The organism is Mesorhizobium ciceri biovar biserrulae (genome assembly GCF_001618845.1).
Classification (GTDB): Bacteria; Pseudomonadota; Alphaproteobacteria; order Rhizobiales; family Rhizobiaceae; genus Mesorhizobium; species Mesorhizobium ciceri.
Genome location: NZ_CP015064.1, coordinates 5,154,579 through 5,209,991 on the forward strand (window position 1 = coordinate 5,154,579; position 55,413 = coordinate 5,209,991).

56 protein-coding genes and 1 tRNA gene (1 of these 57 cut by a window edge) are annotated in these 55,413 nt (G+C 63.4%); 20 read left to right on the plus strand and 37 right to left on the minus strand.

The window, feature by feature from the left end; genetic code table 11:
• The 10 genes from A4R29_RS24225 to A4R29_RS24270 all read right to left on the minus strand — a co-directional run.
• Positions 1-332: the 5' end (the start) of a cation:proton antiporter gene (locus tag A4R29_RS24225; RefSeq protein WP_027161381.1), read on the minus strand. It extends 1,219 nt beyond the left edge of the window; only the first 332 of its 1,551 coding nucleotides appear in the window; it begins with the start codon at positions 330-332; the stop codon falls past the left edge of the window.
• A 262-nt stretch (positions 333-594) separates the two neighbouring features.
• Positions 595-1,659, minus strand: coding sequence for an ABC transporter ATP-binding protein (locus A4R29_RS24230; RefSeq protein WP_013529688.1), 1,065 nt, complete (start codon positions 1,657-1,659; stop codon positions 595-597).
• 16 nt (positions 1,660-1,675) lie between these two features.
• The gene (locus tag A4R29_RS24235) at positions 1,676-2,467 is read right to left on the minus strand and encodes an ABC transporter permease (protein WP_013529687.1); all 792 of its coding nucleotides are present in this window, start codon (positions 2,465-2,467) and stop codon (positions 1,676-1,678) included.
• Positions 2,464-3,258 carry an ABC transporter permease gene (locus A4R29_RS24240; RefSeq protein WP_224621361.1) on the minus strand — a complete coding sequence of 265 codons (795 nt, stop codon included), beginning with the start codon at positions 3,256-3,258 and terminating at the stop codon, positions 2,464-2,466. The genes A4R29_RS24235 and A4R29_RS24240 overlap by 4 nt, the downstream gene beginning before the upstream one ends.
• 187 nt (positions 3,259-3,445) lie before the next feature.
• Positions 3,446-4,552, minus strand: a complete 1,107-nt coding sequence (locus tag A4R29_RS24245) for an ABC transporter substrate-binding protein (protein ID WP_013529685.1) — start codon at positions 4,550-4,552, stop codon at positions 3,446-3,448.
• Positions 4,553-4,794: 242 nt separating this feature from the next.
• Entirely contained in the window at positions 4,795-5,967 is a 1,173-nt protein-coding gene (locus tag A4R29_RS24250) for an iron-containing alcohol dehydrogenase (protein WP_013529684.1), read from the minus strand.
• Between the two features lie 17 nt (positions 5,968-5,984).
• Positions 5,985-7,373, minus strand: a complete 1,389-nt coding sequence (locus A4R29_RS24255) for an aldehyde dehydrogenase family protein (RefSeq protein WP_063173060.1) — start codon at positions 7,371-7,373, stop codon at positions 5,985-5,987.
• 126 nt (positions 7,374-7,499) lie between these two features.
• The gene (locus tag A4R29_RS24260; RefSeq protein ID WP_013529682.1) at positions 7,500-8,870 is read right to left on the minus strand and encodes a glutamine synthetase family protein; all 1,371 of its coding nucleotides are present in this window, start codon (positions 8,868-8,870) and stop codon (positions 7,500-7,502) included.
• A gap of 87 nt (positions 8,871-8,957) precedes the next feature.
• Complete coding sequence (locus A4R29_RS24265) at positions 8,958-10,514, minus strand: amino acid permease (protein ID WP_013529681.1); 1,557 nt, start codon at positions 10,512-10,514, stop codon at positions 8,958-8,960.
• A 44-nt stretch (positions 10,515-10,558) separates the two neighbouring features.
• Positions 10,559-11,377 carry an N-formylglutamate amidohydrolase gene (locus A4R29_RS24270; RefSeq protein ID WP_063173061.1) on the minus strand — a complete coding sequence of 273 codons (819 nt, stop codon included), beginning with the start codon at positions 11,375-11,377 and terminating at the stop codon, positions 10,559-10,561.
• Between the two features lie 144 nt (positions 11,378-11,521).
• On the opposite strand from A4R29_RS24270, the gene A4R29_RS24275 reads away from it, so the two are divergent.
• The 3 genes from A4R29_RS24275 to A4R29_RS24285 all read left to right on the plus strand — a co-directional run bounded on the left by A4R29_RS24275 (position 11,522) and on the right by A4R29_RS24285 (position 16,831).
• Positions 11,522-12,349 carry a MurR/RpiR family transcriptional regulator gene (locus A4R29_RS24275; RefSeq protein ID WP_013529679.1) on the plus strand — a complete coding sequence of 276 codons (828 nt, stop codon included), beginning with the start codon at positions 11,522-11,524 and terminating at the stop codon, positions 12,347-12,349.
• A gap of 193 nt (positions 12,350-12,542) precedes the next feature.
• Positions 12,543-13,703 carry an efflux RND transporter periplasmic adaptor subunit gene (locus A4R29_RS24280; RefSeq protein WP_013529678.1) on the plus strand — a complete coding sequence of 387 codons (1,161 nt, stop codon included), beginning with the start codon at positions 12,543-12,545 and terminating at the stop codon, positions 13,701-13,703.
• Positions 13,700-16,831 carry an efflux RND transporter permease subunit gene (locus tag A4R29_RS24285; protein ID WP_027161377.1) on the plus strand — a complete coding sequence of 1,044 codons (3,132 nt, stop codon included), beginning with the start codon at positions 13,700-13,702 and terminating at the stop codon, positions 16,829-16,831. Before A4R29_RS24280 ends, A4R29_RS24285 begins: the two co-directional genes overlap by 4 nt.
• 64 nt (positions 16,832-16,895) lie before the next feature.
• On the opposite strand, the gene A4R29_RS24290 is transcribed toward A4R29_RS24285, so the two are convergent.
• From A4R29_RS24290 to A4R29_RS24320, 7 genes are all read right to left on the minus strand, one after another.
• A complete protein-coding gene (locus A4R29_RS24290; protein WP_013529676.1) occupies positions 16,896-17,306 on the minus strand; it encodes a GtrA family protein in 411 nt (136 codons plus the stop codon).
• Positions 17,303-18,112 (minus strand): ChbG/HpnK family deacetylase, encoded by an 810-nt coding sequence (locus tag A4R29_RS24295; RefSeq protein WP_063173062.1) that lies wholly within the window; start codon positions 18,110-18,112, stop codon positions 17,303-17,305. The genes A4R29_RS24290 and A4R29_RS24295 overlap by 4 nt, the downstream gene beginning before the upstream one ends.
• Positions 18,109-19,098: a glycosyltransferase family 2 protein gene (locus tag A4R29_RS24300; RefSeq protein ID WP_063168966.1), complete on the minus strand. Its 990-nt coding sequence runs from the start codon at positions 19,096-19,098 to the stop codon at positions 18,109-18,111. The genes A4R29_RS24295 and A4R29_RS24300 overlap by 4 nt, the downstream gene beginning before the upstream one ends.
• Positions 19,091-20,254: a glycosyltransferase 87 family protein gene (locus A4R29_RS24305; RefSeq protein ID WP_063173063.1), complete on the minus strand. Its 1,164-nt coding sequence runs from the start codon at positions 20,252-20,254 to the stop codon at positions 19,091-19,093. Before A4R29_RS24305 ends, A4R29_RS24300 begins: the two co-directional genes overlap by 8 nt.
• Positions 20,255-20,435: 181 nt before the next feature.
• A complete protein-coding gene (locus tag A4R29_RS24310) occupies positions 20,436-20,978 on the minus strand; it encodes a hypothetical protein (RefSeq protein ID WP_167355188.1) in 543 nt (180 codons plus the stop codon).
• A gap of 6 nt (positions 20,979-20,984) precedes the next feature.
• Complete coding sequence (locus tag A4R29_RS24315; protein ID WP_063173065.1) at positions 20,985-22,022, minus strand: zinc-binding dehydrogenase; 1,038 nt, start codon at positions 22,020-22,022, stop codon at positions 20,985-20,987.
• A 53-nt stretch (positions 22,023-22,075) separates the two neighbouring features.
• Positions 22,076-23,317: an acyl-CoA dehydrogenase family protein gene (locus A4R29_RS24320; protein ID WP_063173066.1), complete on the minus strand. Its 1,242-nt coding sequence runs from the start codon at positions 23,315-23,317 to the stop codon at positions 22,076-22,078.
• A 113-nt stretch (positions 23,318-23,430) separates the two neighbouring features.
• On the opposite strand from A4R29_RS24320, the gene A4R29_RS24325 reads away from it, so the two are divergent.
• From A4R29_RS24325 to A4R29_RS24345, 5 genes are all read left to right on the plus strand, one after another.
• Entirely contained in the window at positions 23,431-24,246 is an 816-nt protein-coding gene (locus tag A4R29_RS24325; protein WP_027161371.1) for an SDR family oxidoreductase, read from the plus strand.
• Positions 24,247-24,285: 39 nt separating this feature from the next.
• A complete protein-coding gene (locus tag A4R29_RS24330; RefSeq protein ID WP_263484965.1) occupies positions 24,286-24,771 on the plus strand; it encodes a MaoC family dehydratase in 486 nt (161 codons plus the stop codon).
• Positions 24,768-25,799 (plus strand): phosphotransferase family protein, encoded by a 1,032-nt coding sequence (locus A4R29_RS24335; protein WP_063173067.1) that lies wholly within the window; start codon positions 24,768-24,770, stop codon positions 25,797-25,799. Before A4R29_RS24330 ends, A4R29_RS24335 begins: the two co-directional genes overlap by 4 nt.
• Positions 25,800-25,964: 165 nt before the next feature.
• On the plus strand, positions 25,965-26,609 hold the full coding sequence (locus A4R29_RS24340) for a TetR/AcrR family transcriptional regulator (protein WP_013529665.1): 645 nt from the start codon (positions 25,965-25,967) through the stop codon (positions 26,607-26,609).
• A gap of 206 nt (positions 26,610-26,815) precedes the next feature.
• Positions 26,816-27,064, plus strand: coding sequence for a DUF680 domain-containing protein (locus tag A4R29_RS24345; protein WP_063173068.1), 249 nt, complete (start codon positions 26,816-26,818; stop codon positions 27,062-27,064).
• 42 nt (positions 27,065-27,106) lie between these two features.
• Here A4R29_RS24345 and A4R29_RS24350 read toward each other — a convergent pair whose 3' ends face one another.
• The 8 genes from A4R29_RS24350 to A4R29_RS24385 form a co-directional block, all read right to left on the minus strand.
• Positions 27,107-28,156: a Gfo/Idh/MocA family protein gene (locus A4R29_RS24350; RefSeq protein ID WP_063173069.1), complete on the minus strand. Its 1,050-nt coding sequence runs from the start codon at positions 28,154-28,156 to the stop codon at positions 27,107-27,109.
• Between the two features lie 70 nt (positions 28,157-28,226).
• On the minus strand, positions 28,227-29,012 hold the full coding sequence (locus tag A4R29_RS24355; RefSeq protein ID WP_063173797.1) for a ThuA domain-containing protein: 786 nt from the start codon (positions 29,010-29,012) through the stop codon (positions 28,227-28,229).
• Between the two features lie 77 nt (positions 29,013-29,089).
• Complete coding sequence (locus tag A4R29_RS24360) at positions 29,090-29,317, minus strand: hypothetical protein (protein ID WP_013529661.1); 228 nt, start codon at positions 29,315-29,317, stop codon at positions 29,090-29,092.
• A gap of 59 nt (positions 29,318-29,376) precedes the next feature.
• Positions 29,377-29,961 carry a sarcosine oxidase subunit gamma gene (locus A4R29_RS24365; protein WP_063173070.1) on the minus strand — a complete coding sequence of 195 codons (585 nt, stop codon included), beginning with the start codon at positions 29,959-29,961 and terminating at the stop codon, positions 29,377-29,379.
• Positions 29,954-32,950, minus strand: coding sequence for a sarcosine oxidase subunit alpha (locus A4R29_RS24370; protein ID WP_063173071.1), 2,997 nt, complete (start codon positions 32,948-32,950; stop codon positions 29,954-29,956). The genes A4R29_RS24365 and A4R29_RS24370 overlap by 8 nt, the downstream gene beginning before the upstream one ends.
• The gene (locus A4R29_RS24375) at positions 32,947-33,243 is read right to left on the minus strand and encodes a sarcosine oxidase subunit delta (RefSeq protein ID WP_013529658.1); all 297 of its coding nucleotides are present in this window, start codon (positions 33,241-33,243) and stop codon (positions 32,947-32,949) included. The genes A4R29_RS24370 and A4R29_RS24375 overlap by 4 nt, the downstream gene beginning before the upstream one ends.
• Positions 33,244-33,253: 10 nt before the next feature.
• Positions 33,254-33,694: a hypothetical protein gene (locus A4R29_RS24380; protein WP_013529657.1), complete on the minus strand. Its 441-nt coding sequence runs from the start codon at positions 33,692-33,694 to the stop codon at positions 33,254-33,256.
• Positions 33,694-34,947, minus strand: a complete 1,254-nt coding sequence (locus A4R29_RS24385) for a sarcosine oxidase subunit beta (RefSeq protein ID WP_013529656.1) — start codon at positions 34,945-34,947, stop codon at positions 33,694-33,696. Before A4R29_RS24385 ends, A4R29_RS24380 begins: the two co-directional genes overlap by 1 nt.
• Before the next feature lie 269 nt (positions 34,948-35,216).
• On the opposite strand from A4R29_RS24385, the gene A4R29_RS24390 reads away from it, so the two are divergent.
• From A4R29_RS24390 to A4R29_RS24420, 7 genes are all read left to right on the plus strand, one after another.
• Positions 35,217-35,975: an SDR family oxidoreductase gene (locus A4R29_RS24390; RefSeq protein ID WP_024502779.1), complete on the plus strand. Its 759-nt coding sequence runs from the start codon at positions 35,217-35,219 to the stop codon at positions 35,973-35,975.
• Between the two features lie 111 nt (positions 35,976-36,086).
• Positions 36,087-36,473, plus strand: a complete 387-nt coding sequence (locus A4R29_RS24395; RefSeq protein WP_063168976.1) for an SET domain-containing protein — start codon at positions 36,087-36,089, stop codon at positions 36,471-36,473.
• A gap of 177 nt (positions 36,474-36,650) precedes the next feature.
• Complete coding sequence (gene rpsU, locus A4R29_RS24400) at positions 36,651-36,929, plus strand: 30S ribosomal protein S21 (protein WP_013529653.1); 279 nt, start codon at positions 36,651-36,653, stop codon at positions 36,927-36,929.
• A 138-nt stretch (positions 36,930-37,067) separates the two neighbouring features.
• Positions 37,068-37,910 (plus strand): tetratricopeptide repeat protein, encoded by an 843-nt coding sequence (locus A4R29_RS24405; RefSeq protein WP_013529652.1) that lies wholly within the window; start codon positions 37,068-37,070, stop codon positions 37,908-37,910.
• Positions 37,911-38,119: 209 nt separating this feature from the next.
• Positions 38,120-38,596, plus strand: a complete 477-nt coding sequence (locus A4R29_RS24410; protein ID WP_024502781.1) for a DUF992 domain-containing protein — start codon at positions 38,120-38,122, stop codon at positions 38,594-38,596.
• A gap of 90 nt (positions 38,597-38,686) precedes the next feature.
• On the plus strand, positions 38,687-39,169 hold the full coding sequence (locus A4R29_RS24415) for a DUF992 domain-containing protein (RefSeq protein WP_063173072.1): 483 nt from the start codon (positions 38,687-38,689) through the stop codon (positions 39,167-39,169).
• Positions 39,170-39,391: 222 nt separating this feature from the next.
• Positions 39,392-40,828, plus strand: a complete 1,437-nt coding sequence (locus A4R29_RS24420) for an MFS transporter (protein WP_063173073.1) — start codon at positions 39,392-39,394, stop codon at positions 40,826-40,828.
• A gap of 15 nt (positions 40,829-40,843) precedes the next feature.
• Here the strand turns inward: A4R29_RS24420 and A4R29_RS24425 are convergent, their stop codons facing one another.
• From A4R29_RS24425 to A4R29_RS24470, 10 genes are all read right to left on the minus strand, one after another.
• A complete protein-coding gene (locus A4R29_RS24425; RefSeq protein ID WP_063173074.1) occupies positions 40,844-41,536 on the minus strand; it encodes a response regulator transcription factor in 693 nt (230 codons plus the stop codon).
• Entirely contained in the window at positions 41,533-44,262 is a 2,730-nt protein-coding gene (locus A4R29_RS24430) for a sensor histidine kinase (protein WP_063173075.1), read from the minus strand. The genes A4R29_RS24425 and A4R29_RS24430 overlap by 4 nt, the downstream gene beginning before the upstream one ends.
• A gap of 54 nt (positions 44,263-44,316) precedes the next feature.
• Complete coding sequence (gene kdpC, locus A4R29_RS24435) at positions 44,317-44,883, minus strand: potassium-transporting ATPase subunit KdpC (protein WP_063173076.1); 567 nt, start codon at positions 44,881-44,883, stop codon at positions 44,317-44,319.
• Positions 44,884-44,957: 74 nt separating this feature from the next.
• Positions 44,958-47,051, minus strand: coding sequence for a potassium-transporting ATPase subunit KdpB (kdpB, locus tag A4R29_RS24440; RefSeq protein ID WP_063173077.1), 2,094 nt, complete (start codon positions 47,049-47,051; stop codon positions 44,958-44,960).
• Positions 47,048-47,263 carry a hypothetical protein gene (locus A4R29_RS24445; protein WP_063173078.1) on the minus strand — a complete coding sequence of 72 codons (216 nt, stop codon included), beginning with the start codon at positions 47,261-47,263 and terminating at the stop codon, positions 47,048-47,050. The genes kdpB and A4R29_RS24445 overlap by 4 nt, the downstream gene beginning before the upstream one ends.
• A gap of 7 nt (positions 47,264-47,270) precedes the next feature.
• Complete coding sequence (gene kdpA, locus A4R29_RS24450; RefSeq protein ID WP_063173079.1) at positions 47,271-48,974, minus strand: potassium-transporting ATPase subunit KdpA; 1,704 nt, start codon at positions 48,972-48,974, stop codon at positions 47,271-47,273.
• 20 nt (positions 48,975-48,994) lie between these two features.
• Positions 48,995-49,084, minus strand: a complete 90-nt coding sequence (locus tag A4R29_RS24455) for a K(+)-transporting ATPase subunit F (protein ID WP_032808122.1) — start codon at positions 49,082-49,084, stop codon at positions 48,995-48,997.
• Between the two features lie 451 nt (positions 49,085-49,535).
• Positions 49,536-49,838, minus strand: a complete 303-nt coding sequence (locus A4R29_RS24460; protein ID WP_013529642.1) for a DUF982 domain-containing protein — start codon at positions 49,836-49,838, stop codon at positions 49,536-49,538.
• Positions 49,839-50,098: 260 nt separating this feature from the next.
• On the minus strand, positions 50,099-50,323 hold the full coding sequence (locus A4R29_RS24465) for an alkylphosphonate utilization protein (RefSeq protein WP_013529641.1): 225 nt from the start codon (positions 50,321-50,323) through the stop codon (positions 50,099-50,101).
• A 112-nt stretch (positions 50,324-50,435) separates the two neighbouring features.
• Positions 50,436-50,525, minus strand: a tRNA-Ser gene (locus tag A4R29_RS24470).
• Positions 50,526-50,886: 361 nt separating this feature from the next.
• Here A4R29_RS24470 and A4R29_RS24475 point away from each other — a divergent pair.
• From A4R29_RS24475 to A4R29_RS24495, 5 genes are all read left to right on the plus strand, one after another.
• The gene (locus tag A4R29_RS24475) at positions 50,887-51,591 is read left to right on the plus strand and encodes a hypothetical protein (protein ID WP_244506865.1); all 705 of its coding nucleotides are present in this window, start codon (positions 50,887-50,889) and stop codon (positions 51,589-51,591) included.
• A gap of 307 nt (positions 51,592-51,898) precedes the next feature.
• Positions 51,899-52,222, plus strand: a complete 324-nt coding sequence (locus tag A4R29_RS24480) for a hypothetical protein (protein ID WP_024502789.1) — start codon at positions 51,899-51,901, stop codon at positions 52,220-52,222.
• 32 nt (positions 52,223-52,254) lie between these two features.
• Positions 52,255-52,920, plus strand: a complete 666-nt coding sequence (gene msrA / locus A4R29_RS24485) for a peptide-methionine (S)-S-oxide reductase MsrA (RefSeq protein WP_063173081.1) — start codon at positions 52,255-52,257, stop codon at positions 52,918-52,920.
• A 195-nt stretch (positions 52,921-53,115) separates the two neighbouring features.
• Entirely contained in the window at positions 53,116-54,105 is a 990-nt protein-coding gene (locus A4R29_RS24490) for a BMP family lipoprotein (RefSeq protein ID WP_024502791.1), read from the plus strand.
• Positions 54,106-54,220: 115 nt separating this feature from the next.
• Complete coding sequence (locus tag A4R29_RS24495; RefSeq protein ID WP_063173082.1) at positions 54,221-54,682, plus strand: GNAT family N-acetyltransferase; 462 nt, start codon at positions 54,221-54,223, stop codon at positions 54,680-54,682.
• Here the strand turns inward: A4R29_RS24495 and A4R29_RS24500 are convergent.
• Positions 54,677-55,072 carry a hypothetical protein gene (locus tag A4R29_RS24500; RefSeq protein WP_013529635.1) on the minus strand — a complete coding sequence of 132 codons (396 nt, stop codon included), beginning with the start codon at positions 55,070-55,072 and terminating at the stop codon, positions 54,677-54,679. The two genes, A4R29_RS24495 and A4R29_RS24500, sit on opposite strands and share 6 nt — an antisense overlap.
• Before the next feature lie 23 nt (positions 55,073-55,095).
• Positions 55,096-55,305, minus strand: a complete 210-nt coding sequence (locus A4R29_RS24505) for a SlyX family protein (RefSeq protein ID WP_013529634.1) — start codon at positions 55,303-55,305, stop codon at positions 55,096-55,098.
• Positions 55,306-55,413 lie beyond the last annotated feature (108 nt).

Sequence of the window (55,413 nt, forward strand, 5' to 3'; positions counted from 1 at the left end):
GCAATCGGCAGACCTGCCATCGCCCAGCCGGCCAGCGCCACCGTCGCTGTCGTGAAAAGGACGGCACCAAGCGCCAGCAGCACAAGCGGCACCTTGTAGCGGTTGAGATCGCGCAGCGACGTGTCATAGGCGGCGTCGAGCAGCACCGGCGCGATGAACAGGGCAAGCGCCAGTTCCGGGTCGATCTCGATGGTCGGCACGCCAGGCACGAAGGCGATGGCCACCCCTGCCAGCGCCAGCAAAGAGGGATAAGGAACCTGCACGCGCCGCGACAGCGCCGTCAGCGCAACGGCGATCAACAGCAGAACGAGTGTCAGTTCGAAAAGAACCATGGCCTCTTATAGCCGGGAAGCGAGATTCTGGCAGCGGCAAAGCGGCTGGAAATTGTTGATTGCCCGGCAAGCTCGAGCCGGCAGAAAATACCTCGAATTGCTTCCTGACAAATCGCCGTCCACACCGACATTGAAATCATCTGATATGGGGCTCGCTTAAACGCGGACTTCCCTGCACTGCAGCCCATGCCACGCGGGCGGAAGCATCCTTCCCCCTTCGCTAACCGGGATACAGCCATTCATTCCAAACAAGCGCAGCAGCCTAGTGCAGCACGAGCATATCGCTCGAAGAAAACGAGATCTCGGCCTTCTCACCAACTGCGGGGGGCGGCGTTGCCGGGCTGTTGAACGTGTCGAGCGAGACCGTGTTGCCGCCGATGCCGACACGAACCCGGATGACCGAGCCGAGGAAATGCACTTCGGAGATTTCTCCGGAAAGGCTGGAGTCGCGGCCGGGCTGGCGCCCAAGCGAGATGGCTTCCGGACGCAGCGCCAGGGACAGCGTGTCGCCCGACTTGGAACCGTTGAGCTTGCCCTTGAGCGAGACCTGTTCGGAATTGACCCGCACCGTGCCCGCGGCGGCATCGGTGACGGTGCCTTCCAGCACATTCAGCGTGCCGACGAAATTGGCGACGAACTTGGTTGCCGGCCGGTTGTAGATCTCGAATGGCGTGCCGACCTGCTCGGCCTTGCCGCCATACATGACGGCGATGCGGTCCGAGATCGACAGCGCCTCTTCCTGGTCGTGCGTGACGAAGATGGTGGTGATGCCGAGCTTCTTCTGGATCGACCGGATTTCCTCGCGCAGCGACACGCGCACCTTGGCGTCGAGCGCCGACAGCGGCTCGTCGAGCAGCAGCAGCTTTGGCTTCGGCGCGATGGCGCGGGCTAGCGCGATGCGCTGCTGCTGGCCGCCCGAGAGCTGGTAGGGATAGCGATCCGCCATCTGCGGCAGCTTGATGATGCCGAGCATCTCGGCGACGCGGGCATCGATGTCCGCCCTCGGCATGCCGGCGACCTTCAAGCCGAAGCCGATATTCTGCGCCACGGTCAGGTTCGGGAACAGCGCATAGGCCTGGAACACCATGCCGACATTGCGCTGGTTGGGCTTCAGTCTCGTAATGTCCTTGCCGCTGACGACGATCGTGCCCGCGCTCGGCTCCTCGAAACCGGCAACCATGCGCAACACCGTCGTCTTGCCGCAGCCGGATGGCCCGAGGAAGGAGACGAATTCGCCGCGCTCTACGTCGAGATTGAAATCCTCCACCACCGTGGTGGCGCCGAAAGATTTTCGAACGTGCTGGATGGAGAGGAATGGGTCGGCCATGGCGTGGTTCTCTCGATCAATTTGGGCGGTTCGCCGATTTCGGCGCGAAGCGGGACAGGATCTGGATCAGCGACATGCAGCCCCAGGTGATGGCGAAGGCGATCACTGCAAGGGCTGCGGGCTCGTATGCACGGTTGGCGCCGATGTTCTGCAGATACGGGCCGAAAGCCGGACGGCTGAGCAGGCTGGCCATTGTAAACTCGCCAATGACGATGGCGAAAGTCAGGAATGCGCCGGACAGCACCGCGATCAGCACATTGGGCAGGATGACGCGGGTGATGATGGTGCCCCAGCCCGCACCCAGAATTTGCGCGGCTTCGGTCAGCGTACGCACATCGATGGTGCGCAGACCGGTGTCAACGGCCCGATACATGTAAGGCAGAGACAGCGTCGTATAGCCAATGACAAGCAACGCGTTCGCACCCCAATTGCTTGCCAAGAATGGCAGCGGCGAGTTCGAGCCGTACATCCTGATATAGCCGAAGACGATGACGATTGCCGGAATGACCAGCGGCAAAAGGGTGATGAATTCGACGATTGGCCTGAGCTGAGGCAGACGCAGCCGGATCCAGTATGCCGCCGGCACCACGATCAGCACCCCCAGGATAATGGTGCAGAGGGCAGCGATGACTGAAAAAAGGAAAGTTGACTGGAAGCGCGCGTCTCCCAGCACGACTTGATAGGCGTCGAAGGAGTGGACGCCGCGCCGCATGCGCAGCGAGAACTCGACCGTCGCCATCAACGGAATAAAGAAATAGGCGGCCCCGACAACAAAGACGACCCAGGCCCAGAACTTACCCGACTTCATTTGAGCCACCTTTCGGACCGAGTCCGAAACCAGATGTAGAAGACATTCGCAAGCCCGGTGATGACGATCATGCCAAAGGCTATGGCATAAGCGAGTTGCGGGTTGTGCAGCACGTCGCCGTTCATCTGCGAGTAGAGCTTGATCGGAACGATATTAAGCGTCGGACCGGCAAACGCATAAGCGGTGGCGATGGCGCCGAAGGCGTTCGCAAACAACAGGATGACCGTACCGAGAAAACTCGGCCATATCACAGGGATGACAACCATGCGCCAGTACTGCGCCTGCGTGGCACCGAGCGTGGCCGCAGCCTCGCCCCACTCCTTCTTCAAGCCGTCGATGGCTGGCACGATGATGACCACCATCAGGGGAATCTGAAAGAACAGATAGACCGCGATCAGGCCCGTTGTGGTGAGAAAATTGAAGCCCATCGCGTAAATGTTGATGTTGAGCACGTCACGCAGAAGCGTCGTGACGATACCGACACGGCCGAGCGTAGCCAGGAACGCGAAGGCGAGCGGCAAGCCGGCAAAATTCGAGGCGACGCCCGAAAACGTCAGGGTCGCGGAGCGCGTCCAGCTTGGCAGTCCGCCGCGCACGATCGCGATCGCGATGGCGAGCCCGGCAAACGCCCCGATGATGGCCGACCAGAAACTGATCTTGATCGAAGACCAGTAGGAATTGCTGATCGACGGATCGCTGACCAGCTGCAGAATATTGTCGAGCGTGAACCCGCCTTCACCGTTCCGGAAGGCTCCCACGACGAGATAGAGCGTGGGCAGGATCAAGAACATTAGGGCAAAGATGAAGAACGGCGCCACGCCGATCCATTGCGTTGGCAAGCGGAAGGCGGTCGCCTCCTTCGGCGGCACCGGCTTGGTGGCGAATGCCTGATTTGAAAGCGAGAGATCGGTCATGCGCCGGCTACCGTCTTCGAGGAAGGACCGGGCGGCCTCGCGGCCGCCCGGTGGATTTCAAGTCTTACTTGACGTTGGCGCCGACAGTGGCGTCCCAGTTCTTGCTGATAGCTTCCTTGGCCTTAGCCTGCTCGTCGAGCGACGGGAACGCGGCCGAGGCATAGGATTCCGCCGGCGGCAGCTTGGCCAGCACGTCCGCCGGGATCTTGCCGTTCTTGGCGAGATCGTTGAAGCGGATCGGGTGGCAATAGCCCTTCAGCCAGCCGATCTGGCCTTCGTCGGAGTAGAGGTATTCCATCCACAGCTTGGCTGCATTCGGATGCGGCGCGTAGGCGCTGATCGCCTGCACGTAGACGCCGGCGACGACGCCGGTCTTCGGCACGATGACGTCGACGGGCGGGTTGCCCTTCAGCGTGTCGCGGCCGGCGAGCGCGTTGTAGTCCCAGTTGATCAGGATCGGGGTCTGACCCTGGGCAAGCGTTGCCGGCTTGCCCACGACCGGAACGAAATTGCCGGCGGCGTTGAGCTTCTTGAAGAAGTCTAGGCCAGCAGTGCCGGCAGCTTCACCGGCTGCAGCGCCACCGGAAAGGCCGGCGGCGTAGACAGCCTGGATGGCCTGGTTTGAAACGCGCGGATCGCCGGCAAGAGCGACCGCGTTGGCGAATTCCGGCTTCAAGAGGTCGGCCCAGTCGGTGGGCGATTCCTTGATCAGGTCCTTGTTCACCATGAACGACAGAACGCCGTAATAGTCGCCGTACCAGAAGCCGTCGGCATCCTTGGCGCTGTCGGGGATCGAGTCCCAGGTCGACACCTTGTAAGGCTGGATCAGGCCATCGGCCTTGGCGGTCGGGCCGAAGGACAGGCCGACGTCGATGACGTCGGGCGCCTGCGGGCCCTTGTTGTCCTTGTTGGCCTTGATCGCCTCGACCTCGTCGCCGGAGCCGGCGTCGGGGTTGAGTTCGTTGACGGTGATTTCCGGATATTTCGCCTTGAAACCTGCGATGACATCGCCATAGCCGCACCAGTCATGCGGCAGCGCGATGGTGGTGAGCTGGCCTTCCGCCTTGGCAGCCTTGACGAGATCGTCCAGCGAATCCGCGGACGAAATCACCGTCGACGCGAAAAGCGCCGCGGCCGAAAGGGAAAGCACTTTCCCCGTGAACTTGAACATGTGTTCTCTCCGTTGAACTGACGCCGTTGGACGCCTGCGATGCGGTATCGTTTTCATGTGACAGCCAGATGAAAGCTTTGTGAAAGCGGCTGCTCGCAGTGCGAAAAAGTAAACTCTTTTTAACCTGATGTAGCAATCGCTCCGCGATTCTTTTTCCGGCTAACTAGTTTGTGCCTTGCCCGTCATCCTCCCCCTTGTTTTCATAGCCCCTTTTCAGATCACTTTGCGGCGCGGAAAACGCCTCAGACCGTGCCGGCAATGGCGTTTTCGAGCAAGGTCAGCGCCGCCTTCTTGGTCAGCTTGACCGGGTTACCGCCGGCGGTCGGATCGACCACCGCCATGTCGGCGATCAGCGCCTTGCGTTTCTTGTCCATGTCGAGCCCCTTGATAAGGCCCGGCAGCGCATGCGGCACCTTCAATTCCTTGCGCAGCTTGATAATCGCCTTGGCGAACCCGTCGAAGCCGCCCTTGATGCCGCAATAGGCGGCGAGCCGGCCGATACGCTCCTCGATGGAGTCACGGTTGAAGGCGAGCACATAGGGCATGAACACCGCATTGGTCATGCCGTGATGGGTGTCATAGAGCGCACCGACCGGATGCGACAGCGAATGGATGGCGCCGAGCCCCTTCTGGAAGGCAGTGGCGCCCATGGCGGCGGCGCTCATCATGTGGGCGCGCGCGACGAGATCCCTGCCGTTGGCATAGGCCTTCGGCAGGTTCTCGAAGACCAGCCTCACACCTTCGACGGCGATGCCGTCGGCCATCGGATGATAGCCCGGCGCGCAATAGGCCTCGAGACAGTGGGCGAGCGCATCCATGCCGGTGCCGGCGGTGATGAAGCCGGGCATGCCGACCGACAGCTCCGGATCGGCAATGACGATTGCTGGCAAAAGTTTCGGATGGAAGATGACCTTCTTGGTGTGCGTCGCCTCATTGGTGATAACGCCGGCGCGGCCAACTTCCGATCCGGTCCCGGCGGTGGTCGGCACGGCGATGATCGGCGCGATGGCGTCCGAATTGGCGCGCGTCCACCAGTCGTCGACATCCTCGAAATCCCATACCGGCCTGACCTGCCCGGCCTGGAAGGCGATCAGCTTGCCGAGATCGAGCGCCGAACCGCCGCCGAAGGCGATGACGCCGTCATGCTTGCCCTTCTTGAACACGGCGATGCCGGCGGTCAGATTGGACTCGACCGGGTTAGGCCTGACCTCGGAGAAGACGCCGTAGGGAACCTTGGCGTCGTCGAGTATCTTCAGCGTCGAGGCGACGACCGGCAGTTTCGCCAGTCCAGGGTCGGTGACGAACAACGGCCGCTTGATGCCGGTGGCCGCCAGCACCTCAGGCAATTCCTTGATGCGGCCGGCGCCGAAGCGGACGGTGGTGGGGTAGTTCCATTTGGAGATCAGCTTGGACATTTTTGTCTTTCAATAAATCAGATGGCTTCGCGCAGATGGAATGATTTCGGCCGGGTCAGATTGTCGTAGCCGATAGCCGACAAGCCCGCACCCTTGCCGGTGTCCTTGACGCCGGTCCAGACCAAGGCCGGGTCGAGGTAGTCGCAGCGGTTCATGAACACCGTGCCGGTCTCGACGCGGTTGCCGATCGCCACGGCATGCTCGGTATCGCGCGTCCAGATCGAAGCGGTCAGCCCGTAGGGACTGTCGTTCATCAGCGCGATCGCCTCTTCGTCGTTGCGCACCTTCATGATGCCGACGATCGGGCCAAAGCTTTCCTCGCGCATGACGCTCATCTGATGATCGACTTCTGTCAGCACCTCAGGTGCCAGATAAGGCGAACCAGCCTTGTCGTTAGCCACCTTCATGTTGATGTGCGCTTTGGCACCCTTGCGCAGCGCTTCCGCCTTCTGTTCACGGATCAGGTCAGCAAAGCGCGCCTGCGCCATCGGTCCCATCGTCGTCGCCTGATCGAGCGGATTGCCGACGACATAGTTCTTTGTCTCGGCGATGAAGCCTTCGACGAATTCGTCATAGACCTTCTCGTGCACATAAACGCGTTCGATGCCGCAGCAGCACTGGCCGGAATTGTAGAAGGCGCCGTCGACCAGATTGGCGACCGCATGGTCCATCTTGGCGTCGGGCAGCACATAGGCCGGATCCTTGCCGCCAAGCTCGAGGCCGAGCGTCATGAAGGTGCCCGCCGCCGCCTTTTCGATGGCGCGGCCGCCGCCGACCGAACCGGTGAAATTGACGTGGTCGATCTTGCCCGAGCCGAGCAGCCTTTCGGTCTGGGCGTGGTTCAGCACGACATTCTGGAACACGCCCTTGGGCAGGCCGATCTTGTCGAAAGCCTGCTGAAAGCGCTCGCCGACCAGCAGCGTCTGCGCCGCATGCTTCAGGATCACGGTGTTGCCGGCCATCAGCGCCGGCACGATGGTGTTGACGGCGGTCAGATAGGGATAATTCCACGGCGCGATTACCATGACGACGCCAAGCGGGTCTTTCTTCACATAGCGGCGGAAACCGTCCTTCGGGTTGGAGGCCGGCACCGATTTGAGCGCCTGCTCGGCGATCTCGATCATGTAGTTGGTGCGTTCCTTGACGCCGCCGAATTCGCCGCCATAGCGCACGGGGCGCCCCATCTGCCAGGCGATTTCCGGCACGATCTCGTCGGTCATCGCGACCAGCGCTTCCAGCATAGCCAACATGTACTTGCCGCGCTCGACGATAGGCGTCTCAGCCCACTTCTCTTGCGCCGCCTTGGCGCGTTCCACTGCGGCGTTGATCGCCTGGTCTGTAGCAATCGGCCGCTCGGCATAGATCGAGCCATCGACGGGGGTAATGAGTTTGACCGTCTCGGTCATTTTGTAAGTCCTCGTATTCTACAACAAAATCGTATGGCTTGGCGCTGCCCCTCATCTGCCTGCCGGCAGCCTCCCCCACGGGGAAAGGCTAAGAGTGAAGGGGTGGCGCCGACGAACCGCCGATACCTAATACCGCTCGAAACCTCTGTGCAGTTCCCAATCCGTAATCCGGCGGTCGTATTCGAACTGCTCCCACTTTGCGGTGTGGACATAGTGTTCGAGCACATCCTCGCCGAGCGCCTGCTTGAGCATCTTCGACTTCGCCAGCGTGTCGGTGGCATCGCGCAGCGTCTTCGGAATCTCCGGCAGGCGAGATGCCTGATAGGCATCGCCGACGAACGGCTTCTGCAATTCCAGCTTTTCGTCGATGCCGGCAAGGCCGGCGGCGATCAGGGCTGCGAAAGCAAGATACGGGTTGAGGTCGGCGCCACCGATGCGGCATTCCATGCGGATGCCCTTGGTGCCCTCGCCGCACAGGCGGAAGCCTGCGGTGCGGTTGTCTTCGCTCCACATGATCTTGGTCGGCGCGAAGGTGCCGGCCTGGAAGCGCTTGTAGGAGTTGATATAGGGCGCCAGGAACCAGGTGAATTCCTTGGCGTATTTGAGCTGGCCGGCAGCCCATTGCTGGCCGAGTGTCGACAGCGTCCAGTCGGCCTTTTTGTCGAAGAACAGCGGTGTCTTGCCGTCGGCGCTCCACAGCGAATTGTGGATGTGGCTGGAATTGCCGGCGAGCCCGTAATTATACTTGGACATGAACGAAATCGCCTTGCCCTCGGACTCGGCGATTTCCTTGGCGCCGTTCTTCAGGATGACGTGGCGGTCGGCCATGTCGAGCGCCTCGGCATAGCGCACATTGATCTCTTCCTGGCCCGGACCCCACTCGCCCTTGGAATTCTCGATCGGAATGCCGGCCGCTTCCATTTCGTTGCGAAGCCGGCGCATGACGCCTTCTTCCTTGGTGGTGATGCCGATCTGGTAGTCGCCGATATAGGGCGATGCGGTGTCGAGACCTTGCCAGTGCTTCTTGCGGGCCGAATCGTAGGTCTCGTTGAACAGATAGAATTCGAGCTCGGATGCGAAATAGCCGATATAGCCGCGCTCGCTCAGCCGCTTGACCTGCTTCTTCAAGATGGCGCGCGGCGAATGCGGCAGGTCGTCATGCGTGTGGTGGTCGAGCACGTCGCAGATCACGAGCGCGGTCTTTTCCAGCCAGGGAATGCGCCGCAGTGTGGCGAGATCCGGCTTCATGACGAAATCGCCATAGCCCTTCGACCAGCTCGCCGCCTTGTAGCCCGGCACCGGCTCCATATCGATGTCTGCGGCCAGCAGATAATTGCATCCATGCGTTTCGTCATGCGCGGAATCGACGAAGTACTGCGCCAGGAAGCGTTTTCCCGCCAGCCGTCCCTGCATGTCGACGATGCAGGCCAGCACGGTGTCGATCTCACCGCTGGAGACCGCTTTCTTCAACTGATCGAACGAGAAATTTCCGGCCATTCCTTTGGCACTCCAGCGCTTGGGCTTTGAATGAGTTGAACGAAACCATGGCCGGCACGATGCCGGCCATGGCCATGATGGTCGAGGTCAGTGGCCGGTTTCGCCGACTGCCTGTTCGGCCGCCTTGATGGCCGCCTGACGCGCCGCAATGATGTCGCCGAGCGGCGGCCCCTGGAAGCGGCGCTTCTCGAAGCCGAACCAGACGACTGCCGTCAGGATGAAGAAGCCGACGGTGATGTAGAGCGCCCAATCGTTCGGCGGCTGGATGCCGATGATGAAGATCAGGATCATTGAGACGATCGACAGGAAGGCGAACAGCATGAACACGCCGCGCCCCATGTTCCAGGGACCCATCTTGTCCCACTTCGGCGTGCCCCAGGCGAGCATGCCGAGCACGATCGGCACGGTGAAGGAGAGGAACAGGAAGATGACGGTGCAGGAAACCACGATGGTGTAGGCCGAAGTGCCTGCGACCGAAACCAGCGTCGAACCCCAGACGAACAGCACCGACAGGATCGAAGCCGTCCAGATCGCCGCCACCGGCGTGCGGTAGGTCGGGCTGACCTTGGCGAGTGCCGCCGAACCCGGCAGGCCGCCGTCACGCGAGAAGGCGAAGATCATGCGCGAGGCAGACGTCACCGTGGCAAGGCCGCACAGCAGCTGCGCGACGAACACGACGAGGTAGACGAACTCCTTGATGCCGGGGCTTACACGCTGGTCGAAGGCCCAGAAGAACACGTTCCAGCCCTGCTTGGCGGCATCGTCCATGTTCGGGATCATCAGCACGAAGGCGGCCAGGAACAGATAGCCGAAAACGGCCGACCAGATCACCGACATGACCATGGCGCGCGGCACGGAAGAAGCCGCCTTGATGGTTTCCTCCGAGGTGTGCGCGGAAGCGTCATAACCGGTGATCGTGTAGATCGGCAGCAACAGGCCGAGCGCGAACACCCAGGCATTCGAGACGGATGGCCACACGCCGGCGCCTGCGTCCCCGGAATAGTTCTTGAAGGTGAAGAGACGGCTGAAATCCCAGGTCTCAGCGGAAGCCAGGCAGACGATGGCGATCAGGATCGAGCCGAAGAAGATGAGATAGCCCGAGAAATCGGTCAGCTTCGCCGTCAGCTTGATGCCGAGATGGTTGATCAGCGCCTGCGCGCCGGTGATGATGATCAGAAAGATCATCTGGTTTGTCAGCGTGCCTTCGATTCCGAGCGTCGGGCCGAAAGCGCCGATGAAAAACGTCCAGGTGCCGACATTGATGGCGCCGAGCACGGTGATCAGGCCGAGCAGATTGAGCCATGCGGTGACCCAGCCGGTGCCACGGTTGCCGAGGATCGAACCCCAGTGATAGAGGCCGCCGGCCGTCGGATAGGCCGAGCTGATCTGCGACATGGCGACCGCGAAGGTCAGCGAAACGAAGCAGCCGACCAGCCAGCCGATGCCGATGCCGATGCCGCCGGCGCCGGAGGTGGCCTGGGCCAGCGAATTGATGCCGCCCGACAGGATGCAGATGATGGAGAAGGAAACGGCGAAGTTCGAAAAGCGACTGAGGCGCCGCTCCAATTCCTGGGCATAGCCCATGCTGTGGAGGTGCTTTACGTCCTCCGCCTTGTCAACTTCAGTATAACCCGGTGCTGCCATTTTAGTGTCCCCTGTTGGTTTTCGGGTCGGGATGAGATCCCGCCCTAGCTAGCCGATTGAACTGACTTTCCGACTGAATGCGATCTGGTGTGTCCGGCCTCCTCTGGCTCCAGATCCGAAAAAATGCCCGTGAGCAGATCCGCCCATTTCCGCTGCCCGGTCTCGCCGGCGATTTCATCGTTGCGGATTTCGATCATCGCGCAGGGCAGTCCGCGCGAGCGCGCATGCCGTTCCAGCGTGAAATAGACGCGGTCATCAGGTGAATACGGCTCGTTGACCCCGACGGTGACACCGGAAAGCCGCTTCAGCGCCGATATCAGCGGCGCCGCCAGCCGGCGATCCTCGTCATGGATGATGCCGATATGCCAGGGCCGGTTGCGGCCCTTGTATACCGGCGTGAAGGAATGGACCGAAACCAGCCGCGTTTCATGACCGTGTGACAGCCTGTGGCTGATGATATCCGCAATCGTATCGTGGAAAGGGCGCCACGAAAGCGCGACACGCGCGGCACGCTCACTTTCCGACAGGCCGGCATTGCCCGGTATGGCTGTTGTCTCACTGACCGGCGGCACCAGGTCGGGCGCGTCAAGCGGCCGGTTGCAGTCGATGACAAGGCGCGAAATGCGGGTTTCGACCAGCGTCGCGTCGAGCGCCTGCGCCATGCGGCGGGCAACCGGCAGCGCGCCGGGATCCCAGGCGATGTGGCGCGACAGGTCCTCGACAGCAAGGCCGAGCGTGCCGAATTCGGCGGGCAGGAAGTTCGAGGCGTGATCGCAGGTCAGCACGAAAGGGCTTGATCCGCCGGGGTTCGTCACCCTTACGGTATCAGACGATGCAAGGCTGGCGGGCCGTGCTTTCTCCATACTCTGCCGTCCCCGGGGAGCGCTGTATCGTATGTTACGTATTTTGCCTCATTGCGTCCCGGTGGATGATTTCATACAGTTTGTCCGGCTTTGTCAAATGCGATTTCGGAAAAGACCATCGACCGAGCCAAGGGTGGGGAAAAGATGATTTCCAACATTGCCGAACTGATCGCCGACCGCATCGGCACGATGCCGGCCAGCGAACGGCGCGCGGCCCAGACACTGATTGCCTTCTACCCGATGATCGGCTTGAAAACGGTCGCTGAATTCTCGGCCGCAGCCGGCGTTTCCTCGCCGACGATCCTGCGTTTCGTCGCCCGGTTGGGCTTTCAGAACTATCCGGAATTCCAGTCGAGCCTGCAGGACGAACTGGCGGCGCAACTGCAATCGCCGGCGACAAGGACGCTCAATCCGCCCTCGCCCGGCGGCGGGACCGTGTCGCCGATGCTGGAAGCGACGCTCGACAATATGCGCGAGACATTCAGGCACCTGTCCGACAAGCAGCTTGCCGACATCGCCGCCCGGCTGGCGGACCGGCGCGGCAAGACCTTCCTGATCGGCGGCCGCTTCACCGATCCGCTGGCGCGCTACATGGCCGCCCACCTCGCCATCATCCAGCCGGATGTCTTTCACCTCGCCGGGCAGGAAAGCATGTGGCGTGACCGGCTGATCGACATGGGCAAGCGCGACGTGCTGGTCATCTTCGACATCAGGCGCTACCAGGACAGCCTCCTCCGCTTCGCCGAGAAGGCGCATCAGCGTGGCGTGCAGATCGTGCTGTTCACCGACCAGTGGCTGTCGCCGATCGCCCGCCTTGCTCGCCATGTCATCGCCGGACGAACCGCGGTGCCGTCGGCATGGGATTCATCGGCGGCCCTTTTCGTCGTCGCCGAAACGCTGATCGGCGCCGTCACCAGGCAACTGGAAGCAGAAGGCGCCAAACGCATTCGCGAGATGGAAAGTCTGCGTTAGTGCATATGCGATGATCCGAAGCGTTACGCATATTTTCTCAAACGTTACATATATTTAATGTGCGCAGCCCCCGGAGAATTGTCATAAAGACGCGATATCGAGACGGCTTCTTTGCCTTACAATAGCCTCGCTGCGTCTGCTTCATTTCGGGAAACCGGTAGACGGAAGGATTGTTTTACCAACCGGAGTGCTGATGGCCGCCTGGAAACAGATACTTTTTGCACTCATGGTGCTGGTGGTGGCGGCAGCCGCCTGGCTGCGCTTTTATCCCGGCGCACCGGACGTGCTGGCACGTTGGGGCATCGACTGGGCTTACGCGGCAACGCCCCCGGCTGAAACCGGTGCCGCCAACGCGAGGCAGGCAAACGGCCGCAACGGCAACCAGCGGGTGAACGTGGTCGCCTTGGCGGCCACTTCGGCTGTTATCAACGACCGCCTGCAGGCGATCGGCACCGGCCGTGCCAACGCCTCGGTGACCGTCAATCCTTACAGCTCCGGCCGCCTCGCCGAACTGCTGGTCGAGTCCGGCAGCCATGTCGAAAAGGGACAGATCCTCGCCACCCTCGATTCCGAGACCGAAGTGATCTCTCAGGACCGTGCCAAGCTCGCCTTGCAGGACGCTCAGTCCAAGCTCGACCGCGTCAAGTCGCTGCGTGCCTCCAATGCCGCGACCCCGGTAGCCGTGGCTGACGCCGAGGTGGTGCTGGCGGGCGCCAAGCTGGCGCTTCAGGACGCGGAACTTGCACTGCAGCGCCGGTCGATCCTGGCGCCGATCGCCGGCACCGTCGGCATCCTGCCGATCTCGGCCGGCAATTACGTCACCAACCAGTCGGCCATCGCCACGCTCGACGACCGGTCCTCGATCCTGGTCGATTTCCTGGTGCCCGAGCGCTTCGCCGCCGCCGTCAAGGTCGGTGCGCAGTTGACGGCGACGCCGATTGCCAATCCCAGCAACGCCTATAGCGGCACCGTTTCGGCCATCGACAACCACATCGATGAAAAGAGTCGCACCCTGCTGGTCAAGGCCAAGATCGCCAACCCGGCCGATTCGCTGCGCGCCGGCATGTCGTTCGGCATCACCATGAAATTTCCGGGGCAAACCTATCCGGCCGTCAGCCCGCTGGCGATCCTGTGGGGGTCGGACGGCGCCTATGTCTGGCAGATCGAGGATGGCAAGGCCAGGCGGGTCCCGGTGCGCATCATCCAGCGCAACACCGAGACCGTGCTGATCGACGCCGAGATCGACAATGGCGACATGGTGGTCACAGAAGGCACCCAGAGCGTCAGCGAGGGCGGCGCGGTTCGCCTTGCCGGCGAAGAGCAGCGCGCCGCGGACGCCGCCGCAGGCTCATGACCGGAACCATCAACACCGCCAGCGAGACCGGCTTCACCGCCCTGTTCATCCGCAGGCCGGTCATGGCCTTCGTGCTGAACACACTGATTGCGGTCGCCGGCCTGGCCGCTTTCTACGGCGTCGAGATCCGCGAACTGCCTGATGTCGACCGCGCGGTCGTCACTGTTTCCACCACCTTCGAGGGCGCGGCGGCCGAGACCGTCGACCGCGAACTGACCGACACGATCGAGGGCGCCGTCGCCCGCGTCTCAGGCGTCAAGTCGATCTCGTCGTCTTCCTCGTTCGGCTCGAGCCGCGTCACCATCGAGTTCAACGACGGCGTCGATCTGAATGTCGCCGCCTCGGACGTGCGTGATGCTGTCGGCCGCGTCGCCAATCAGATGCCCGACACCGCCGATCCGCCGCGCATCGTCAAGGCCGACGCCAATTCCGACGCGGTGATGCGACTGGCGGTGACCTCGGACAACATGTCGATCCAGGACATGACCGTGGTGGTCCAGGACCAGATCGAGGACGAGCTTGCCGCCGTGCCCGGCGTTGCCGACGTCCAGGTCTATGGCGACCGCGACAAGATCTTTCGCATCGATGTCGACCAGAACAAGCTGGCCAGCCTCGGCTTCACGGTTGCCGATCTCAGGGCCGCCCTTGCCTCGGTCGCTTTCGATTCCCCTGCCGGTTCGATCACCACGACCAACCAGGACCTGATCGTCCGCACGACTGCCGACGTGACCACGCCGGAAGAGTTCGAAAACATCATTGTCGGCGGCACGACGCGCATCCGCGACGTCGCCACCGTCACGCTCGGTCCCGACGTCGGCCAGACCACGCTGCGCTCGGACGGCAAGACCGGCATCGGCATCGGCATCATCCGCCAGGCGGAATCGAACACGCTGGACATCTCGACCGGTGTCCAGGCCGCCGTCGCCAAGCTGCAGGAAAACCTGCCCAAGGGCATGTCGATCAAGATCACCAGCGACGACGCCGTCTTCGTCAAGGGCGCGGTGCACGAGGTCGAGATCGCACTCGGCCTGTCCGTGACTATGGTGCTGATCGTCATCTATGTGTTTCTCCTCGACTGGCGCGCGACGCTGATCCCCGGCCTGTCGATGCCGGTCGCCATGATCGGCACCATCGCTGCCATCTATCTGGCCGGCTTCTCGGTCAACATCCTGACCCTGCTCGCTCTGGTGCTGGCGACGGGACTGGTCGTCGACGACGCCATCGTCGTGCTCGAAAACATCGTGCGACGACGCAATGAAGGCATGGGGCCCCGCGCCGCCGCCGTGCTTGGCGCGCAGGAAGTGTTTTTCGCCGTCATTGCCACCACCTTGACGCTGGTCGCCGTCTTCGTGCCGATTTCGTTCCTGCCCGGCCAGACCGGCGGCCTGTTCCGCGAATTCGGCTTCGTGCTTGCCATGTCGGTGCTATTGTCCTGCGTTGTGGCGCTGACGCTGTGCCCGATGCTCGCCTCGCGCATGCTGACCAGCGCATCGCTCCACCACGAAGGGGGCCATGGCATCGGCGCCCGCATCGGCGGCGCGCTCAGTACGGCCTACAAGCGCGGCCTACACGCCTGCCTCGACGCGCCATGGATCGTGCTTCTGGTCGCGGTGCTGTTTGCCGGCACCGCCTTCACGCTGTTCGGCACCATCCGCCAGGAGCTGACGCCGACCGAGGACCGCGCCGCCGTGCTTCTGCGCATCAGCGCCCCGCAAGGCGTCAGCCTCGACTATACGACGCAGCAGATGCAGAAGATCGAGAGACTGATCCAGCCGATGCGCGATTCCGGCGAGATCCGCTCGACCTTCGAGAATGCCGGCCAGAACGGCTCCTACAATTCCGGCTTCATGGTGATGACGTTGGCGCCGTGGAACGAGCGCAGCCGCAGCCAGCAGGAGATCATGGCCGAGATCAGCCAGTTGACCAGGCAGGTGCCGAGCGTGCGCATCTTCCCGGTACAGCCCAACAGCCTCGGCATCCGTGGCGCCGGCAACGGCCTGCAGTTCGCGCTGGTCGGCAACGACCGCAAGGCGCTCGGCGACGCAGCCGTGAAGATCATCGCCGAGATGCAGAAGGACGCGCGCTTCCAGACACCGCGCCTGTCGATCGACCCGACGCAACCGCAGCTCGCCGTGGCCATCGACCGCGAGCGCGCCTCCGACCTCGGCATCGACATATCGGGACTGGCCAACACCTTGCAGGCCATGCTCGACGGCAACGATGTCGTCGACGTCTACATTGCCGACCGCAGCTACGGCGTGAAGCTGGTCTCGACCACCAATCCGATCAACGATCCGACCGATCTGGAAAACATCTTCCTGAAGACGGCAGACGGACGTTTCGTGCCGATGTCGACCATCGCCACGCTGACCGAACGTGCCGTACCGCCATCACTGTCGCGCGAACAGCAGCAGCCCTCGGTGGCCATCACCTCCAACCTCAGTGGCGACTTCGCACTTGGCGACGCGCTCACCCGCGCCGAGGAGATCGCCACGCCGCTGCTGCCTGCGGGCAGCCGCATCCTGCCTCTGGCCGAGGCGGCGACGCTGGGCGAAACCAACAGCGCCATGATCACCATTTTCGGCTTCGCGCTGGTCATCATCCTTTTGGTGCTGGCCGCCCAGTTCGAAAGTTTCGTCAGTGCCGTCATCATCATGGCGACGGTGCCGCTCGGACTGGCCTGCGCGATTTTCGCGCTTCTGCTCTCGGGCACCAGTCTCAACGCCTACAGCCAGATCGGCCTGGTGCTTTTGGTTGGCGTCATGGCCAAGAACGGCATCCTGATCGTCGAATTCGCCAACCAGCTGCGCGATCGCGGGCTTGGCGTGCGCGAAGCGATCGAGCAGGCCTCGATCATCCGCGTGCGGCCGGTGATGATGACGATGATCTGCACCGTGCTCGGCGGCTTGCCGCTGGTGCTGGCGAGCGGCGCCGGTGCCGAGGCGCGCGTCGCGCTCGGCTGGGTCATCGTCGGCGGCCTGGGGCTGGCCACCGTCTCGACACTGTTCCTGACGCCGGTCGCCTATCTCCTGCTTGGCCGCTTCGTCACGCCGAAGACCCATGAGGAAGCGCGACTGAAGCGCGAGTTGGAGGAAGCCGCCTACACCAATGTGGAACCGGCGGAGTAAAGAAATCCAGGGAAAAGTGTGTAGCGGTTTTCCGTCCGGAATTTCGTAAGAAAAATAGTTCCGCCTATCTCAAGAACCGGCCTTCGATCGACCAGCGCGCGGCGAGGAAATTCAGCACCGCCGCCACCACGACACCGGCGATCTTTGCCGGCCACACTCCGGCGATGCCGGCAAACAGCGCGATGGAGAGGCTGGAGACGCCGAGCGAAATCAGCCCTCCAAGCGAGGCGAAGCGAAGGAATGCGTCACGCAGCCGGATGGCTCGATTGCGCTCGAACGACCAGAAGCCGTTCGCCGCGAAGGAAAAGGTGACGGCGATGAACCAGGCAGCAACGTTGGCCGGCAGCGGCGAAGCACCGAGCTTGAGCAGCAGGAAAAAGCTGGCAAGGTCGATGGCTGTGTTGGCCAGTCCGACAATGGCAAAGCGGACGATCTTGTTGCCGGTCGAACGCGGGGGCCGCTCGGCGTCGTTCATCCCCTGCCATCCATGATTGCGACATTGGCGCGGGCCAGGCTGGCTCCGAACGCGTCCGATGCCAGGGCCGCGAATTCGACCTCGCGCACAGCTTGCATCGTGTCGCGCGCGCGCAGCGTCTCGTCGACATGGCCGGGATGGCACATGAACAGCCCTTGTTCCGGCAACCCTTCGACGGCGGCCTGCAGAACCGCAGTGAATTTTTCGGGCTGCCGCCAGTCATAGATGCCGGCGAGCGGCTGGAAAACGATGAAGCCGGCGCGCTGCATCGAACGGTTGAACCCGGCAGCGAGCGCGGCAATCGCGGCGACCTTCGACCCTGCGGCCAGCGCCGGGCCGCCGCGTAGGGCCGGCCTGTCGGCGCCTTCTGGAAACCGCGCGCGCAGCCATGTGCGCACGACGGGAAGGAAATGCACATGCTGATGCCCGTCGACGAAATCGGGGCGGCGGCCAAGCGCCTCGACGAAGCGGCTGTACTGGGCGTCAAGCTCGGCATGAACATGGCGCTCGTCGATGCGGCCGCGCAGAACAGGCAAGGCCAGTGCGCGGAGCGGTGGCAGCCGGCCTTCCGGCGCCAGGCTCGACCGGCCGGTGACCGCCGGCTGGTCGGTCAAGGTGAGATGCAGCCCGACCGCGGCCCGGCCGCACAGCGGTTTTATGCGCTCTGCCTCCGCTTCCCATTCCGGAAAGCCGGTCATGCAGCTGGTGCCGGTCAGGCGGCCGCGATCGAGCAGGTCGAGAATCGCGGCGGAAACGCCGGGCGCCAGGCCGTAATCGTCGGCGATCAGGCGGATGCGCCGCGTCATCTGTTCGAAGTGCCCGGCTCCGGCCGATCGGCGGGGGCCACGCTGCGCACGACGTCGCGCACGAGATAGACCGGGCGATCCTTGCTCTCGCTGAGCGTGACCCAGACGTATTCGCCGATCAGGCCAAGCAAGGTCAGGTTGAGGCCGCCGAGCAGGACGACGGCAACCAGCAGGCTGGGGTAGCCCGGAACGGCAATGCCGTAGAAGATCACCTCGAAGAGCACCTTGGCGCCATAGAGCGCACCGGCCAACGCCGCGAGCAGCCCGCTGAGGCTGATGAGACGCAAGGGAATGACGGAAAAGGAAGTAAAACCTTCGAGCGAGAAGGCGATCAGGTTGAGCCGGCTCCATTTCGACGTGCCGCTGGCGCGGCCTTCCGGCGAATAGGGCAACGCCTTCTGGCGAAAGCCGGCCCAGGCAAACAGGCCCTTGTTGAAGCGACGCTTGTCGCGCAGGCTGGTCAGCGCGCGCGCCACGGCGCCGCGCATGACGCGAAAGTCGCCGGCATTTTCGGGAATGTCGAAACGCTGGCTCGAGTTGATCAGGCTGTAGAAAAGCCGTGCGAGCTGGCTGCGCCGCCAGCTCGCCTCGCGGCGGTCGTTCTGCGCATAGACGACGTCGATGTCCGGATGGTCCACCAGCTCGGCGATCAGCTTCAGGCTGATGTCCAGGGAATGCTGGAGGTCGGCGTCCATGATCAGCACCATGTCGCCGCGCGACTGGTCGAGGCCGGCGAGCACCGCGACTTCCTTGCCGAAATTGCGGCTGAGGCGCACGATCTCCCACGACCCCGTCAGCGCTTGCGAAAACCGCACGGCGCCATCGTCACGACTGCCGTCATCGACGAGGATCTTGTGTACGGTCATGCCGAAGCGTTGTGCCACGGCCACTTCGAGCTCGCCCAGCAGGCGCGCGAAGGCCGATGCCGATGCCGCCTCGTTGAAGAACGGTGCGACGATATCGAGGCTCGGCCGCAACTCAACCATTGGCGACTCCCGCATTCACCACCTTTTCCCGTGCCTTGGCCCAGAACCACCAGATCAGCGAACCGGCGATAAAAGTGACGGCGACCGGCCGGAACCAGGGGAAGAGGAAATCGTGCACATGGCGCTCGACGCCGCTCAACCCGGTCACGAACAGCGTCGTCGACAGCACCGAGGCAAGGACGCCGCCCCGTTCTTCGCGCCACAACAGGGCGATGGCAAGACCGGCTGGTACCGCGATCATGGCAAAGGTGTTTGGCTCGACGCGCGGGTTGAAGACGCACATGTAGAAAGTGGCTGTCAGGAAGATCGCCAGCGCCGCCTTTCCCTGTTCGAGCCTGCGGTCGAACCAGATGACGGCAGAAAGCGTAAACAGGGCCATGACCATGCGCACGATCGTTGCGCCGAATTCCGGAATTGGCAGTCCTATCGTGGTGAACGGTGCCGTGAAATCGGTGGGCACGAAATGGCTGGTGTTGTCGACGGCCATGGAGGTCAGCATCTGGATGAAGACACGATACTGGTCGTTGAGATAGCCGGCGGGAGCAAAAGCGTAAGGCAGTGCCAGCACGAACAGCAGCGCCAGCACCAGCACCGGTATCAGCCGGAGCCGAAGGGCTCCTACCAACAACAGCATTATGATCGCGGTCGGCTTGGCGATGATGGCAAGCGAAGCCCAGAAGAACGTCTCCGCCCGCCGCCCTTCCAGCGCCGACAGGGTGAGAAGCCAGCAAGCGCCGGTCAAAAGGATCGTCGCCTGGCCGTTGCGGATCGCCCCCACCGCCATCGGCAAAGCGAGGAAAAGACCGAAAGAAAGCAGCCATGTCAGTTCGCCGCCGCCGAGCTTGCGCACCTGCCGCATCGCGGCGTAGGTCAGCACCGCAAAGCCAATGGAATGCCAAAACAAGCCGCCCAGATGCGGACCAAGCTTGACTATTGGAGTGTAGAGCGCGGCAAAGGCCGGCGCGTAGAGATACCCCATCTCGGACTGGGTGTCGTAGAGCGGCAGACCGGCCTGAAGCGCCTCGCTGCCGTCGATATAGGCCTGCCATACCGTCCGCGTGTGCGGCGACCACAGGACCAGGGCAAGAACGACCAGGAACGCTCCGATCCACAGGCCAAACCCCAAACGGTCGAAAACCGGCTTGGAAATCGTCATCAAGGCGCTCCACACAATCCCGGAACTGGATCAGTCCAGCCTGTCCCGGCATTCGATGGCGGCGGCATATCACGGACGAAGCGGCGTGGCATAGGGGGCTGACGAACGTCAGGGCCGCACCTCCTTCGCCTCGAATATGCGTTCCCACCTTCATGGCTGCCGTCCGAGGCTGGCGACCTGACTAATCGCCAGTGAATTCGGGCAAACGAAAATAGGGGTTGCGCGGATCAAAGGGATATTTCGGCTCGCCCTTACCAGCAAGAACAGCCCCCGGAATCAGCACGCCTTTCGGCCCGAACTGATAGTCGATGCCGGCACAGAGGTGAGCGAGATCCTGGTAGTTGAAACTGCGCAACGCACTGCCACCTTCAAATGCAGCTGCTTTGAGTTGCTCAGGCGTGAGCGGCCCGATCGTCCTGTCGCGATAGGCTTTGATCTTGGCCTTGTTGAGTCTGGAGGCCTGACATTCGGCGCCGACGACCCGCGCCAGCATGATATTCCTGACCGCGGTCCCGGCAGGATCATCCAGCGGGGCCGAATATTTCTTGAGAAAGTAATTCGTACTGGGATCGTTCGTCATCGCCTTGCGCCAAAACGGCGGGAACTTTTCGGCAGCCTGTGCACCAATGGTACTGGCCATCGACATGAGGACAATCGGGACAAACCACCATTTTCTCACAAGCAGCCCCTTTTTTGCAGTAACTGGACTTCGCTCGCCAGCCATTTTCGTTCAAGGCCGGATGAACACCTTGCCGTTGGGCTTGGCCAGTTCGGCTGGCAGCCGCGCCATCGCCTCGGCGAGCGGCACTACCGCCGTCACGTCGGTCGACCAGCGCCCATCGGAAAAACGCTTCTGCGCTTCCAGGATCGCCGGGCCGCGGCGATCGCGGAACTGGCGCATCCACTCGCTCAGCCAAAACCCTTCGATATGCTTGTGCTGGAAGATCAGTTGGCCGGGCTCGCGGATAACGGTGGCTTCGGGATCGAGCCGCCCATAGATGATCCAGCGCGACCGCTTCGGCATGACGTCGAAGATGGCGGAGGCAAGCAGCCCGGTTACCGCGTCAAGGAAGATGCGCGGCTGTTCGGCCTTCATCACCTCGCGCAGCGCCGCCTTGAAATCCGGCGCCTTTTCATTGAGCACGTGCGCCGCGCCAAGCGCTTTCAGAGCCGCGGTCTGGTCATCGCGGCGCACGGTGACGATCGGCCGGAAACCCTCTTCGCTGGCCAGGCCGATGATCAGCTTGCAGAGCTGGCTGGCGCCGGCGGTCATGACGAAGGCCTTCTCGCCTTCCTCCTTGACGATGTCGAACATGGCGAGCGCCGTGAGCGGGTTGACGATCATCGCCGCACCGTCCTCGTCGCGAACGGTGTCGAGCAGCGGGATGCAGGCAGCCGCCTCGGCGACGGCATAGTCGGCCCACGAGCCCCAGTTGGTGACGCCGGTGGCAAAGGCCACGCGCTTGCCGATCAGGCTTTTGGGATAGGGCTCGTCCCCGCTGGCGACGACAATGCCGACACCCTCGAAACCGGCCGGCTGGCCCTTGGCACGCGGCTGGCCGTACTGGCCCTTGACGAAGGCGACATCGGACGGATTGATCGAGGCGAGGCTGACCTTGATCAGCACCTGGCTGGGGCCCGGTGTCGGCACCGCGATGCTGCCCGGCTCGAGATAGGGCACCATCGCCTCCAGCACACTGCCGCTCCGCGTCCTGGTGTAGCCATCGCCGACAAGCAGCAGCGCCTTCATTTCGGATGGGACGGTCATCGGAACACTCCTCGCTCGAGCCTCGGGTCGCGCCCGCATGACGATGCCGGCGCTCAGACCTTCTCCTGCGTGTATTTCCTCAACTCCGTCCGCGCCACCTGACGGCGATGCACGGCGTCCGGCCCGTCGGCAAGGCGCAAGGTCCGCAGATGCGTCCACGACCGCGCCAGCGGTGTGTCCTGGCTGATGCCTTGCGCGCCGAACATCTGCACCGCCTCGTCGGTGACCTTGAGCGCGACGCGCGGTGCGATCACCTTGATCTGGCTGATCCAGGGAGCAGCAGCCCGCGCATCGCCCTGGTCGATCATCCACGCCGCCTTGAGGCAGAGCAGCCGCGCCATCTCGATCTCCATGCGGCATTCGGCGATGATGTCGAAATTGGCGCCGAGCTTTGCCAGCTTCTGGCCGAAGGCCTCGCGGCGCACGGAACGCTGGCACAGCATCTCGAGCGCCATCTCGGCCTGTCCGATGGCGCGCATGCAGTGGTGGATGCGGCCGGGACCGAGCCGCCCTTGGGCGATCTCGAACCCCCTGCCCTCGCCGAGGATCAGGTTCGACGCCGGTACGCGCACATTGTCGAAGCGAAGATGCATGTGGCCATGCGGCGCGTCGTCATCGCCATAGACCTGCATGGCCCGCACCTTGGTCACGCCTTTGGTGTCTGATGGCACCAGGATCATCGAATGGCGGCGGTGCTGCGGCTCGTCATCGCCCCCGGTCCTGACCATGACGATGTAGATGGCGCAGCGCGGATCGCCGGCGCCCGAAGCCCACCATTTCTCGCCATTGAGCACATAGTCGCCGCCGTGGCGTTCACAACGCATGGCAATGTTGGTGGCATCGGATGAAGCGACATCCGGCTCGGTCATCAGATAGGCCGAGCGGATCTTGCCGTCGAGCAGCGGTTCCAGCCATGCTTTCTTGTGGTCGGCCGAGCCGTATCGCTCCAGCACCTCCATGTTGCCGGTGTCGGGCGCCGAGCAGTTGAAGGTCTCGGCGCCGAGATGCGCCTTGCCCATCTCTTCGGCCAGATAGGCGTACTCGACAGTGGAAAGGCCATAGCCGCGTTCCGAGCCGGTCAGCCAGAAATTCCACAGGCCGCGCTCTCTTGCGGTCTTCTTCAGCCCTTCGAGGATCTCGCTCTGACGCGCACTGTAGACCCAGCGGCTGCCTGCCTTGCCCACTTCGCTGAGGAATTCATGGTCGAGCGGCATGATCTCGTCGCGCACCATGGCCGCGACGCGCGCGTGGATTGGCTTCAGCCGCTCGGTCATGCCGAGATTCATCTCCGTCATCGGTCGCTAACCCTTCATACACGCCAGGCATTTTGTCAGTGGCAAGGATGACCGTACTTCGGATAGCCTTGTCAACGAACTGTTTGCCCGCATGCCGAGCGCGGAGAATTGTGATGAGCTATCTGGACGAACTGTTTTCGGTGGCCGGCAAGACCGCGCTGGTGACAGGTGCCGCGACCGGCATCGGCCGCATGGCGGCGACCGCGCTGGTCAAGGCCGGCGCCAGCGTGATGATCGCGTCGCGCAAGGGCGAGGATTGTATCAAGGTCGCCGAAGAGTTGAACCAGCTTGGTGCACCGGGCCGGGCCGACGGCTTCGTCGGCGACGTTTCCAGCGAAGCCGGCATCGCCGCACTCGTCGCCGAGGTCAAATCGCGCATCGAACGGCTGAACATTCTGGTCAACAACGCCGGCGTCTCCTGGGGCGCGCCGCTGGAAAGCTTCCCCTATTCGGCATGGGCCAAGGTGTTTGGCGTCAACGTCACCGCGGTCTTCCACCTGACGCGCGAATTGCTGCCGCTGCTCGATGCCGCCGCCAGCGACGCCGATCCGGCCAGGGTGATCAACCTCGGTTCGGTAATGGGCACGCAGCCGCTGGCCGACGACGCCTATTCCTACACCGCCTCGAAGGCTGCGGTTCATCATCTGACGCGCACACTGGCGCTCGAGTTCGCCGCCCGCCGCATCACCGTCAACGCCTTTGCCCCCGGCCCCTTCCAGAGCCGGATGACGGCATTTGCCACCGCGACAGAGGAACAGGCCAGGCACGTCGGCAGCCATGTTCCGATCGGCCGTATCGGCGCACCGGATGACATTGCCGGCGCAACGCTCTATTTGTGCAGCCGTGCAGGCAGCTATGTCACTGGCGCCATCCTGCCGATCGATGGCGGACAGTCGGTGCAGCATGGGCTGACCTTGTTCAAGGAATGACATTTTCCGGCCACAGAAGCCGGGGGTGAACTGGAGGACATGAGCGTGGAACCGATCAGTCTCGATGTGCTTCTGGCCAGTGTCGGCAAGGAGGTCGGCGTGTCGCCCTGGCGGGTGGTCACGCAACGCATGATCGACCAGTTCGCCGACGCCACGGACGACCATCAGTTCATCCACTGCGATCCGGAGCGGGCGATGCGTGAAACGCCGTTCGGCGGCACCATCGCGCACGGCTTCCTGTCGCTGTCGCTGTTGTCGGCGATGACCTTCGAGACCATGCCGCCGCTGGAAAACGGCAAGATGGGCGTCAACCACGGCTTCGATTCGCTGCGCTTCCTGGCGCCGGTGAAAACCGGCGCGCGCATCCGCACGCGTTTCGTGCTGGCCGACGTCAAGGTCAGGCCGTCGGGCTGGGTGCAGACCGCGCATGACGTGACGATCGAGATCGAGGGCTCGAAGAAGCCGGCACTGACCGCGCGCTGGCTGACGCTGACCTTGATCGAACGCCAGCCCGAGACGGCATGAGTGATCCCGTTGTCGACCAGGCAGCGCTTGCGCCTTACCTCGAGGCGAACATACCGGGCTTTTCCGGGCTTGCTGCAGTCGAGAAGTTCAAATCCGGCCAATCGAACCCGACCTACCTTTTGACGGCGGCAAGCGGCCGTTACGTGCTGCGCGCCAAGCCGCCGGGGCAATTGCTGAAATCGGCGCACCAGGTCGACCGCGAATTCAGGGTGATGAGCGCGCTTGCCGGCACCGCCGTGCCTGTGCCTGCCATGCTGCACCTGTCGGCGGAAGGCTCGCCCATCGGCCGCATGTTCTACGTGATGGATTTCCTCGACGGCCGCATTTTCTGGGATCCGGCCCTGCCGGAGGCTGGCGACAATGATGAACGCGCCGCCATCTACGATGCCATGAACGACACCCTCGCCGCCCTGCACGAGGTCGATGTCGAGACTGTGGGGCTCGGCGATTTCGGCCGGCCGGGCAATTATTTCGAGCGCCAACTGGCGCGCTGGACGAGCCAGTACCGTGCCTCGGAAACCGGCACCGTCGCCGACATGGACCGGCTGATTGCCTGGTTGGAAACGCATATGCCCGTAGATGACGGCCGGATCTCACTGGTCCATGGCGACTACCGGCTGGACAATCTGATCTTCGCGCCGGACCGGCCAACGGTTCTGGCAGTGCTCGACTGGGAACTTTCGACCTCAGGCCACCCCTTCGCCGATATCGCCTATCAATGCATGCAATGGCGGCTGCCGCACGCTTCCGGCTTTCGCGGCCTGGGCGGTATCGACCGTTCCGCACTCGGCCTGCCCTCCGAGGAAGACTACGTCGCCGCCTACTGCCGGCGGCGCGGGCTCACCGGTATCGGCAACTGGACGTTCTTCCTCGCCTTTTCCTTCTTCCGGCTGGCTGCAATCTGCCAAGGCGTCTTCAAACGGGCGCTGGACGGCAACGCCTCCAATCCCGAGAAGGCGAAAACCTATGGCGAGGCGGTGAAACTGCTTTCGTGTCTTGCCGCAGAACTGATCGACAGGGTGGCGTGATGGGCCATTTCGAGAGAGGAACGGTGCTGATCACGGGGCTGCCAAGTTACGACAAGCGTCGGCACGATCCGAAGCATACCGTTTGGGAACTTCCCGTGCCCTTGTCCGTTTCCGTACAGCGTATATAATTTAGCCAGCCACCAACCCAACCGAAGGCATCAGATCTTGCCGCAGAGCGTCCAGACACGCCGCGAGAAACAAAAGGCAGAACTGCGCTCCGAATTGCTCGAGGCCGCGCATAAGCTTGTCCAGGAAGAGGGCTATGAGGGCCTGACCATCCGCAAGCTGGCCAAGCGGGTCGGCTACGCCCCGATGTCCGTCTATTCCTACTTCGCCGACAAGCAGGACATCCTGTTCGCTCTGGCCGAGGACGCATTCGAGACGCTTGCTCGCCGCATCGAGGAGCATCCGTCCGACGATCCGATCGCAGCCTTGCAGGCGGTGATGACGGAATATGCCGCCTTCGGGCTCGGCAATCCCAACGAATACCGCACCGTATTCATGACCGAAAAGACCAAGCTGCCGGAAGGCAGGAGCTACGACGACATGGAAGAGAGCAACCCGGCGATGAAGGCGCTGATCAGCCGGGTCGAGGCCTGCGTTGCCGCCGGAAAATTGCAGGGCGATCCGCGCGCCATCGCCACCATGCTGTGGGCGGTCGGCCACGGCACGATCTCGCTGCTCATCACCTTTCCATTCTACCCCTTCGGCGACCCGCAGGCCTTCGTGAAGCGGATGTGCGATTTCACGCTCGCCACGCTCAGCACGCAAAACGTCCCGCCATTGACCGAGACACCGGTCAACTGCTGAACGCCGTTCCCTTTCATTTCCATATTTTCTCTCCGCCCCAGCCAGACCCTGGGGGGATTTCTTGGTTAACGAAAAATTTATCGTACGCGTACGGTTTTCCCTTGAATTCCCAATCGACGGCGTATATGTACAGTCTATCGTACATGTACGAGAAAAATTCACCCGTCGGTACGAATTGAATTCGACCCGGAAACCGGAGACTGACAATGAAAAAGACACTCCTCACCCTCGCCGCCGTGCTGGCACTTTCGGGCTCGGCTTTCGCCGCCAACACCACCCATCCGGTCAAGCATGCGCCGGTGGCGGCCTGCGTTGACACCAAGACCAACCTGAAGCTCGATTGCGCTTCGACCGGTTCGGTCGAGAAGAAGGGTGCCACGGAAAACACCGCTGAAGGCGCGGGCCCGCGGCTCGGCATCAGCATCAATCCGTGGATTGTGCCGAGCGCATTCTGATATCAGCAAAGATCACGTCTGGCCGGCACAAGCCGGCCAGCTTCAAGCGACCGAAATCGGCAGCTTCGCCGCTGAACTCTCAAAGGCTGCGTCGATCAGCTTCTGCATGTCGGCGGCGCGCCGGAACGACGGATCGCCATTCCGGCCTGCATCCAGCGCATCGGCAAAGCGTCGCGCATTGCGCTTGACACTGGGCAGATCCAAAGTCCGCCAGCGCTGAAGATCGACATCCCCGCCGAGGCAGGCCGACAGGCTCGATGCCTTGCCGTCGGTCTCGACCTTGATGGCGCCCTGGGTGCCGTGCAGGGCCAGCGACAAATCGTTGGCGTGACCGGTCATGTAGCGGCTCGCCACGATCGTGGCAAGCGCGCCGCAATCGAGCCGCGCCGTCATTGCCACGCTGTCATTGGCGTCCAGCACATAGTCGCCGATGCGCTCGCCCTCGGCCTTCGGAAACGTCACCAGATCGGCATGCAGGCTGACGATATCCTGGCCGGCGCCATAGGTGGCGAAATCCAGGATATGGATGCCGACATCGCCCAGCACGCCGGTCGAGCCGTGCCGGCTGGACAAGCGCCACAGCCATTTGTCCTCGACCCGCCAGTCACCCCATGATTTGCTGACCAGCCAGCTTTGCCGGTAGCTCGCCTCGACATGGCGCAACGCGCCGATCTCGCCGGCCTGAACCATGCGCCGCGCCTCGTGGATCGCCGGTGAGTTGCGATAGGTGAGGTTGACCATGTTGATCACCCCGGCAGCCTCGGCCGCTTGCGTCATATCAAACGCGTCGGCGTAGTTCGGCGCCAGCGGCTTTTCGCAAAACACATGTTTTCCCACGCCGAGCAGCGCCAGCGTCGTCGCCCTATGCGCACCATCCGGCGTCGCGTTGATGGCGGCATCGAACTGGCCCCAGGCGATCGCCGCCTCCAGGCTCTCGAAAGAATCGCCGATCTTGCTGGCCGCGGCGAACGCCGCAGCGCGACCGGGCACCTGGTCGACACAGGCGACGATGCTGCAGCCGGGAATCCCGGCAAACTCCTCGACATGATGCCCGGCGATACCGCCGGTGCCGAGCAGAAGAATTCGATGCATTAGCCCCAAGCCCCCAAAATCAACTCACGCCTTGGGCAACTCAGGCCCCGATCAGCTCAGGCCGCCCCAATCAGCTCAGGCCCTTGTCGCCATCGGCATGCAGGCGCAGCCCCTTCTGCACGATCTTCTCCTTGGCCGCATCCGTCGGCACGTTCGGCGCATTGGTGATGCCGGACCATGCCGGCGCCGGGTTGTGCGCCCAATGGACGGCGTTGCGCAGCACCTGCTGCACGCCCTCATTGTGATAGATCGGGTAGGTCTCGTGGCCGGGCGAGAAGTAGAAGATCCGTCCCGCGCCGCGCTGGTACGTCAGCCCGGACCGGAACACCTCGCCGCCCTCGTACCAGGAGACGAACACCGTCTCCAGCGGCTCCGGCACCGCGAACGGCTCGCCATACATTTCGGTCTCGCCGATCTCCAGGCACTCGCCAATGCCTTGCGCGATCGGGTGGCCGCGGTTGATCGCCCAGACGCGCTCGCGCTCGCCCGCCTCGCGCCATTTCAGCGAACAGGGCGTGCCCATCAGCCGCTTGAAGATCTTTGAGTAGTGACCGGAATGGAGCACGATCAGGCCCATCCCTTCCCACACCCGCTTCTGCACCAGCTCGACGATCTCGTCCTTGACCTCGCCATGCGCCGCGTGGCCCCACCACAAAAGCACGTCGGTGGCCGCCAGGCGCTTTTCGCTCAGGCCGTGCTCGGGCTCCTGCAAGGTGGCGGTGGCCGCCTCAATGCCCTTGTCCTGGTTGAGCGCGGCGGCGATGGTGCCGTGCATCCCCAAGGGATAGAGTTCGCGCACGGCTTCATTGGTCTGCTCGTGGACATTCTCGCCCCAAACGATCGCTTTTGTCGGCATTTTCATCTCCCAAAGCGCTTTAAATAGCATGTCCAAGGGGATTGAGAAGGTCCCGATGCCGCCTGGCCTGATGAAAACTACGTCTTGCGCTTGCGCCCCGGAACGGTCTTGGCCTTGCCCGGTTTCGCGGGTGCGCCGGGGATGGCGGTTCCGGTAATGGATACCGGATCGCTGGCCGGGAACGTGTCTTCGAGGCCTTCCTCGAGTTCCTCTTCGGCGCTCGGGGCTTCACGTCGCTCATGTTCGAGCGAGCGGACGGCCGATGTCTTTTTGACCGGCGACTTCGGCGCGGAATTCGACGGCATCGGCATTCTCCCTCGGCGTGCGGATGCAGAACGAGCGCGCCCTGCAAAACGTTCCGAGTTCAGACCGCCGCGTCGCGCGATCCCTCGGACAGGAAAGTAAAGACATAGTCCGAGAAGGAACGCCAGCATTCGACCCGGAAGGCATCGGCGGCTGTGCGCAACAGCACGATCTCGGTCTTGCCCAGAATGGTGCGCGACGCCGCTCCAACCGGGAAGGCGTCGAGCGACAGGTCTTGCGGGCAGCCCGCATTGATCGTCGCCGCTGCCCCAGTGCCCGTCACTGATATCGCGATGTTGCGATGCGAGACGCCAACCGCCGAATGCAGCGCGGATACTTTGGCGCAATCGGCGAGCGGATCGTTGCCGGCCTCATCGATGACAAGCCATTCGTCAGGGCCGAGCCACAGAGCGGTGCGCCCGCCCTTCGCGGCAGAGGTTTTCGGCTTGTTCGGCAAGGTCACGCCAAGCGCCTTCGAAAGCGCTGCGGCCGAAGCCTCCGGCGCCCGCAATGAAACGCGCTCCACCGGCGGCAGCACCTCGACCTTGACGGCGGCGGCAGTGGTGCTGCGACCGGCCAGCGCCGGACGGCGTTCTACCGAAGACGATGCAGCTGGCGTCGTCTTTCTTGCAGCGGCCTTAGCCATTGAGGCGCCCTCCCGTCTCGTCGAAGAACGCCATGCCGGTAACCTCCACTTCGATCACCCCGTTCGGCATCGGCACGTAGAGCGTGTCGCCCATCCGGTCGCGGCCGCCGGCGACCAGCGCCAGCGCGATCGAGCGGCCGCAATTTTCCGACCAGTAGCTCGAGGTGACGTGACCGATCATCTTCATCGGGATCGCCTGCTTGGGGTCGGCGACGATCTGCGCGCCTTCCTCCAGCACCACCTTTGGGTCTTTCGTTTTCAAGCCGACCAGTTGCTTGCGGCCCTTGGCGACCAGGTCTGGCCGCGCCATGCCCCTGATACCGACGAAGTCGGTCTTCTTCTTGCCGACCGCCCAGTCGAGACCGGCATCGTTCGGCGTCACCGTGCCGTCAGTGTCCTGGCCGACGATGATGTAGCCCTTTTCGGCGCGCAGCACGTGCATCGCCTCGGTGCCGTAGGCCGCCGCGCCATGCTTCTGGCCTTCGGCCCACAGCGCTTCCCAGACCGCCTGGCCGTAGTCGGCAGGCACGTTGACCTCGAAGCCGCGCTCGCCGGTGAACGACATGCGGAACAACCTCGTCGGCACGCCGCAGATCTTGCCTTCGCGCACCGACATATGCGGCAGCGCCTCGTCCGACATGTCGATGCCTTCGACCAGCGACGCGATGATGTCGCGGGATTTTGGTCCCTGCACGGCGATGACAGCCCATTGTTCGGTGATCGAGGTCAGCCAGACATTGAGATGCGGGAACTCGGTCTGGAGATAATCCTCCATATGGTTCATGACGCGCGGCGCACCGCCGGTCGTCGTCGTCACATGGAAACGGTCGGGCGCCAGCCTGCCGACGACGCCGTCATCATAGATGAACCCGTCCTCGCGCAGCATGATGCCATAGCGGCAGCGGCCGGGTTCCAGCTTCTCCCATGGGTTGGTGTAGAGCAGTTCCATGAACTTGGCCGCATCCGGCCCGACCACTTCGATCTTGCCGAGCGTCGAGGCATCGAACAGGCCGGCCGTCTTGCGCACGGCGACGCATTCGCGGTCGACAGCAGCATGCATGTCCTCGCCCGCCTTGGGGAAATACCAGGCGCGCTTCCACTGGCCGACGTCCTCGAACACCGCGCCTTGCGCCTCGGCCCAGGGATGGATCGCCGTTTTACGCGTGGGGTCGAACAGCGGCCCGCGCGCATGGCTGACGATCGCGCCGAAGGTCACCGGCGTATAGGGCGCCCGGAACGTGGTCAGGCCGACCTCCGGGATCGGCTTTCCCAGCATCTCGGCGGCAATCGCCAGGCCGTGCATGTTGGAGGTCTTGCCCTGATCGGTGGCCATGCCGTTGGTGGTGAAGCGCTTGACGTGCTCGATCGAGCGCATGCCTTCGTGCACCGCCTGGCGGATATCCTTGGCGGTGACGTCGTTCTGGAAGTCGACAAACGCCTTCACCGTGGTGTCCGGCCCGGCGCCAGGAGCCGCACCCAGCATGCCGCGCGACCAGCTCTCCGAGGTGTCGACCTTCGGCTTCGTACCCTTGGCGGTTTTCGCGCCCGCATCCCTGGCCGCTTTGGCGCCCGCGGCATAGGCCTCGTCGACCGTCGCCGATAGGCCGTCGGTACCATTGCAGGCGCCGACAGAGACACAATCCTGCGCATAGGTGCCCGGCACGAAGCGCTTGGTCTCGTCGTTGAAGGCGACCTTGCCGCGCGACTGCGAGAACAGATGCACCGACGGCGTCCAGCCGGCCGACATCAGGATCGCATCGACCGCGATGGTGCGTTCGCCGCCGCCATTCTTCGGCTGCACCGTCATCGAGGAAACGCGCAGCTTGCCGCCGGCGCGGATCACCGCGCGGCCGAAATTGACCTCGATGCCGAGCGCCCTCGCCTCGTCGATCACCGGTCCGGTCGGATTGTCGCGCAGATCGACGATCGCCGCCACGTTGACGCCGGCCTTCTTCAGGTCGATCGCCGCCGCATAGGCGGAATCATTGGCGGTGTAGACGCCGACATTCCTGCCGACCGCGACGCCATAGTGGTTGAGATAGGTGCGCGCGGCACCCGCCAGCATGATGCCCGGGCGGTCGTTGTCGGCAAACACCATGTGCCGCTCGATGGCGCCCGAGGCCAGCACCACGCGCTTGGCCCTGACCTGCCACAGCCGCTCGCGCGCCAGATCGTGGCCGGGAGCCTTCAGATGATCGCTGACACGCTCGACCAGGCCGACGAAATTCTGCGCGTAATAGCCGAACGCCGTCGTGCGCGGGAGCACGCGGACATTGTCCATCGCAGTGAGTTTCGCCACGGCAGCTTGCGCCCAGGCAAAACCGTCCTGGCCGTCGATTTTCGCGCCGCTCTCGAAACGCAGGCTGCCGCCGAACTCGGCCTGCTCGTCGGCGAGGATGACGCGCACGCCGGTCTCCGCCGCTGCCAATGCCGCAGCGATGCCCGCCGCACCGCCGCCCAGCACCAGCACGTCGCAATGCGCATAGCGTGACGAATAATGGTCGGGATCGGGCTGGTCCGGGGAAACGCCAAGACCGGCCGCGGCGCGGATCTTGGGCTCGTACAGGCTCTTCCATGCCGCCTTCGGCCACATGAAGGTCTTGTAGTAGAAGCCGGCCGAAAACATCGGCGACGCGATGTCGTTGACCGCACCGACGTCGAAGAACAGCGACGGCCAGCGGTTCTGCGACTGCGCCTCGAGCCCGTCATAAAGCTCCTGCACAGTCGCGCGCACGTTCGGCGTCTTGCGTGCCGCGTCGCGCCTGATTTCGACCAGCGCGTTCGGCTCCTCGGCGCCCGCCGACAGGATGCCGCGCGGACGGTGGTACTTGAACGAACGGCCGACCAGATGGACGCCATTGGCGAGCAGCGCCGAGGCCAGCGTGTCGCCCTCGATGCCGGCATAGGACTGGCCATCGAAGCTGAAACGCGCGGTCTTGGCTTGGCTGAAGCGGCCGGCGCCGGAAATGCGGTACGACGCGCCGCTCATTTGCCAACTCCTGGCAGCTTGGAGGGTTTGGGTTCGCCGGCCTTGTAGGTCATGACGAACCTGTCGGTGACGGTGTCGCGCACGGCGTTGAAGAAACGCGCGCAGCCATGCATGTGCCGCCACCGCTCATAGATGATGCCCTTGGGGTTGGAGCGGATGAAGAAGAACTTTTCGAAATCGTCGTCGCTCTCGCCGGCCATATTGGCCGAGCGCGCGATATGCGCCTCGCCGGCGTTGCGGAACTCGAGTTCCGGACGCTCTTCCTCGCAATAGGGGCAGCGGATGAGAAGCATTTGTTCGTTCCTACAATTCGCCGTGGCCGACGCGGGCGCCCGCCGGTTGATCGCAAAGCTTCTGTCCCAGGGTCGCGAACGGCGCGACGAGCCGGATGCGTTCCTCCACGCTTGCAGCGGGACGAAACAGATCGCGCGACGCCATGTTGCCGAGAGTGAGTTGCATCGGATCGGTGGTGACGATGACTTGACGCGGCTGGAATGTCTCGTCTTCGTCAAGCCCTTCGGGACGTCCCTCGAAGAACATCACCACCCGCTGGCCGCCGCTCCAGACGCAGGCCAGCGTGCCGTCGTCGACCGAAAACGGCCAGACGGTCTCGTTGCCGGTGCGGCTGATCGGTTGCGTGCGCACTTCGTCAGCCGACGGAAAATGGAACATGCCCCGTTCCCCCGCCAGCACGTGTTCCCCCGCCAGAATCAGCGGCATCGCGACAGCCATCCCAGCCATCATCAGTGCGCCACCGCCGCCGCCGCCGCCTCGTCGATGAGCCGGCCGGTGCGGAAGCGCTCGATGGTGAAGGGCGCATTGATCGGATGCGGATCGTCTTTGGCGATGGTGTGGGCAAAGACATGGCCCGAGCCCGGCGTCGCCTTGAAGCCGCCCGTGCCCCAGCCGCAATTGACATAAAGACCGGGCACCGGCGTCTTGGCCAGGATCGGCGAGCGGTCGGGCGTGACGTCGACGATGCCGCCCCACGAGCGCAGCATCTTCATGCGCGTGAAGATCGGGAACATCTCGCAGATGGCGTCCAGCGTGTGCTGCAATATGTGCAGGCCGCCGGTCTGCGAATAGGAGACGTACTGGTCGGTGCCGGCGCCGATCACCAGTTCGCCCTTGTCGGACTGCGAGATATAGGCGTGCACCGTGTTCGACATCACCACGCAGGGCACCACCGGCTTGACCGGTTCCGACACCAGCGCCTGCAGCGGATAGCTTTCCAGCGGCATGCGCACGCCGGCCATGTTCATGATCACTGAGGAATGGCCGGCGGCAACGACGCCGACCTTCTTGGCACCGATGAAGCCGCGCGTCGTGTCGACGCCCAAAACCGCGCCATTGGCCGCCCGCTTGACCCCGGTGACCTCGCAATTCTGAATGATATGGACGCCGCGCGCCGAGGCGCCGCGCGCATAGCCCCAGGCAACCGCATCGTGGCGCGCCGTGCCGCCGCGCCGCTGCAGCGCCGCACCGACCACCGGATAGCGCGCATCCCTGGAGGTGTTGAGCGGCGGGCAGAATTCCTTCGCCTGCTCCGGCGTCAGCCACTCATTGTCGATACCGTTCAGCCGGTTGGCGTGCACGTGGCGCTTCAGCACCTGCACGTCGTGCACATTGTGCGCGAGCATCATGACGCCGCGCGCCGAATACATGACGTTGTAGTTGAGCTCCTGGCTCAGCCCATCCCACAGCTTCAGTGCATGGTCGTAGATGCCGGCGCTCTCGTCATAGAGATAGTTGGAGCGGATGATGGTGGTGTTGCGGCCTGTGTTGCCGCCGCCGAGCCAGCCCTTTTCCAGCACCGCGACATTGGTGATGCCGTGAACCGTGGCGAGGTAATAGGCGGTGGCCAGGCCATGGCCGCCGGCGCCGACGATGATGACGTCGTATTCTTTCCTGGGCTCGGGCGAGGACCACTGTTCTTCCCAGCCCTTGTGGCCGCGCATGGCTTCACGGGCGATGGCGAATACCGAATATTTCTTCAACGTCCCAACCTCGCCCCAAAAAGGCTTCGCGAATGGCGGCCGGCGTTCATTCGGTCCCGGCGCGCGAGGTGTATCACTAGCGAAACAGCGCTTCCACCCTTGCGCTGTTTGCGACGGCGCTTGCCGTTTTGCGCCGTGGTGAAAAAGACGCATCCGGCGCGTCGGCGCTTTCCAGCATCTTGGCGGGTATCGGGTGGCTCGCTTTGCCTCGATCTGCGACCAAGCATCCCAACTGCCGGCCAAGCCGGCGCGAAGAAAAGGATGCAAAAATGTTCGCACTCGCCAACAAGGTCGCCATCGTCACCGGCGCCAGTTCCGGCATCGGCCGCGCCACGGCAAAACTCTTTGCCGAGGAAGGCGCCAAGGTCATCGTCGCCGCCCGCCGCCAGGCCGAGCTCGACGCGCTTGTCGCCGAAATCGCGGATGCCGACGGCATCGCCATCGCGCTTGCGGGCGATGTCCGCGACGAAGCCTACGCAAAGGCCCTTGTCGATCTGGCGGTCGAAAAATTCGGCGGGCTCGACATCGCCTTCAACAATGCCGGCGCTGTCGGCCTGATGGGACCGATAGCCGAATTGCCGCTGGAAGGCTGGCGCGAGACGCTCGACACCAATCTCACCAGCGCGTTTCTCGGCGCCAAATACCAGGTGCCGGCAATGGTCGAGCGTGGCGGTGGTTCGCTGATCTTCACCTCCACCTTCGTCGGCCACACAGTCGGCATGCCAGGCATGACCAGTTATGCCGCAAGCAAGGCCGGCCTGATCGGACTGACACAGGTGCTTGCCGCCGAATACGGCCCGAAAGGCGTGCGGGTCAACGCGCTGCTGCCCGGCGGCACAGACACGCCGGCGGCAACCTTCAAGACTCCGGAATCACGGGCCTTCGTCGAAGGCCTGCATGCTTTGAAGCGTGTCGCTATGCCGGAGGAGATTGCCCGTTCGGCGCTCTATCTCGCCTCCGATGCCTCGAGCTTTACCACCGGAGCCGCTCTGTTTGCCGATGGCGGCGTGTCGATCAACCGGACGTGAAGACTTTTCGCGTCCGGAATGCATGTTCATAGCCGCCAGGCAGACGGCCGGTCTTGATTTTTTGCCGCGATTTGGCGATTCCGTTTCTGTCCAAAAGCGGGGTCTGGAACCATGTTGCTGATCAGAACCTATGTGACTGCGAGTGCGATCGAAGGCGTCGGCGTGTTCGCTGCGGAGCCGATCAGGAAAGGGGCTTCGATCTGGCGGCTCGATCCGGATTTCGACCGACTGGTCCCCATGGACAAATACGAAGCGGCCCCCCCGCATCTCAGGGAACTGCTCGACCGCTATGCCTATCCCAGCCCCGACCGGCCAGGTTTCATGGTCTATGAAGTCGACAATGGCCGCTTCATGAACCATTCCAGCAATCCGAATACGGATTTTTCGCAATATGGCGGGGCCACCGCCACCCGCGACATCGCCGTGGGCGAGGAGATCACCTGCGACTACGGCGAGTTCTTCGAGGATTTCGAGCGGCTGCACCTCGCGACGGCCTAGTCGGCTCCTTATCTCAAGGCAAACAGACTGCGGCTGACACCGCAAATTCATTTCCGCTGTGGACAGCGCGGCATGATTCTGCTATCAGCCGCCACAATTCGTGGTGTAAACCGCCGCGGAGGCTAGCGGCTATGATCGCTTGCCTGTTGATATCAAACCCGAAAGACAGGATTGCCCGTGCAGGTACTCGTCCGCGACAATAACGTTGATCAGGCGCTTCGCGCTCTCAAGAAGAAGATGCAGCGCGAAGGCATTTTCCGCGAAATGAAGATGCGCGGTCACTACGAGAAGCCGTCCGAGAAGCGCGCCCGCGAAAAGGCTGAAGCCGTTCGCCGCGCCCGCAAGCTGGCCCGCAAGCGCGCCCAGCGCGAAGGCCTGCTGCCGATGACGCCGCGCCCTGTTGCTGCCGGCGCCGCTGGTGGTGCAGCTGGCGCTCCGCGTCCGCCGCGGTTCTAACGCCAATTTTTCGTCCTTTTCGAAGGATATCAGAGGTGGCGCGATGTGGAATCGCCGCCACCTTTTTGTTTTGATGTGACCGGTCCGGAGGGGGAGCCGGATCTGAACGACGCGGCTTGAAGTGAGGACAGGGCAGACATGAACGCAACGAGCGTGGAGCGCGGGACCGCATTGCGTGGTTTCGCCCTGACAGCGGCCCTGCTCTCCGGACTGGCGCTTGCCGGCTGCCAAACGGCGGGCCCGACCGGTGAATTCAACAACATCGACAAGGCGCAAGGCTCGAGCGAGAACATTTCCTCGCTGTCGGCGGTCATCCAGCGCAATCCCCAGGATCCCGAAGGCTACAATGTGCGCGGCTCGGCCTATGGCCGTGGCGGTCAGTACCAGGCGGCGCTCAAGGATTTCAATCAAGCCATCCAGCTCAATCCGAATTTCTTCCAGGCCTATTCGAATCGTGCGCTCATCCAGCGCTTCCTCGGCAACCAGGAAGCCGCGCTCGCGGACTACAACCGTTCGATCCAGATCAACTCGAACTATGACGCCGCCTATATCGGCCGCGGCAATCTCTACCGCAAGGCGGGTCGCACCCAGGACGCCTTCAACGACTTTCAGAAGGCGATCCAGCTCGATACGACCGACGCGCGCGCCTACCACAATCGAGGCCTGATCTATCAGAGCCAGGGCCAGCACAAATTCGCCATCGAGGATTTCTCGACCGCCATCTCGCTGGCGCCGGACGCCGCCGAGCCCTACAACGGCCGCGGCCTCTCCTATCTGGCGACCAATGACGAGGACAACGCCTTCTCCGATTTCAACATGGCGATCAAGCTCGACGGCAAGAACGCCGAGGCCTGGGCCAACCAGGCGCTGATCTACGAGCGGCGCGGTGACAAGGCGAAAGCCGCGAAATCCTATAAGGAAGCCGTTCGCCTCGACCCGACCTACCAGCCGGCCAAGGATGGCCTCGCCCGCGTCAGCTGATCTCGGTTTCGGCAAACGCTTCCCATACAAATCCGCGTGACATCCAAATGCCGCGGGATCCTTGGCGTGTCCGAAAAGACGCACTTCGCAACCGCGCATTAACCCCGGCAGGAGGCTTTCGGCCCCTGCCTTGATCGCGCCAAGTTTTCAGCGGAACGGTCTGGCCTCCCAAGCCGTTATCGAAAAGCAATTTGCGAAAGGACCCTCCCATGATCAAGAAACTCGCCTGCGCCGCTGCCCTCGCCACGACGATGTTCGCGGTGGCTCCAGCCAGCGCCGGCAAGCTGCAACTCGGCACGCTCGATTGCACCATCGACGGCGGCACCGCTTATATCGTCGCTTCCAACAAGGGCGTGTCCTGTGTCTTCCGGCCTCATCATCACGGGCCGTCCGAGGTTTACACAGGCGTCATCTCCAAGATCGGCCTCGATGTCGGCCAGACGCATCAGGGCCAGCTCGTTTGGGCCGTGCTGGCTGCGACCCGGGACCGTGACGGAGGCGATCTCGCCGGCAGCTATTACGGCGTCAACGCCGAGGCGAGCGTGGTGACCGGCGGCGGCGCCAATCTGCTGGTTGGCGGCTTGGACAGCGCCTTCATGCTGGAGCCGCTCAGCGTCCAGGCGCAGACCGGCGTCAACCTTGCCGTGGCCGTGACCTCGCTCCAGCTGATCCATTCATTCAAGTGATCGCATGGAGCCGTGCGCTCCATGACCCCTCACCCCGCGGCGCGGAACCAGATAGGATGGTTCCGCGCCGTTGATTTTTGAGGGACCATCATGCTGAAGACAGCCATTGCTGCTGCCATATTCGCTACCGTGTTTGCCGGAGCAGCGCAGGCGCAGGACGGTGGCGTAGAACTCGGCACGCTTGACTGTGCCATTGGCGGCGGCACCGGCTTCATCTTCGGCTCGAGCAAGGATCTGAGCTGCACCTTCAACCCCGCCGACAAGAGCTTCGCGCCGGAAGCCTATTTCGGCGCCGTCAACAAATACGGCCTCGACATCGGCACGACGAAGCAGACGGTCATGCAGTGGATCGTGCTGACGCCGCTGAAGAACATCTACGCGCCGGGTGCGCTGGCCGGCGACTACATCGGCGCCAGCGCCGAGGTGACGGCCGCCGTCGGCGCCGGCGCCAATCTCCTGGTCGGCGGCTCCGCTCAGGCCTTCACCTTGCAGCCGCTCAGCTTGCAGACGCAGACCGGCATGAACCTCGCGATCGGCGTCAGCCAGTTCCAGCTGCGCAGCACCGAGAACTGATCGCGCAACGAACCCGCCAATCGGAAAGGCTGCCGCGCGAACGGTCCTCAAAAAACCGCTTGAGCTCAACCCCGGTTGAGGTTTTACAAGCCTGCCCCGAACGCAACAACGCCTCGATGCGGCGCCCGATCCGGCGCTGTCGAACCGCATGGTCCTGCCGGAAAGCCGTACTGGCTTCTGGCGTCCTGCGCTGGCGTCGAGATATGCAAGACAGGGGTGGAAATGACCGGGATCAGCACAAACAAGGTCGACTGGCGCGGATTATGGGCAAGCGGCGACCTGGCGCGCTTCTGCTTCATCAGCCTCGGCATCCTCTTGCACGCCACCAACGAGACGATGGTGGCAACGGTGATGCCGGCCATGGTCGGCGAACTGGCGGGCGTGCAGCTCGTCGGCTGGTCGCTGGCGATCTACGAACTCGGTGCCATCGTTGCCGGCGCGGCCGCCGGACGGCTGGTGAGTTATGTCCCCTTGCGCACCAACATGGTGGTCGCAGCCCTGCTCTACGCAGCAGGCGCCCTGATCTGCGCCACCTCGCCTTCCATGCAACTGTTCCTCGCCGGCCGCCTGATCGAAGGACTTGGCGGCGGTGCGCTGGTGTCGCTGGCCTTCGTCTCGGTCGAACGACTGTTCTCGCGCGCCATCTGGCCGCAGCTTTTCGGCATCATGTCGGCGATCTGGGGCGTCGCCGCCTTCAGCGGACCATTGCTCGGCGCGATCATGACCGAGCTTTTGTCATGGCGCTGGGCCTTCGGCATCTTCACCCTCGGCGGCGCAGCCATGGCGCTGGCAAGTTTCATCGTGCTCGACACGCCGGAGGCGACGAGGCCGAAGGCGAGCGCAGGCGGGGCGCCGCCCTTCCCGTTCGCGGCCCTTGCCTGCCTTACCGTTGCCGTGGTGCTGATCGCCTCGGCCGGCGTCGACATCGCCTTGCTGCGCTCTTCGCTGCTGATGGCCTTCGGCCTCATCGGCCTGCTGCTGTTCTTCACCATCGACGCGCTGAAGCCGCTTTCGCGGCTGTTCCCGGCGCGGCTGTTCTCATGGCGCACGCCGGTCGGCGCCGGCATGACCATGGTTGCCGCCTTTTCGGTGGCCACCTGTTCCTTCGGCGTCTACGGGCCGCTGCTGCTGACCAGCCTTCACGACATTCCGCTGCTGACCACCGGCTACATCATCGCCGCCGAATCGATCGCCTGGTCGATCCTGTCGATCCTGGTCGCCAACGCGCCGCCGCGGCGCGAGCGGCTGATCATCATCGGCGGCGCGGTGATGATCGCGGCCGGCATCGCCGGCTTTGCCTACACGATACCCCTGGGCTCCATCCCGCTCATCCTGATCTGTGCCCTGTTGCAAGGCGGCGGCTTCGGCATCGCCTGGCCGTTCCTGACACGCGTCATCGTCGCCTCCGCCCCGAAGAGCGAGCAGACCATCGCCTCGGCGGCGGTGCCGACCATGCAGCGCATCGGCTACGCCGTGGGTGCAGCCCTTGCCGGCATCGTCGCCAATGCCAGCGGCTTTTCGCAAGGTTTGAACCACGACGCGGCGGCGAATGTCGCGTCCTGGCTGTTTCTTGCCTTCGTCCCGCTCGGCATTGTCGGCTGTCTCGCGGCCTTGCGGGTTTCCAAGCCGCTTGGCCAGCAGCTGGAAGCTACTGGCTAGAAGCGCCCAACCCGCTCATTCGACCTCGCGCAGGCGGTAGCCGACGCCGGTCTCGGTGGTGATGTAGCGCGGCTGGTCGGGGCTCTTCTCGATCTTCTGCCTGAGCTGCCGCACATAGACCCTGAGATACTGCACGTCGGTCGAGTCGCCCCAGACCTGCTTCAACAGGAAATGGTGGGTCAGCACCTTGCCGGCGTGCTGCACCAGCATGCGCAGGATGTCGTATTCCTTCGGCGACAGCTTTACCTCCTTGCCCTCGACCTTGACGATGCGCTTGACCAGATCGACGCTGAGATCGCCGGTCTGGAAAATCGGCTTCTCTCCCTGCTGCTGGAACTTGTGGCGGAGCGCCACGCGGATGCGTGCGACCAGTTCGTTCATGCCGAAGGGTTTGGTGACATAGTCGTCCGCGCCGAGCTCCAGGGCCTGGACGATACCGGCCTCGTCGGTCCGGCTGGACAGGATGACCACCGGAATGTGGAGGCCGTCGTCGCGCCATTTGCGCAGCAACTCATGGCCGCTCATGCCGGGCAGGCCAAGGTCGAGCAGGACGAGGTCCGGCTTCTCCGCCTCCATCAGCTCGATGGCCGCCCTGGCATTCGGCGCCTCGCTGATCGCGTAGCCCTGGCTGCCGAGGCCGACGCGCAGCAGCTTGCGGATCGGCGGCTCGTCATCGACGACCAGTATCCTGACGTTCGAGTTTGTCATGCCAGGTCACCCACATCGTCGGTATTCGAAGCGTCGAAATTGGGCGGATTTGCCGGCTTGGGCATTTTGATGGTGAAGACCGCGCCCGAACCGTCGGTCCGGTTTGCCGCCGTGATCGTGCCACCCATCGCCTCGATGAAGCCGCGGCAGATCGACAGGCCGAGCCCGGTGCCGGCGCGGATCTGGTCGCGCTTGCGCACCCGGTAGAAGGTGTCGAAAATCCGTTCCAGATCGCCGGGAGGAATGCCCGGCCCTTCATCCATAATCTGCAGCAGGACGGAGCCATTGTCGGTCCAGCCCTGGACGCGGATCGTCGAGCCGGCCGGGGCATATTTCGCCGCATTGTCGAGAAGATTGAACAACGCTTGCTCGAACAGCACCGGGTCGACCTTCAACATCGGCAAATCCCTGGGGATGTCCGTCTCGATCTTGTGCTCGCCGATGATTTTCCTGGCCCTTTGCAGGGCGGAGCCGACGATGTCGCCGACATAGTGAAAGGCGTAGTTCGGCTCCATCGCGCCGGACTCGATCTTGGTCATGTCGAGCAGATTGGCGATGAAGCGGTTCAACCGCTCGGATTCGTCGAGCACCGTCGACAGCAGTTCGGCCCGATCCGGTTCGGGAAGTGCTGCTGAAAAATCCCGCAGCGTGCCGGCGGCGCCCATGATGGCGGCGAGCGGCGTCTTCAGATCATGGGAAATGGAGGTGAGCAGCGCCGAGCGCAGCCTGTCCGCCTCGGCGGCGAGCTTGGCCCGGTCGACGTCGGCGACCAGTTGGATACGCTCGATGGCGACTGCCGCCTGGTCGGCCAGTGCGTCGAGAAGCCGCTGCTGCTCGGGCGTCAGCAACGGTCCCTGCTTGTCGTTGTCGAGGCCGACGACGCCGATGGGCGTGCGTCCTGTCCGCAAGGGCAGATAGAGGCGCTTGGCGCCCGGAAGCGTGTCGGCGCCGCGACCCGCGGCACGATTATGCTCCCAGGCCCAGCGGGCGGCGGCGATGTCGGCTTCGGCCAGCGTGTCGTCAGGCGGATAGCCGGCCTTGACGGTGATCGTCCCGTCTTCCGGCAAAAGCAGCACCACGCGCAGCTTCAGCATCGAGGCGATCTGGAAGGCGGTGGCCCAGAGAACGTCGTCCAGCGTCCCGGCGCCGGCGAGCTTCTTCGAAAAGAGGTAGATATCCTCGGTCGCCCGCGCCCGCGAGCGGGCGGCGACCGCCTGGCGCTGCACGCGCGCCGTCAGATTGCTGGCAATGACCGCAACGACGAGAAAGACGCCAAGCGCGACGATGCTCTCCGGATCCCTGATCGTCAGCGTATAGCGCGGCTCCAGGAAGAAATAATTGAAAGCAAGGGCGCTGACGAAACAAGCATACAGAGCCGGCCACAGGCCGCCGGTCACCGCCGATGCCAGCACCCCGATGAGCAGAATGATCGCCAGATTGCGAACGTCGAGAAACTGATCGAGAAGGACGGCGAAGGCGAGCGAGCCGATGACAAAGGCCGTCGCCTTGAGATAGGGCCGGATTTCGAACTGCCACTGCTCGTCGGCCGCCTTGACGCTCCGCGACGCCGCCTCGGTGCCGCGTTCGCTTCCCGAAATGACATGGACGCTGATATCGCCGGCATTGCGGATGAGATCGTAGGTGAGCGAGCCTTCGATCAATTCGCGCCAGCGCGACCGGGTCGGCCTGCCGACGACGATATGGGTAAAATTGTTCGCTGTCGCATAACGCACGATGTCCTGCGCCACATTCTGACCCGGAATGGTCGTCACCTCGGCGCCAAGCTGCTGGGCAAGGCGCAGGTTCGTCGCCAGCCGGTCCTTGTCATCCTCGGGCATGCTGGCCGAGCGCGTGCTGTCGACGTGCAGCGCCGTCCACGGCGCACGCAGCCGGTCGGCCAGCCTGCGTGCATAGCGCACGCGGGCCGCTCCTCCAGGTCGCGCGTCGAGGCAGACGAGGACCCTTTCGCCTGCCGCCCACGGTCCGGGAATGGCGTGCGCCTGCATATGGATGAGCAACTGGTCGTCGACACGCTGCGCGGTGCGGCGCAGCGCCAGTTCCCTGAGCGCCGTCAGATTGCCCGGCGAGAAATAGTTCTCGATCGCGCGCTGCGCGGTGTTGGGGAAATAGACCTTGCCTTCCTCGAGCCGCTTGATCAGGTCGTCGGGGGTGAGATCGATGATCTCGACATCGTCGGCCTGGTCGATGATGGAATCGGGAACCGTCTCGCGGACCCTGACCTTGGTGATCTGGGCGACGACGTCGTTCAGGCTTTCGACATGCTGGATGTTGAGCGTCGTATAGACGTCGATGCCGTGCGTCAGGATCTCCTGGACGTCGAGGTAGCGCTTGGGGTGGCGACTGCCGGGCGCGTTGGTGTGGGCGAGCTCGTCGACAAGAACCAGCGCCGGGCGCCGGGCGAGGATGGCGTCGATATCCATCTCGTCGAGGATACGCCCCTTGTAGTCGACCTTGCGGCGGGGAATGACCTCATAGCCCTCGACCAGGGCCAGCGTCTCCTTGCGGCCATGCGTCTCGACGACGCCGATCACCACATCCACGCCGTCGGCCAGCCTGGCGCGGCCCGACATCAGCATCTCATAGGTCTTGCCGACGCCGGGTGCCGCGCCGAGGAAAATCCGCAACCGGCCGCGACCCTCCCGCTCGGCATGGTCAAGCAGTGCGTCGGGCGAGGGTCTGGTGTCGCTGCTTCTGTCGTCAGGCATCGGGATCGATCATGGATGGCGCCGGGGGTACTGTCGATCCCCGGCCGCCGCCATTCACTCTTTCGCTACGTCCAGCGCAAGGTTGAGACCGAGCACATTGACCACAGGCTCGCCCATGAAGCCGAGTTCCCTGCCCTCGACTTGGGCATCGACAAGCGCCTTGACCCTGGCTTCCTCGATGCCCCTGGCCTTGGCCACCCGGGCGACCTGGAAGTAGGCGGCTTCCGGGCTGATGTCGGGATCGAGGCCACTGCCGGACGTCGTCACCAGATCCATCGGAACAGGCTGGTTCGGGTTTTCCGCTTTCAACTTCTCGGCGTCGCCCTTGATGCGGTCGATCAGCTTGGGACTGGTCGGGCCGAGATTGCTGCCGCTCGAGGCGGCTGCATTGTAGCCGTCGCCGGCAGCCGAGGGGCGGCCGTGGAAATACTTGTCGCTGGCAAACCCCTGGCCGATCAATTCGGAGCCGATGATCTTGCCGTCCCTCTCGACCAGGCTGCCATTGGCCTGCCGCGGAAACAGCGCCTGGGCGATGCCGGTCATGCCCAGGGGATAGATCAGGCCGGTCAGGACCGTGAAGAAGACGATCATGATGATCGCGGGTCTTATCTGGGTGAGCATGGAGATGTTCCTCAAAGCAATTCCAGGAAAAGTGTGAAGCGGTTTTCCCTAGGGAATTGCGTTAAAACAAAGAGTTAAGCGAGGCCAAGCGCGGTGACGATCATGTCGATCGCCTTGATGCCGACGAAAGGCACGATGAGGCCGCCGAGGCCGTAGACGAGAAGATTGCGGCTGAGCAGCGCGCCGGCGCCGATGGCCCGATATTTGACGCCCTTCAGCGACAGCGGGATCAGCGCGATGATGATCAGCGCGTTGAAGATGATGGCCGACAGGATGGCACTCTGCGGCGTCGCCAGATGCATGACGTTGAGTGCCTGCAGCGGGCCGGTCGTCTGTCCCGGTGCGACGTAGAAGACGGCGAACATCGCCGGGATGATGGCGAAATACTTGGCGACGTCATTGGCGATCGAGAAGGTCGTCAGCGAGCCCCGCGTCATCAAGAGCGCCTTGCCGATCTCGACGATCTCGATGAGCTTGGTCGGATCGCTGTCGAGATCGATCATGTTGCCGGCCTCGCGGGCGGCGACCGTGCCGGTGTTCATGGCGACACCGACATCGGCTTGCGCGAGGGCCGGCGCATCGTTGGTGCCGTCGCCGCACATGGCAACCAGCTTGCCCTTGGCCTGTTCGTCGCGGATCAGCTTCAGCTTGTCCTCCGGTGTGGCCTGGGCGAGGAAGTCGTCGACGCCGGCTTCCGCAGCGATGGCCGCCGCCGTCATCGGGTTGTCGCCGGTGATCATCACCGTGCGGATTCCCATGCGGCGCAGTTCGGTGAAGCGCTCCCTGATACCGCCCTTGACGATGTCCTTGAGGTGGATGACGCCGAGCAGGCGGCCGTCGCGTTCGACCGCCAGCGGCGTGCCGCCGGACTTGGCGATCTCGTCGGCGATGGCCTGGAGATCCCTGACGGTATCGCTGCCGGGCCGCGTGGCATGGGCTGCGACCGTCGATTGGTTGACATGGGCAAGCACGGAATCCACGGCGCCCTTGCGCACCGACGAACCATCGATGTCGACGCCGCTCATACGGGTCTGTGCTGTGAAGGGCACGAAGGTGGCGTGCAGCGTTGCCATGTCGCGGGCGCGGATGGCGTATTTCTCCTTAGCCAGCACGACGATGGAACGGCCTTCCGGCGTTTCGTCGGCGAGCGAGGCAAGCTGGGCCGCGTCGGCCAGTTCCTGTTCGGTGACGCCCTTGACCGGGCGGAACTGCGTCGCCTGGCGGTTGCCGAGCGTGATCGTGCCGGTCTTGTCGAGCAGCAGCGTGTCGACGTCGCCTGCGGCTTCCACGGCGCGACCCGACATGGCCAGCACGTTGAATCGCACCAGGCGGTCCATCCCGGCGATGCCGATGGCCGAAAGCAGCGCCCCGATCGTGGTCGGGATCAAGGTGACGAACAGCGCCACCAGAACGGTCACCGAAATGTAGCCGCCCGAATAGGAAGCAAAACTCGGGATCGTCGCGGTCGCCAGCACGAAGATCAGCGTCATGCCGACGAGCAGGATGTTGAGCGCGATCTCGTTCGGCGTCTTCTGGCGCTCCGCACCCTCGACCAGCGAGATCATGCGGTCGAGGAAGGTGTGGCCGGAAGCCGCCGTGATGCGCACGCGAACCCAGTCGGACAGCACCTGCGTGCCGCCGGTGACCGCCGAACGATCGCCGCCGGATTCGCGGATCACCGGCGCGGATTCGCCCGTGATCGCGGCCTCGTTGACCGAAGCGACGCCTTCGATCACTTCGCCGTCGGACGGGATGATGTCGCCGGCCTCGACCAGCACGGCATCGCCGACCTTGAGGCTGGTGCCGGGCACAAGTTTGTATTTGGTGCGGTCTTCACCGGTCAAAAGCTTGGCCTTGGTCTCGGTGCGTGCCTTGCGCAGCGAATCCGCCTGCGCCTTGCCGCGGCCTTCTGCGACCGCTTCGGCGAAGTTGGCGAACAGCACGGTGAACCAAAGCCAGATGATGATCTGCAGCGTGAAGCCGGGATTGCCGCCGCCGGAGACCAGGTCCTTGACGAACAGCACGGTGGTGAGCGCCGAGACGACGGCAACGACGAACATCACCGGGTTCCTGGCCAGCGTGCGCGGGTCGAGTTTGCGGAAGGCGCCGCCGATGGCGGGAACCAGGATGCTGGCATCCATGATGCTGGCTGATTTCGAGTTGCTCATTTTGGAGCTCCGGCTTCGGTGTTGTTGGACGGCACCGGATGATCGGATGCCGAAAAGAGATGGGGCGGCCCGTAGGCCAGCAGCCAGAGGACGAGCATGACTGCCGCAAGGCCGAGAAACGTCGACAGGGTCGGGAAAGGAGGAGGTCCCTCCTCCTTTCCGTGATCGTCCCTGTGGGCGACCTTGCGGCGCATGGCATTGAACCACGACATGGCGGCCTCAGAAGGTCTGCCCGTGAGCCATCGCCAGGTGCTCGATGATCGGCCCGACGGCGAGCGCGGGAAAGAAGGTGAGGCCACCGACGATCAGGATGACGCCGACCAGCAGCCCGACGAACAGCGGGCCGTCGGTCGGGAAGGTGCCGGCGGAGGCCGGAACCGTTTTCTTCGCCACCAGCGAGCCGGCAATGGCCAGCGCCGGGATGATGACCAGGAAGCGGCCCATCAGCATGCCGATGCCGATGGTGATGTTGTACCAGGGCGTGTTGCCGCTGAGGCCGCCAAAGGCGGACCCGTTGTTGGCCGCCGCCGACGTGTAGGCATAGAGGACCTCCGAGAAGCCGTGCGGGCCGGCATTGCCCATCGACGCCACGCCGGTCGGCAGCACGACGGCGATGGCCGTGAAGATCAGCATCGCCAGCGGCAGGCACAGTATGGCCAGCATCGCCATCTTGACCTCCTTGGCCTCGATCTTCTTGCCGAGATACTCGGGCGTGCGACCGACCATCAGGCCGGCGACGAAGACGGCGACGACGATGTACATCAGGATGCCATAGAGGCCCGCGCCGACACCGCCGACGATGACTTCGCCAAGCTGCATGTTGATGATCGGGATCATGCCGCCGAGCGCCGTGAACGAGCCGTGCATGGCGTTGACAGCGCCGCAGGAAGCGGCCGTGGTGATGACGGCAAACAGCGCCGACAAGGCGATGCCGAAACGTGTCTCCTTGCCCTCCATGTTGCCGCCGTCGATGCCCAGCGCATGCACCAGCGGGTTGCCGGCGGCTTCCGCCCAGTAGCAGATGGCGACACCGGCGATGAACATGACGCCCATGGCCGAGAGGATCGCCCAGCCCTGGCGCTGGTTGCCGATCATGCGGCCGAAGACATTGGTCAAGGCGGCGCCGATGGCGAAGATCGACACCATCTGGATCAGGTTGGAGATCGCGTCGGGGTTCTCGAACGGGTGCGCGGCATTGGCGTTGAAGAAGCCGCCGCCATTGGTGCCGAGCATCTTGATGGCCACCTGCGAAGCGACCGGGCCGACGGCGATGGTCTGCTGCGCGCCTTCGAGCGTCGTGGCGTTGACATAGGCGCCCAGCGTCTGCGGCATGCCGAGCCAGACATAGGCCAGCGTCAGCACGACGCAGAACGGCAGCAGCAGATAGAGTGTGGAGCGGGTCATATCGACCCAGAAATTGCCGATCGACTTGCCCGAAGCCCGGGCAAAGCCGCGGATCAGCGCGATGGCGATGGCAATGCCCGTGGCCGCCGAAACGAAGTTCTGCACCGTCAGCCCGGCCATCTGCACGAGATAGGACATCGTGCTCTCGCCACCATAGTTCTGCCAGTTGGTGTTGGTCATGAAGCTGGCGGCGGTGTTGAAGGCGAGCCCAGGCTCGACCGCTGTCATGCCGGCCGGGTTGTAGGGCAGGCTGCCCTGCAGGCGCTGCAGGGCGTAGAGCACCAGGAAGCCGGCGAGGTTGAAGAGCAGCAGGGCGACCGCGTAGGTGGTCCAGTGCTGTTCCTCCCGTTCGCTGGTTCCGCAAACACGGTACAGCCCGCGCTCGAGCGGGCCGAAGAGGGGCGAGAGCAGCGTCCGGTCGCCGTCGAAGACGCGGTGCATGTAGCCGCCGAGCGGCTTCACCAGCAATATCACGATCCCGCAATAGACCAGGATCTGTATCCAACCGTTCAGTGTCATGGCTGTGGCTTTCCGTGCCTTCAGAAGCGTTCTGGACGAACGAGCGCGTAGGTCAGGTAGGCGAGCAGGAACAGCGTCACGCCGCCACCGAGAATATAGTCGACGATCATTTTCTCAGCCTCGCTCTAGAGCGCGTCGCAAGCTTTGATGTAGGCGAAACAAAGGGTGAAGAACAAAATTCCGATCCCGATAACGGATATATCCATTGTGTTATTCCTTTTGTTCTTTTGTACTTTGCGAATTTGACAGGAGAGTTCGCAATATCTCGAAAGTGTCCCGTCGCATCTTTGGCGACGAAACCGAATGTGTTTTCTGAAGGGAATATGGACCCGATCGCCATAAAGGTTCGAGACGGGGCGCAGTGGAAAGAAATAGGAATTTCATAAAGATTTTTGCGCGGGCTCTTCCCAAACACTCCACGCAGGGATTGTCGCGCAAGGCAGGCGGCCGGCCACAGGATTGCGATTTGCTTGCGAGCTGCCGGAAACGGGAAAGCCCGGCTGGGGCCAGCCGGGCCTTCTATGGTGGTGTGGCTTTAGCCGCCACGGAGGGCATCGATCTTCAGGCGGCGTAGCCGCCATAGCCACGCGCAACGGCGTGCACGCCCGCCACCGGCTCGAGGTCCGGCCACAGGATACAAGAAGCTTGCGCAAACTGGACGAGCGCGTGGCGGGCCTGCTCGATGGTCACATAGCCTGGGATGGCGAGTTCACATGCTTCCACCGCGTTGCGGTAGAGCGGGCCGCGGCGGGAGGTCGTCCAATTGGTGAGGAAGTCGTGCATTTCCGCCAGCGACGCAATCTCGCGTTTGAAGCCAAGGCCGACCGAGAGTGCGACCGGGGAATGAAACAGCTTGTCGTGCATGAAGCGGGCTCCTGGTTTTTTTGCGCGCTTGGAGAGATATCCGGGCGGATCCGCGAACGGGACGCCGTGAAACGCGCAATGAGGCCGGAGGTTCCAGGTTTGGGTCTTGGCGGTTTTTTGATTGTGCCTGGTCGGCGAAATTATCAATTTCGCAGCGCAACGATCGCGTGCCGGACGCTCAACGGCTCCGCTTCCACTTGGCGACGGCAGGCTCTCCAAAATCCCGAGGGAGCCATCGAGATCGCTTGCCGCCCTGACGCTCACGCCTTCTTCACGAACTCGGTCTTGAGCACCAGGCCTTTCACTTGCTTGGTGTTGCATTCGATCTCGCCGGGATTGCCGTTCAGGCGGATAGCCTTCACCAACGTGCCGCGCTTGATCGTTTCCGAAGTGCCTTTGACTTTGAGGTCCTTGATCAGCGTGACGGAATCGCCGTCATTCAATTGAGCGCCATTGCTGTCGCGCACGATTACATCGTTCGGCATGCCATCTCCTGTGATTGGCAGGTTTCAAGGGCAGAGCGCGGCGGGATGTTTACCGCCCTGCTTCGCGCAAAGGCTCGGGCTTGTCCTGCGAAGCTCGTAGAGCGAAGCAGGATGGCGGAGAGAGCGGGATTCGAACCCGCGTTACGGTCTCCCGTAAACACACTTTCCAGGCGTGCGCCTTCAACCACTCGGCCACCTCTCCGTCCATGCATGTCGCGTCGGCCGGTTTTGCCGCGCGGGTTGGGGAGATGCACCTCCCTTGGGGCAAGACGGAACTTTCGCCATCGGCGTCGCCAACCAGCAAACGCCTTCCCCTGCACCTGAGCCGTCGAAGCAACAGGCGCGGGGCTCATCTAGTCGATCCGACGGCGAATGCCAAGCCATAACGGCAGTCTATTCGCTTTGCCGGCCACACAGTCTTTCACGAGGCCGCCGGCATGCCCGTTTTTGCGGCCGCCGCCGCTGCAATGGTGTGCACAGGCAGGACCGCAGGGACGGCCGCCCTTGACTTCCCCCGGAGTTGCCTGTCGGGTGCCGAGGCTTTGCGAGGGCATTGTGCGGACATGACATCGAGCAATGGACAGACGCCAGTCAGGCGGCCGGACAGCGGGCTGTCCTTCGTGCCGGTGGGCTGGCTTGTCTTCGTCATGGCGTGGTCGGTCTACGGCCTGATCTCCGTCTGGCCCGCGGTCGGCGCCACCGGCCTGCCAGACAGCATGCTTTACCTTATCTATGGCGGGCTCGTCGTCGACATCGTCACCATCCTATGGGGGCTTTACCTGCTCGGCCTCGCCTTCGGCCGCTCGGCCCGCTTCCCGCGCCAGTTCACGATCTGGCAGATTGCCATAATCGTCGGGCTGCTGGTCATCCATGCCTATGCCCCTACGGTGCCGGGATTCGTCTTCTCGGGCCAGGCGCTTGTCATCACCGGCGCCGAAATCGCCATCGGCGCGCTCTGCATCTATCTGTTGCGCCATGGATCCGAAGCCGATGCCGTTTATGTCAATCCGAAAACCGAGAGCCCATCGGCCTTCGTCTCGGTCATCGCCGCGCTGCTCGGCATCGTCCTGGGCGCGGTCATCGGCGCCGTGGGCGGATTCGCCATCGGCTCGGTGATCGCCGATGCCACCGAGATGAGCTGTTTCGAGGGCGCCTGCGGCTATTTCGCCGTGTTCACCGGCCTGGCCGGTCTGGTGATCGGCGCCATCGGCGGCGGCGTTTTTGCTGTCTGGCGTGTCCACCGGCACAAAAGGAAGCCGGCCGCATAATTCGCGCGGGCAACAAATCCGGGTTCACACGGTCTTTGAAGACTTCGCCGGCAAGTCGGTTTGCGGCCACCAAACGCAAAAACCCGCCTGTGCGGCGGGTCATCGGCGCAAGTCAACGCCATACCGAAATTATTAGCATAGCTGCCCTCACATGTCAATGAAAAGCGACCCGACCGACTGTCGTCCGGCCCTCCCGTTGACCTGAGTTTGGAGTCTGCAAATTCGCGTATGGCGATTGCGATCCAGCCATGCGCATTCTATCTCTGAAAAGCCCCTCGGGAGAGGACCAGCCCGGAGGAGGATTCTGATGTTTCGCTTCGTCTTTCGTCTTGCCGCAATGATCGCGCTGTCGATTTCCGTCATCATGGCGGTGCTCGACGCGACACGCACAGTGGCGGCCTCCGTGCTGGTGCTGACCCCGCTCAACAGCAGTTGGCTGGCGGTCTCGCCCGACACGCGGGCCGCCTTCGAGACCTTCATCCGAACCAAGACCAGCCCGCTGCTGTGGGATGGCGCCATCGCCTGGGTGCTGAACCAGCCGGGCTTCGCCGTGTTCGCGGTGCTGGCTTTCCTGCTCTATGCGATAGGCTACAGGCGGCAACGTCGCGCCGGACAGTTCGTCGCAAACTGATCCGCTTTCCGCGAAGAGAGGGAAACCCGCGCATGTTCTTTCTCAGCGACATGCTGAACAAGAAGCTCAATCTGCCGAAGCCCTCCGAGGCCCTGCCGGGCCGCGCCAGGGCGATCCCGACCGCATCCAGGCACAAGGTCTTGAAAAGACCGCTCAAGGGTCCTTATCCCGAGGGGCTGGAGACGGCCATGTTCGGGCTCGGCTGCTTCTGGGCTGCGGAGCGGCTGTTCTGGCAGATCGAAGGCGTCTGGGTCACCGCGGCCGGCTATGCCGGCGGCTTCACGCCCAATCCGACCTATCAGGAGACCTGCACCGGGCTAACCGGTCATGCCGAAGCGGTGCTGGTGGTCCATGACCCCGGGATCGTCTCCTATGCTGGGCTTCTGAAGCTGTTCTGGGAAAGCCACGATCCCACGCAGGGCATGCGCCAGGGCAATGATGTCGGCACCGCCTATCGTTCAGCGATCTACACGAGCGACGAGGCGCAACTGTTGGCGGCGAGCGCCTCGCGCGATGCGTATGAGACCTCGCTGCGTGGTGCCGGCCACGGCAGGATCACCACCGAGATCGCCCCGGCGGCCGAATTCTACTTCGCCGAAGCCGATCACCAGCAATATCTGGCGAAGAACCCTTACGGCACGTGCAACCTCAAAGGCGCCGGTGTCGCTTGCGCCATCCCTGCCGCCGCCTCCGCCTGACACAAGCTGCGGTGCGGCTTGCCCGCACCAAGCTTTTCCAAAAGGTCAAAATTCCGCGTGAATTTTGTTTCGGGCCATGCCAGATTGCCGCCGAGCGGGAGGGAATACACTCCTGGCTGACGTCGCATGCCTGCCGGAGAACCGGGCCGGCATGCGGTGCGTAACGGAAAAAATAACCGACAGGGTGTGGATCACATGAAACGTATCGTTCTCGGCCTCCTGGCCGCAACCGCAATGGTTCTTCCGGCTTTCGCCGCGGATGTCCAACCGGCCATCCTCTATGATCTCGGCGGCAAATTCGATAAATCCTTCAACGAGGCTGCCTATCACGGCGCCGAGAAATTCAAGACGGAAACCGGCACGGCCTACGTCGAATTCGAGGTCTCCAACGCCTCGCAGCGTGAGCAGGCGCTGCGCCGCTTCGCCGAGGACGGCCACAACCCGATCGTCATGGCCGGCTTCGCCTGGGAGGATGCGCTGAAGAAGGTCGCGGCCGAATATCCCGATCTCAACTTCGCCATCATCGACGACGCCGTCGACATGCCCAATGTCCGCTCGCTGGTATTCAAGGAAAACGAAGGCTCCTATCTCGTCGGCATCATGGCGGCGATGGCCTCGAAGTCGAAGAAGGTCTCCTTCGTCGGCGGCATGGACATCCCGCTGATCCGCAAGTTCGAATGCGGCTATGTCGGCGGTGCCAAATCGGCCGGCGCGACCGATGTCATCCAGAACATGACGGGTGACACGCCGGCTGCCTGGAACGATCCGGCCAAGGGCGGCGAGATCGCCAAGACGCAGATCGACCAGGGCTCCGACGTGGTCTACGCCGCGGCAGGCGGTACCGGCGTCGGCGTGCTGCAGGCGGCGGCAGATGCCGGCAAGCTTGGCATCGGCGTCGATTCCAACCAGAACGGCCTGCAGCCCGGCAAGGTGCTGACCTCGATGCTGAAGCGCGTCGACGTCGCCGTCTACACCGCCTTCATGGACGGCAAGAACGGCACCTTCAAGGGCGGCGTCGAGAATCTGGGCCTCAAGGAAGGCGGCGTCGACTACGCCATGGACGACAACAACAAGGCGCTGGTGACGGACGAGATGAAGGCGGCCGTCGAAAAGGCCAAGGCCGACATCATTGCCGGCAAGGTCGAAGTACACGACTATACGACTGACAACGCCTGCCCCTATTGAGCGGCACGAACATACAGCCATGATCTGCAAACCGCCGGGCGCCAGCCCGGCGGTTTTGCCTTTACCGGATCGACCGAAACCTTCGCTCCGTGCCGGACACCGTTTCGAGATACAGATGCAGCCGACGATCGGACCCATGGGCGAGCACGACGTAGCAGCGGTCGCGCAACTGCGCCTGTCTGCCTTTTTCGAGGGAACCGGAAGGACTCTCGGGGAAGATGCGGCAGGGCTTCGCGACTTGATCGCCGGTGACGGTTTCGAGGCGGCATTCGTGGCCCGGATCGGCGACACCCCGGTCGGGACATGCCTGCTGGTCCGCCACGAACTGGAGCCCGCGCATGATCTGACGCCATGGCTGGCCGGGTTGGTTGTCGATGCAAGGTATCGACGCCGAGGCATCGCCACCGCGCTGGTCAAGGCAACGGAAGCCCATGCGGCGTCACGGGGCGTCGAGATGCTCTATCTCTACACATGGGATGCGCGTGGTTTCTACGCGGCCCTCGGCTGGAACATCGTTGAGATATGCAGTTCGGACGGCGAGACGATGGCTCTGATGTCTCGCCGGCCTCGCCTATAGCAGCTTCGCGACGAGACAACCGAGCGCGAACGCCACCATCAGTCCGGCGGCAACCACAAATCCACGCCGGCCGCCCAGCGCGTGGACGCCGACGCCGTATGGCCGCTGCGACAGGCTTCGGATCACGGTTGGCGGCCTGGCGTCGCTCAGGCCAGAACTACGCATCTGCGGCAGCTCGCCAATGCGCTGCGTGATCTGCTTCCAGCGCTCTTCGCCATCCCCCGGTTCGGCACGGTCGAAGACGTGCATGCGCTCGGCAAGTCGCACGACCTCGTCGCGGAAGGCCGGGTCGATCTCCAGATCACGTTCGGCCCGTTCGCGCTCCGCATCGTTCATCAGGCCACGCACATAGTCGCTGGCCCGTGCAATGCGATCGCTTTCACTGGCCATGGCGTGCGCCCTTCCCTTTTTCCTCACCAGTGCGGCGGCTTGGTTACAGGCACTTCATCTCCCGTCTGCTCCTCCAGCGCCAGGAAGCGATCCGTCAGCGCGTCGAGCTTGCGCTGCATGCGCTCGATCACTTTCCACTGCTCGGCGATCTGGCCGGACAGTTCCTCGATGGTCTTCTCCTGCTCGGCGGCGCGGATTTCCAGCGTCGTCAGCCGGTCGGCGGGTATGGTCATGTGAATTCCCCAGTCTTCACCGCGATGTCTTGCGCCGCAATGCGAATTTCGGCTCCGTCATACTAGCGAATGTGAAGGCCCCGGCCACGTTGCAAATTGACAAGCGCA

Excerpts from the sequence above, each read along its gene's own strand:
- A4R29_RS24360 (WP_013529661.1), bottom strand. The coding sequence starts at position 29,317 with ATGCCGTCGAATTCCGCGCCGAAGTCGCCGGTCAAAAAGACATCGGCC.
- A4R29_RS24230 (WP_013529688.1), bottom strand. The coding sequence starts at position 1,659 with ATGGCCGACCCATTCCTCTCCATCCAGCACGTTCGAAAATCTTTCGGC.
- msrA (WP_063173081.1), top strand. The coding sequence starts at position 52,255 with ATGTTCTTTCTCAGCGACATGCTGAACAAGAAGCTCAATCTGCCGAAG.
- A4R29_RS24380 (WP_013529657.1), bottom strand. The coding sequence starts at position 33,694 with ATGATGGCTGGGATGGCTGTCGCGATGCCGCTGATTCTGGCGGGGGAA.
- A4R29_RS24310 (WP_167355188.1), bottom strand. The coding sequence starts at position 20,978 with ATGGCTGGCGAGCGAAGTCCAGTTACTGCAAAAAAGGGGCTGCTTGTG.
- A4R29_RS24455 (WP_032808122.1), bottom strand. The coding sequence starts at position 49,084 with ATGATCGTCGACTATATTCTCGGTGGCGGCGTGACGCTGTTCCTGCTC.
- A4R29_RS24315 (WP_063173065.1), bottom strand. The coding sequence starts at position 22,022 with ATGACCGTCCCATCCGAAATGAAGGCGCTGCTGCTTGTCGGCGATGGC.
- A4R29_RS24240 (WP_224621361.1), bottom strand. The coding sequence starts at position 3,258 with ATGTTCTTGATCCTGCCCACGCTCTATCTCGTCGTGGGAGCCTTCCGG.
- A4R29_RS24260 (WP_013529682.1), bottom strand. The coding sequence starts at position 8,870 with ATGGCCGGAAATTTCTCGTTCGATCAGTTGAAGAAAGCGGTCTCCAGC.
- A4R29_RS24425 (WP_063173074.1), bottom strand. The coding sequence starts at position 41,536 with ATGACAAACTCGAACGTCAGGATACTGGTCGTCGATGACGAGCCGCCG.
- A4R29_RS24395 (WP_063168976.1), top strand. The coding sequence starts at position 36,087 with ATGTTGCTGATCAGAACCTATGTGACTGCGAGTGCGATCGAAGGCGTC.
- A4R29_RS24250 (WP_013529684.1), bottom strand. The coding sequence starts at position 5,967 with ATGTCCAAGCTGATCTCCAAATGGAACTACCCCACCACCGTCCGCTTC.
- A4R29_RS24245 (WP_013529685.1), bottom strand. The coding sequence starts at position 4,552 with ATGTTCAAGTTCACGGGGAAAGTGCTTTCCCTTTCGGCCGCGGCGCTT.
- A4R29_RS24475 (WP_244506865.1), top strand. The coding sequence starts at position 50,887 with ATGACATCGAGCAATGGACAGACGCCAGTCAGGCGGCCGGACAGCGGG.
- A4R29_RS24295 (WP_063173062.1), bottom strand. The coding sequence starts at position 18,112 with ATGACGCGGCGCATCCGCCTGATCGCCGACGATTACGGCCTGGCGCCC.
- A4R29_RS24330 (WP_263484965.1), top strand. The coding sequence starts at position 24,286 with ATGAGCGTGGAACCGATCAGTCTCGATGTGCTTCTGGCCAGTGTCGGC.
- A4R29_RS24500 (WP_013529635.1), bottom strand. The coding sequence starts at position 55,072 with ATGGCCAGTGAAAGCGATCGCATTGCACGGGCCAGCGACTATGTGCGT.
- kdpB (WP_063173077.1), bottom strand. The coding sequence starts at position 47,051 with ATGAGCAACTCGAAATCAGCCAGCATCATGGATGCCAGCATCCTGGTT.
- A4R29_RS24290 (WP_013529676.1), bottom strand. The coding sequence starts at position 17,306 with ATGAACGACGCCGAGCGGCCCCCGCGTTCGACCGGCAACAAGATCGTC.
- A4R29_RS24375 (WP_013529658.1), bottom strand. The coding sequence starts at position 33,243 with ATGCTTCTCATCCGCTGCCCCTATTGCGAGGAAGAGCGTCCGGAACTC.
- kdpA (WP_063173079.1), bottom strand. The coding sequence starts at position 48,974 with ATGACACTGAACGGTTGGATACAGATCCTGGTCTATTGCGGGATCGTG.
- A4R29_RS24270 (WP_063173061.1), bottom strand. The coding sequence starts at position 11,377 with ATGGAGAAAGCACGGCCCGCCAGCCTTGCATCGTCTGATACCGTAAGG.
- A4R29_RS24355 (WP_063173797.1), bottom strand. The coding sequence starts at position 29,012 with ATGCCGACAAAAGCGATCGTTTGGGGCGAGAATGTCCACGAGCAGACC.
- A4R29_RS24490 (WP_024502791.1), top strand. The coding sequence starts at position 53,116 with ATGAAACGTATCGTTCTCGGCCTCCTGGCCGCAACCGCAATGGTTCTT.
- A4R29_RS24255 (WP_063173060.1), bottom strand. The coding sequence starts at position 7,373 with ATGACCGAGACGGTCAAACTCATTACCCCCGTCGATGGCTCGATCTAT.
- A4R29_RS24275 (WP_013529679.1), top strand. The coding sequence starts at position 11,522 with ATGATTTCCAACATTGCCGAACTGATCGCCGACCGCATCGGCACGATG.
- A4R29_RS24285 (WP_027161377.1), top strand. The coding sequence starts at position 13,700 with ATGACCGGAACCATCAACACCGCCAGCGAGACCGGCTTCACCGCCCTG.
- A4R29_RS24335 (WP_063173067.1), top strand. The coding sequence starts at position 24,768 with ATGAGTGATCCCGTTGTCGACCAGGCAGCGCTTGCGCCTTACCTCGAG.
- A4R29_RS24325 (WP_027161371.1), top strand. The coding sequence starts at position 23,431 with ATGAGCTATCTGGACGAACTGTTTTCGGTGGCCGGCAAGACCGCGCTG.
- A4R29_RS24370 (WP_063173071.1), bottom strand. The coding sequence starts at position 32,950 with ATGAGCGGCGCGTCGTACCGCATTTCCGGCGCCGGCCGCTTCAGCCAA.
- A4R29_RS24350 (WP_063173069.1), bottom strand. The coding sequence starts at position 28,156 with ATGCATCGAATTCTTCTGCTCGGCACCGGCGGTATCGCCGGGCATCAT.
- A4R29_RS24305 (WP_063173063.1), bottom strand. The coding sequence starts at position 20,254 with ATGACGATTTCCAAGCCGGTTTTCGACCGTTTGGGGTTTGGCCTGTGG.
- A4R29_RS24420 (WP_063173073.1), top strand. The coding sequence starts at position 39,392 with ATGACCGGGATCAGCACAAACAAGGTCGACTGGCGCGGATTATGGGCA.
- A4R29_RS24265 (WP_013529681.1), bottom strand. The coding sequence starts at position 10,514 with ATGGCAGCACCGGGTTATACTGAAGTTGACAAGGCGGAGGACGTAAAG.
- A4R29_RS24235 (WP_013529687.1), bottom strand. The coding sequence starts at position 2,467 with ATGAAGTCGGGTAAGTTCTGGGCCTGGGTCGTCTTTGTTGTCGGGGCC.
- A4R29_RS24345 (WP_063173068.1), top strand. The coding sequence starts at position 26,816 with ATGAAAAAGACACTCCTCACCCTCGCCGCCGTGCTGGCACTTTCGGGC.
- A4R29_RS24460 (WP_013529642.1), bottom strand. The coding sequence starts at position 49,838 with ATGCACGACAAGCTGTTTCATTCCCCGGTCGCACTCTCGGTCGGCCTT.
- A4R29_RS24365 (WP_063173070.1), bottom strand. The coding sequence starts at position 29,961 with ATGGCTAAGGCCGCTGCAAGAAAGACGACGCCAGCTGCATCGTCTTCG.
- A4R29_RS24505 (WP_013529634.1), bottom strand. The coding sequence starts at position 55,305 with ATGACCATACCCGCCGACCGGCTGACGACGCTGGAAATCCGCGCCGCC.
- A4R29_RS24445 (WP_063173078.1), bottom strand. The coding sequence starts at position 47,263 with ATGTCGTGGTTCAATGCCATGCGCCGCAAGGTCGCCCACAGGGACGAT.
- A4R29_RS24495 (WP_063173082.1), top strand. The coding sequence starts at position 54,221 with ATGCAGCCGACGATCGGACCCATGGGCGAGCACGACGTAGCAGCGGTC.
- A4R29_RS24415 (WP_063173072.1), top strand. The coding sequence starts at position 38,687 with ATGCTGAAGACAGCCATTGCTGCTGCCATATTCGCTACCGTGTTTGCC.
- A4R29_RS24480 (WP_024502789.1), top strand. The coding sequence starts at position 51,899 with ATGTTTCGCTTCGTCTTTCGTCTTGCCGCAATGATCGCGCTGTCGATT.
- A4R29_RS24280 (WP_013529678.1), top strand. The coding sequence starts at position 12,543 with ATGGCCGCCTGGAAACAGATACTTTTTGCACTCATGGTGCTGGTGGTG.
- A4R29_RS24320 (WP_063173066.1), bottom strand. The coding sequence starts at position 23,317 with ATGACGGAGATGAATCTCGGCATGACCGAGCGGCTGAAGCCAATCCAC.
- A4R29_RS24405 (WP_013529652.1), top strand. The coding sequence starts at position 37,068 with ATGAACGCAACGAGCGTGGAGCGCGGGACCGCATTGCGTGGTTTCGCC.
- A4R29_RS24465 (WP_013529641.1), bottom strand. The coding sequence starts at position 50,323 with ATGCCGAACGATGTAATCGTGCGCGACAGCAATGGCGCTCAATTGAAT.
- A4R29_RS24390 (WP_024502779.1), top strand. The coding sequence starts at position 35,217 with ATGTTCGCACTCGCCAACAAGGTCGCCATCGTCACCGGCGCCAGTTCC.
- A4R29_RS24300 (WP_063168966.1), bottom strand. The coding sequence starts at position 19,098 with ATGGTTGAGTTGCGGCCGAGCCTCGATATCGTCGCACCGTTCTTCAAC.
- A4R29_RS24430 (WP_063173075.1), bottom strand. The coding sequence starts at position 44,262 with ATGCCTGACGACAGAAGCAGCGACACCAGACCCTCGCCCGACGCACTG.
- kdpC (WP_063173076.1), bottom strand. The coding sequence starts at position 44,883 with ATGCTCACCCAGATAAGACCCGCGATCATCATGATCGTCTTCTTCACG.
- A4R29_RS24410 (WP_024502781.1), top strand. The coding sequence starts at position 38,120 with ATGATCAAGAAACTCGCCTGCGCCGCTGCCCTCGCCACGACGATGTTC.